This window comes from Prevotella sp. khp1, from assembly GCF_900102205.1.
Taxonomy (GTDB): Bacteria; Bacteroidota; Bacteroidia; order Bacteroidales; family Bacteroidaceae; genus Prevotella; species Prevotella ruminicola.
In genome coordinates this window covers 57,672-115,342 of sequence record NZ_FNJZ01000006.1, presented here as the reverse complement: position 1 = coordinate 115,342, position 57,671 = coordinate 57,672, and the positions used below count along the sequence as shown (strand labels likewise).

The window sequence follows — 57,671 nt, the reverse complement described above, 5'->3', positions numbered from 1 at the left end:
CTGGCCATCGCTGTGCCCGCCAATTTTATCATGGTTCGTTTTGTATTCAAGCACTTTAAAAAGCAATAGTATTATCATGAGTAACACGCCCCTTCATATCGGTTTCGATGCCAAGCGCATTGTTCGCAACGGCACAGGCCTTGGCGCCTATGGCCGCACGTTGGTCAACGATCTGGCCCAGTATCCCCTGCAGCTCAGCCTCTATGCCCCCAACAAGGGCCGCGACGACCTGCGCACACAGATTGTAGAGCGCGATAACGTAGCCTTTCACTATCCCCATACGCCCATCAGCCACCACCTGTCATCCCTGTTCGGTGCCTACTGGCGTACCAAGGGTATCGTAGCCGATCTTAAGCGCGATGGCATCCAGCTCTATCATGGCTTATCGGGCGAACTGCCCCTTGGCATCAGTCAAAGCGGCATCCCCAGCGTAGTTACCATCCACGATTTGATATTCCTGCGCCATCCCGAGTTTTACAATCCCATCGATGTCAAGCTCTACACCTGGAAGTTCCGTCGCACCCTGCGCGAGGCCACCCATATCATTGCCATCAGCGAGCGTACCAAGCACGATATCATCCAGTACGGTCAGGTACCCGACGAAAAAATCTCGCTCATCTACCAGAGTTGTGCCCAGCGTTTCGGTGCCGAGACCGATGCCGCCGTGCTGCAGCAGGTAGCCCAGCATTACCAGTTACCCCAACGTTACATCCTGAATGTGGGTTCTATCGAAACGCGCAAGAATGTGCTGCAGGCCGTTCAGGCGCTGCCCTATCTGCCCTCCGATGTGTCGCTGGTCATCATCGGCCGCCCCACCGATTACACCCATAAGGTGATGGCCTACGCACAGCGTCAGAACCTGCAGCAGCGTGTACGCATCCTGCATGGTGTACCCGACGAGCACCTGCCCGCCCTTTACGCTATGGCCGAAGTGTTTGTTTATCCCAGTGTTTACGAGGGTTTCGGCATACCCATCATCGAGGCCATCCGTTGCGGTTTGCCAGTAGTGGCTTGCAGCGGTTCCTGCCTCGAAGAGGCTGGCGGCCCCGACAACATCTATGTGGCGCCAGGCGATGTGTTAGGTATGGCCAATGCCATCCGCCGCTCGCTGATTGGTTCGGCCCATCGCGAAGCCCGCATCCAGCGCAGCCAGACCTATGTGCAGCGTTTCGCTGGCACCGATGTCGCCGGCCAGGTTTATCAGCTCTATCATCAGATCTTAAGCCGCAGCTGAAGCATCATATCCGTTTTCGATGCACGTTCAAAGTTGTTGTTTACGCCCATTTTGGCGGTCAGCAGCAAGTGTTTTCCTGCATTAGCGCGTAGCATCAGCCAATAACGTATGCCCTCGCCATACAGCTGCTGCATGGCATAGGTATATAGCGGTCCGTTCTCATACACATACAGTCGGCTATTATAACCATCCGTATGGTAATAGCCCGCTCCAGCGTTCAATCGCAACCACTTATAAGTGTAGGCCATGCTCTCGCTCAGCATAGCACCAGTCTCCGTTCCTCCATCCGCACCATAGTTGCCATCCAGCTGAGTGCGTATACCCAAGCCGCAGTCCCAGTTGTATTCAGCTGCCAGTCTGGTGCGGTGTTCCTGTTGCTTGGCTTTCAGTCGGTACCTGCCGCTCAGTTTCCAGCGGCTGCCGGTGTAGGTTGTCTGTAGCAGATAGTCCATTGTGTAAGTACCCGCCTGCTGTCGGTACCTTACCCACGGAAAGTAAGCCCAGTCGGCATAAGCCGCCACCTGCCATTTAGTGGATGGCTGCCAGGTAGCTCCCACATACACGCCGCTTTCGTTCTGCACGCTGCCCCCATCGCTATAGCTCTGTGCATCCAGCGAGGTATAACGGTACTGGTAATAGCGCTGCAGTGCCATCAGCGTCAGGTTACTACCCATCGCCACGCTCACACTGTTGATAGTGGCTATATGCCCGTTCCCATCCACAGCCGTTTCACCGTTCAACGACCATTTGCTATTTGCATAGCCGTAGTCCGTACTCATATTCACAAAACTGCTGCCCTGCGGTTTATACAGGTTGTATAGCTGTTTGGTGTTAGGTTGCAGCGGTCGGTCCAGATGCACGTAAAGCCCGTTCAGCCCTATGTGCAGTCCATGTCCCGTATAACGCACACTACCACCCGTTTTCAGGGCGTGCAAATTATGTTTCTTAGCTATTTCGGCTTCCGTACGGTGGTAGCCAGTGGTTAGTATCGTACGTGCACTACCGTCCTTGTTCAGCGTGGCATCCATCGGCACATACCCCACAAACGCAGTAGTCTGCCAACCGCGCCCTAACTTCAGGGTTATACCTGCACCTTGAAGTGCGTTCTCCGTTCTCGAGGCGTGTGCCCGCAAGGTGTTTGTGCTGCGCCCCAAGTTCTGTAGCATGGCTATCTTGCCTAAACTAAAGCTGTTGTTCATCACCAAGCCCATGCCCATGCTCACCCTGTAGCTACCCAGCACCAGTGTCTCTATACGTCCCCAGTGGTTCAGCTGCACATACGGTGCATAGTAGTCGTATCCCCATCGGTTGGGGCCCTTCATAAAGGGTTCGTCAGCATCCAAATCACCCACCAGCCCAGCCTTCAGCCGGTCGCCATATTGCAGCTGGTAGCGAAACCAGTGCCCATTGCTCAGTGGCAGCTTGGCGGTGGCCGTCAGTTCGTGGTGTAAGTAGCGTTTGGGTTTGCTATCACCTGTATAAACGCAGTAGCTCAGCAGTTCGCGCTGGGCAGGTGTCAACAGTGTCATCATACGCAGTTCGGCAGTCGATTGCATCGGTGCATAGCGGTACAGGTAAGCCATCAGCTCCTCTACCTGTTGTGCCGACAAAAAGGGGATGGCCTCCAGCTGTTCACGTGTGGCGGTATTAATGTTGATGGGGTGCTGCACCAGGTCGCTTAGCAGATCGTACGTCTGCTGCCACCCCTCCGATGCCGCATCCTCAGCCGTCATCACCTGATTCAAGTACGTCTCCCATCCATGCGATTCCTGCGCTTTTACGCCTAGGAATGGCAGTAAGAGTAGTAATGATAATCTTAGTTTCATTAATTTAGCTAATCTTTTGATGGTGCAAAGGTATAGAAAAAAATAGAAACAACAAAATAAACCCACTGAAAATCAAAAACAAATTCAGTGAAATTGAAGAACAAATTCAGTGAATTTGATGAACAAATACAGTGAATTTGATATTAAAGGAATTAGCGATTACTTTTAAACGAATTAAATGTATTTCACTAATTAATATGTTTTTTCGTGTTAAAACATACACTACGTGACGAAAAAAGTAGTACCTTTGCACCCGAAAATGAGAAAAGGGTTTATCATAGCATTGCTGTGTTGCGCTGCTTGCGCCCAGGCGCAGGAGGAACAACGGATAACCGCCGAGCAGGTGCTGGCGGAGATGGACTCGCCTACATTTGTACCAACCGTAAAGGTGGGAAAAGTGCTGCACGAGGGCGACAGCATACAATACATGGAGATGAACAATGTGTATGTGTACCCGCAACTGACATTTAAAAACAAAAAACAGGCCCAGCAGTACATGCGACTGGTGAACAACGTGAAGAAAGTGCTGCCTATAGCCAAAGAGGCACGCATGATGCTGATTGAAACCACCGAATATCTGGAAACACTGCAAACAGACCAGGAAAAGGCGGAACACATGAAGCGCGTAGAGGCCGACATATTTAAAACCTACAAACCCAAAATGAAAAAACTGACCTACAGCCAAGGTAAGCTGCTGATAAAACTGATTGACCGAGAATGCCACTCGAGCAGCTACGATATGATTAAAGCCTTTATGGGACCCCTGAGAGCGGGATTCTGGCAGGTGTTTGCCTGGGGCTTTGGTGCCAGCCTGAAAAAGGAGTACGACGCAAAGGGCGTGGACCGACTGACCGAACGCGTGGTGCTGATGGTGGAAAGTGGGCAGATTTAAACTAAGAAAATTGCTAATATATTTTGCAGTTTAATAATAAATGTATATCTTTGCACTCGAAATAAAAGAATTTTTGTGTGGAAAAAACTGAGTTTACTCTTTTAAATAAGATCCAGACACCTGATGATTTGAGAAAACTAAAGGTGGATGAATTGCCACAGGTTTGCGACGAACTGCGACGCGACATCATTGAAGAAGTGGCAGTGAACCCTGGACACTTAGCCTCGAGTTTGGGTGTGGCCGAAATTACGGTTGCACTACATTACGTATATAACACCCCCGAAGACAGAATAGTTTGGGACGTGGGACACCAGGCTTACGGACATAAGATTCTGACTGGCCGTAAAGACCGATTCTGCACCAACCGTAAGTTGGGCGGTATCAAGCCTTTCCCATCGCCCGAAGAGAGCGAGTACGATACCTTTGCCTGCGGACACGCCAGCAACTCGGTATCGGCAGCCTTGGGTATGGCCGTAGCAGCTGAACTGGAGGGCAAGCACGACCGCCATGTGGTGGCTGTGATTGGCGACGGTGCACTGAGCGGCGGACTGGCTTTTGAGGGACTGAACAACGTTTCGAGCAGCCCTAACAACCTGCTGATCATACTGAACGATAACAACATGAGTATCGACCGCAGTGTGGGCGGCATGAAGCAGTATCTGCTGAACCTGAGCACCAACGAGACGTATAACGCCATTAAGTTTAAGACGGCACGCTGGTTTAACCGTCACGGTATGCTGAACGACGACCGCAAGAAGGGCTTGATTCGACTGACAAACGCCATGAAGAGCGCCATCAGCCATCAGCAGAACATTTTTGACGGTATGAACATACAGTACTTCGGACCGTTTGACGGACACAACGTGAAGGAACTGGTGCGCATACTGAGTCAGCTGAAGAATATGACCGGACCCAAACTGCTGCACCTGCACACCAAGAAGGGACATGGCTATGCACCTGCCGAGAAGGATGTGACGGTATGGCACGCACCGGGCAAGTTTAACCCCGATACTGGTGAGCGCCTGGTGGACAACGACCCCACCAAGCCGCAGAAATACCAGGATGTATTCGGACACACACTGCTGGAACTGGCTAAGCAGAACCCCAAGATTGTAGGTGTGACTCCCGCGATGCCCAGCGGCTGCTCGATGAATATCATGATGAAAGAGATGCCCGAGCGCACGTTTGACGTGGGTATAGCCGAGGGACACGCCGTGACATTCAGCGGCGGTATGGCCAAAGACGGACTGCTGCCCTTCTGCAATATCTACAGTGCCTTTGCACAGCGTGCATTCGACAATATCATACACGACGTGGCTCTGCTGAACCTGAACGTGGTGTTCTGCTTTGACCGCTCGGGACTGGTGGGCGAGGATGGTGCCACACACCATGGTGCCTTTGACCTGGCTGCCCTGCGCCCCATACCAAACATGACCATCTGCTCGCCACTGGATGAGCACGAGCTGCGACGACTGATGTACACCGCCCAGCTGCCTAACAAGGGTCCGTTCGTAATCCGCTATCCACGTGGTGGCGGCGAGCTGCAGGACTGGCGATGCCCACTGGAGGAGATAAAGGTGGGTACCGGACGTAAACTGCACGACGGCGACGACATAGCTGTGCTGAGCATTGGCCCGATTGGTAATAACGTGACACGCGCCATTGAACAACTGTCAACTATCAATTGTCAATTATCAATTGCCCACTATGACATGCGATTCTTGAAGCCTATTGACGAGGATATTCTGGAAGAGGTAGGCAAGAAGTTTAAGAAGGTGATTACCGTTGAGAACGGTGTACGCCAAGGCGGACTAGGTAGCGCTGTGCTGGAGTGGATGAACGATCACGGTTACGCACCAAAGGTGACACGACTGGGACTGCCCGACAACTTTGTGGAGCACGGCACCGTAAAGGAACTGCAGCACATTGTGGGCATAGACGAAGAAGGCATTAAGAAAGCTATTTTGGAGGCATGAAAATTGTGATAGTAGGTGCAGGCGCCGTAGGTACTCACCTGTCGAAATTGCTGTCGAGAGAACATCAGGACTGTATTCTGATTGATGACGACGAGGAGCGACTGGCTAAAATGAGCGAGTACGACGTGATGACGTATTGCGCATCGCCAACCAGCATCAGAGCTCTGAAAGAGGCCGGTGTGCCTAATGCCGACCTGTTTGTGGGCGTAACTCCCGAAGAGAGCACAAACATTAACGCCTGCATACTGGCACACGCCTTGGGCGCCAAGAAAACCGTAGCTCGTATTGATAACTACGAGTACCTGGCACCCAGCTTACAACCCTTTTTTAAGAACTTAGGACTCGACTCGCTGATTTACCCCGAGGTACTGGCGGCCATTGATATCAACAACGGCTTAAAGCTATCGTGGGTGCGCCAGCGTTGGGATGTACACGACGGTGCACTGACCATGCTGGGCATCAAGCTGAGAGAGCAGGCCGAGATACTGAACCAGCCACTGAAGGACCTGTGCGGCCCCGACGACCCGTACCACATTGTGGCCATTAAGCGCGGAGGCGACACGATTATACCAAGCGGTATGGACGAACTGAGAGTGGGCGACCTGGCCTACTTTATGACTACCAAGGAGTATATACCTTACATACGTAAGATAGTAGGTAAGGAGCACTATACCGACGTGAAGAACGTGATTATGATGGGCGGCGGCAAAACCACCGTACGTGCGGCGCTGACCACACCCGACTACATGCACGTGAAGATTATTGAGAAGGATGCCAAGCGCTGCGAGAAGCTGAACGAGCTGCTGGAGAACCAAGACACGATGGTGATACACGGCGACGGACGCGACTTGGGACTGCTGGAAGAGGAGGGCATCAGAAATACACAGGCCTTTGTGGCGCTGACCGAGAATGCCGAGACCAACATTCTGGCTTGTTTGACTGCCAAGAAGATGGGCGTGCGCAAAACAATAGCGATGGTGGAGAATCTGGACTACGTGAGCATGGCCGAAAGTCTGGATATCGGTACGATTATCAATAAGAAGACCATCGCCGCCAGCCATATCTACCAGATGCTGCTGGATGCCGACGTGAACAACCTGAGATCGCTGATGATGGTGGATAGCGAAGTGGCTGAGTTTACGGCTGCCGAGGATTCGAAGGTGACCAAGAAACCGGTTAAGGACTTAGGACTGCCATTTGGTGTGACCATAGGCGGACTGGTACGCGACGGGCGCGGTATGCTGGTGAACGGTAACTCGCAGATTGAGGCGGGCGACTCGGTGATGGTGTTCTGTCATGAGCAGAAACTGAACAACATAGAAAAGTACTTCAAGAAGAATGCGATATGGTAAACTTCCGTATCATCAGTAAAATCATAGGCTCGCTGCTGCTGATAGAGGCATTGTTTATGTCGCTATGTGCACTGGTGGCTTTCTCGTATCACGAGGACGACCTGATGGCATTCCTGATATCGCTGCTGATAACCTTTGGCAGCGGTTTTACGTTTATGTATATGGGACGTAACGCAGACAACAGTCTGAGCCGTAGAGACGCCTACCTGCTGGTAACGGCCGCCTGGCTGGTGTTCTCGGTATTCGGCATGTTTCCGTTTCTGACCCACGGCTGTATTACCAACATTACCGACGCTTTTTTTGAATCAACATCGGGCTTTACCACTACGGGCGCCTCGATTATCGACGATGTGGAGATACTGCCACACGGCATATTATTCTGGCGATCACTCACCCAGTGGATTGGCGGATTGGGAATCGTATTCTTTACCATCGCCATCCTGCCATCGTTGGTGGGTGGTAGCGTAAAGGTGTTTGCCGCCGAGGCTACAGGCCCCATCAAGGCCAAGATGCACCCACGACTAACAACCACTGCCAAATGGATCTGGAGTATTTACCTAATACTAACGCTGGCCTGCGTATTATCGTACTGTGCTGCAGGCATGAACTGGTTTGAGGCACTGAACTACGCCATGACCACCACGGCTACAGGCGGCTTTGCGATACACAACGAGAGCACGGAGTACTTCCACTCGCCTACCATCGACTATATCTCGATTACATTCCAATTCCTGTCGGGCATCAACTTCACCTTATTATATTTAAGCATTGTAAAAATGCGACTGAAGGCGCTGCTGACCAACTCGGAATTCAAGCTGTACGTAAGCGTGGTGATAGGTGCAACACTGTGGATTATGTACCTGCTGCTGACACGTATGGGCTACGACTTAGAGCATGCCTTCCGTGCCGCATTGTTCCAGGTGGTATCGTTTATCACCACCACGGGTATGTTTAACGAGGATGCGGGTACCTGGCCACATATCACCTGGGTGATATTGGGTGTGGTAATGTACTTAGGTGCCTGTGCAGGTAGTACCAGCGGTGGCTTTAAGTGTATCAGAGGCGTGATGCTGCTAAAAGTGGTACGTAATAACTTCCGCCAGATACTGCACCCCAATGCTGTGCTGCCTGTAAAGATTAACGGCATGAGTATTCCACAATCAAAACTGGTGGCGCTGTTTGCCTTTTTCACGCTCACCATGCTGATGACATTAGTAACGGCCACCATTATGATTGTGGCTGGCATTGATAACACCAACGCCATTACCATAGCCCTGAGCTGTGTGAGCAACGTAGGCCCAACACTGGGCACGCAGATAGGACCGGTGATGTCGTGGTCGATACTGCCCGAATACATCAAGTGGATTCTGTGTCCGTTGATGCTGATGGGACGTCTGGAGATTATGACGGTGCTGGTACTGTTTACACGTACCTTTTGGAAGGAGAATTGAAAATTGAGAATTCTTGGCAGAGCCAAGCGTACTAAAGAAACGATTAGATAATTGACAACATAATATAACTAAGACAATGTACAAATTTGAACCGCTGCTGAAGCAGACACTGTGGGGAGGCGACAAGATTATCCCCTTTAAGCATTTAAACGAGACGCTCGAAAGCGTTGGCGAGAGCTGGGAGATTTCGGGTGTAAAGGACAACGAGACCATCGTAAGCGAGGGTGAGTACAAAGGCAAGAGCCTGAACCAACTGGTACGCGAGCTGAAAGGTAAGCTGGTGGGCCAGGAGAACTACGAGCGCTTTGGCGACGAGTTTCCCCTGCTGATTAAGTTTATCGATGCCCGTCAGGACCTGAGCATACAGGTACACCCTACCGATGAGATTGCCCACCGACAGGGTAAGACACGCGGCAAAACCGAGATGTGGTATGCCCTTGAGAGTGCCCCAGGTGCACAGCTGTACAACGGACTGAAACAGCAGATTACGCCTGAGCAGTACAAGCAGATGGTTGAGAACGATACGATTACGGATGCGCTGGCACGCTACGAGGTGAACGAGGGCGACGTATTCTTTATTCCAGCCGGCCGCATACACGCCATTGGTGCCGGTTGCTTTGTGGCTGAGATACAGCAGACAAGCGACGTAACCTACCGCATTTACGACTTTAAGCGTAAGGACAAGAACGGCAACTACCGCGAGCTGCACACCGAGCTGGCGGCCGAGAGCATCGACTACACCGTGCTGCCCAACTATCGTGCCGAGTACGAGCGCACCAAGAACGAGGGCGTACAGGTGGCTACATGCCCCTACTTTACCACAGCGGTTTACGACTTGACTGAGCCCATGACACTCGATTACACAGAGCTTGACTCGTTTGTAATCCTGATTGCCGTAAAGGGCGAGGGCACCATCAAAGCCAACGGCCAGGAGACAACCTTCCGCATGGGTGACACCATCCTGCTGCCCGCCACCACCGCCGAAGTAAAAATCGAAGGAACCGTCAAATTCCTCGAAACCTTCGTTTAATTATTTTTGGCACGGATTAACACGGCTCTCTTTTAGAGAGACGCTGCTTTTTCGTTAACAACAGCCGTGTCTTTATTTATAAAGCCGTGTTAATCCGTGCCTAAATAATTATGGATGTCGGACTGCAGGCGTTGGAATTGCTCGCAACTTATGTAGCCCGTGTTTTTCTTAAGCATCGTTTTAATGTCCTGCAGCGAGTTTTCGTAGCAGGACATTTCGTTTCGCTTCTGCGTACGATGGGCAGAGGCGTGATAGATTTCGTTCTGGCGCTCCTGGCGTAACAGATTGCACACCTTTGACAGGATGGGCGACACAACGGTGTCGAACAAATGATGACCCTGTATATAAAGATAGGTGGTTTGCGGCGTTACGCCTAAAGCACGGATATCGTCCTTGGTACGCAGATACTCATCTTTGGCATCGGGGAACTGGCGCTGCAGATCGTTGATCTTGGTGCGTACCTTACGCTTCACGTTGTTGATAGAGGCTGCGGGATTCTGCACACTGAAACCGCCCGGATCGGCAATACGACAGAAGTCGGTGATAGAGAACCGTGAGTAATTGCCATTGCGATACACCATAACACTCCACACAAAAAGTGGGAAGATGGCCTCGGAGAACTGCTGGAAGTAATCGCGGAAATCGAAGATGCGATGATCGTTGAGTGTTACCGACACGCATACATTATGCAGCGAAGGGGCGTAACACTGAAAATTCTCGATGGCATACACGTAGGTGTGGAACACGTACGGACTGTTCAGGATGCGCTGCGACTGATGGGTGCGCCCCTGCATCAGGTAGTCGTAATCGGCATCTACGCAGGCTATCATATCGCGTCCCAGAGGCTCGCCCTCGAGGAAGTTCATCAGTACGGATTTCTTGCCGCGTGTGAGATTGATTTTTGAGGGCAGCATCACCTCGAAGTAGCGCTTATCGTTCTCGAACTCGCTGAGAACGGTGCGCCAGAAGTAGATATCATCGTAGCTCTCGACATAGGCCACTATCCTACGTCGCGCCTTTTTAGAGGTGAGCGCATTGGCCGCCTCGAAATACTTGCTATTCAGATTATCTTTTAATCTACTTCCCATTCTTTATTATTTTGCAACGGACAACAGGACTTTACGATTTTCCTTATTCCTAAAGTCGTGTAGTCCGTTGCTAAATTATACCGTTATATCAGTTACCTCAGTGACACTATCAACCCAACCATTCATGACGATGGCGGGCGAATGGGTAGTAAGAATAATCTGTACGTTAGGGTTAAGTTCGACACAGAGATCGACCAGACGCTTCTGCCATTCGAGATGGAGCGACGCCTCGGGTTCGTCCATAAACAGCACGTAAGGCAGGTTGTCCTCGACCAGCACGGTGAGCAGGATAATCAGCATCTGCTTTTCGCCACTCGACAGCTGGTAGGGTAACAGCACCTCGCCTATCTGGGTGAAGCGCAGTTCGTTCTCGGTACGGATAATTTTCTTGCCCGTTTCGCGGAACAGCTCATCGACAATGTCCTGGAAACGTGACTTTTTTTGTGAAAGCTGCTGAGCGGCTTCGGTATCGCCACTCTGCAGTTTTTCGATAATGCGATTGCCTATGTTTACCTGATAATCAAGGTACTTGCGCTGCAGGTTGTAGAGCTGGATATCGAGCAGCGAACCGCCACCCACACCAGCCAATGCCGAAAAGGCCTGACGGAGGAATCCCTCGCCCTCGGCCAATGCCTGCTGCAGGTTGGTATCGAGCGAACGAATCATGTCGTAACGAATCCACTTGGCATCCTCGGGCACCACATCCAAGTGAACACCCTTGAGCATGTGCGAGGGGAACTCGCCACCTGCAATCAAACCCTTTACCACCTTGTTCAGGATGGTACTTTTGCCCTGACCGTTAGTACCACTGAGGATATTAACCTGACGGTTAAGCTCCCACACAATATGTTTCTTCCCGCTCCAAAGCGAGTCGATCTCGATGCGTTTAATGTAATCGGCGTATTTAGGCATAGGCAATGGATTTTATAAAAAGTTTTGTTATTCTTAGTGCTACTTACTTAAAAGCAGGGCGCGATTCGCCTGGGTGCCACACATCAGCAACAGCAATCTCGAACACCAGCGTGCTGTAGCCAGGAATGGACGATGAAGTAGTTTCGCCATAAGCAAGCTGATAGGGAATGTAAACCAGCCAACGAGAGCCTTTCTTCATGTGCTGCAGGGCTGTGCAGAAACCCTCGGTGAACAAACTTGTGGTTGTGCCCGATGTTGTGGTGACTTTATTCCAGCTTACGCATGCCTTGAGCATAGCTGACTTTGACCAATCGAAATCGCCCAAGAACGACTGATCGAACACATAACCTTTCTCATATGTCTTTGATGGAATCAATCTACCGCGATAGGTATAGAACACTGAGTCGGTGAAAAGTGCTGTTTCGGTGCCACTTCCCTCCTCCAGTACATCTACGTAGATGTAGTCGGCATCGGTAATACTGGGATTTGTGGTATCCTTTGTGTAGGTCAGGATTTTCTTGTAGTTTGGATTAGAAACTACCTGATTAAAGTAAGTCTCGTTCTTCTGTTTCCAGTTGTCGAACTCGCCCTCTTCGGTCTCATCTTCGGTGCACGATGATACCATTCCCACAAGTGGGAACAGTATCAAAGCGAGCCATATGTATTTTAAATTCTTCATTGTTTACTGAAGCTTCTTAAGCAGACTGGCGATGCTTACCTTATCCTCGATGATTGAGTTAAGATCGCTGATGTTTACACGCTCCTGCTCCATAGTGTCGCGGAAACGCAGAGTTACCTTACCATCGGTGAGGGTGTCGTGATCGACTGTTACGCAGTAAGGAGTACCAATGGCATCCTGACGGCGATAACGCTTACCGATAGAATCCTTCTCGTCGTACTGACAGTTGAAGTGGAACTTGAGCTGGTCGATAATCTCGCGTGCCTTCTCGGGCAGACCATCCTTCTTAACCAGAGGCATAACAGCGCACTTAACTGGTGCGAGGGCTGCGGGCAACTTGAGTACGGTACGAGTCTCGCCATTCTCGAGTTTCTCCTCCTCGAAAGCGTGGCACATGATGCTGAGGAACATACGATCGACACCGATAGAGGTCTCGATAACATACGGTGTATAGCTCTCGTTGGTCTGAGGATCGAAGTACTTGATGCTCTTACCAGAGAACTTCTCGTGCTGGCTCAGGTCGAAGTTGGTACGAGAGTGGATACCCTCAACCTCCTTGAAGCCGAATGGCATCTTGAACTCGATATCGGTAGCTGCATTAGCATAGTGAGCCAGCTTATCGTGGTCGTGGAAACGATAGTTCTCGGCACCGAAGCCCAGAGCCTGGTGCCACTTCATACGGGTTTCCTTCCACTTGGGGAACCACTCGAGCTCGGTACCAGGAGCTACAAAGAACTGCATCTCCATCTGCTCGAACTCACGCATACGGAAGATGAACTGACGGGCTACAATCTCGTTACGGAAAGCCTTACCAATCTGAGCGATACCGAAAGGAATCTTCATACGACCGGTCTTCTGCACGTTCAGGTAGTTTACAAAGATACCCTGAGCAGTCTCAGGACGCAGGTAAACCTTCATCGAAGCATCGGCGCTGGCACCCATCTCGGTAGCGAACATCAGGTTGAACTGACGAACGTCGGTCCAGTTCTTGGTACCGCTGATAGGATCAACAATCTCCTCGTCGAGGATAATCTGCTTCAGAGCCTCGAGGTCGGGACCCTGCATAGCCTCGGCATAACGGGCGTGCAGATTGTCGCGCTTCTCCTTAGTCTCCTTTACGCGCTCGCTGGTTTCCATATACTTTGCCTCGTCGAAGCTGTCGCCAAAACGCTTGCGGGCCTTCTCAACCTCCTTCTGGATCTTCTCGTCGTACTTGGCAATCTGATCCTCGATGAGTACATCGGCGCGGTAACGCTTCTTTGAGTCGCGGTTGTCAATCAAGGGATCGTTGAAAGCATCAACGTGACCTGATGCCTTCCAAATGGTGGGGTGCATAAAGATGGCACTATCGATACCAACGATGTTCTCGTGAAGCATCGTCATAGCCTTCCACCAATACTGCTTAATGTTATTCTTCAACTCTACACCGTTCTGACCGTAATCGTAAACGGCTCCTAAACCATCGTAAATCTCACTTGAGGGGAATACAAAGCCATACTCCTTACAGTGGCTCACGATCTTCTTAAATACATCTTCTTGTGCCATCTCTATTTACAATTTGACAATTTACTATTATATAATTTGGCTGCAAAGTTACACAAATAAATTGATAATTGAGAATTGAAAGTTGATAATTAACATAAAATCATAGAAAATCCTCGCCTTTTGGCGAGGATTAATCTCTATTAATTAAACAGATAACGAATAGTAAACATAATCTGATACGTTGACTGCAGACCGAGGAAATCGGAATAGGTGTGCAGGTGGCGCTCGCCATTAACGGTGTTATAGGTGTATTGACCCTTGCTATAAGAGAGCAGCGACGTTTCGGTAACCTGCTTGTAAAGTCCCCACTTCTTGTTAAGGAAATTGGGCAGGTTGAGGATATCGACACCTAACTGCAGGGTGTGCTTGGTTTTACCGCAGAGGAGACTCATATCATGCTCGAACTTAAAGTCGATCTGATGGTGCCAAGGCATCTTAGCGCCACCACGCTCGGCATACTTACCGGTGCGATGCTTCAGATAATCGTCCTGCTGGATATAAGCCCAGAAATCGTCGCGCTGCATCTGGGCGGTATATACCTGATGGTTAGCGCCGTAGGTACTCTCGGCAAAGTCCCAACTGTCGAGTTCCTGGCGCGAGGCGGGCACATAAATCAGGTTGGCAGGCGCCAAGGCGTCGCTGTTAACATTGGCCGAGAAGATATAGCTGTAACGACTGAAAGCATACTCGGTAAGGAAACCATACTGGTAGCCATCGTAAACCAACGAGAAGTGTGAGGTGTTGTTCTTTCCCTCGTTGAGTGTGTAGCTGGCCGAGAGCAGCAAGCGGTTAGGAGCCACGTAGGTGGCGTAACCCAGCTCGTTATCATTAACGGCATTAACCGAGTTGCGGTAGTTGTTATAGGCCGATGCCACCTGGTTGCCGATACCATCGGTATAGGTCTTGGCCCTTGAGATGGTGTAGCTGGCCGAGAGATCGAGACCAAAGTCGAACTTCTTACGCAACTGGGCGCTGAGCGACATGTAGTAGGCCTTATGACCTGCATTCTCTAGTACGTAAGCGGAAGAGTTGGCATCGTAATACGACATCTTATGGCGCACATCGCCGTGACCTAAGTCGATAGTAGAAGTGCCATCCCAGTAGATGTCGCGATTGGCCACTACTACGGGGTTGATATCGCGGTTATAGATACCCTCGATGGTAAAGTCGATATCGCCAGGCAGCTTGGCATCGAGTGCCAACGAGGTTTTCCACGTTTTGGGCATACGCAGGTTATCGCTCAGGATAGTGGCGCTGCTGGGCACCGAAATCTTGCTCTGAGCACCTATCTGCTGCAGCATATTCTGCTGACTGGTGGTAAAGGTAGGAATAATACCCTTGGTTTGCGAGGCAATATACGAGGTTTGTCCCATACCTGAGTTGCCTACAGCCGAGATGAGCCAAACAAACGGCAGGCGACCGATGAAGAGGCCCGAACCACCACGCAGTATCAGGTTACGATTGCCGGTAATATCCCAGTTGAAGCCCACACGCGGCGATACCGAGATGCTGGCTTTGGGCACGTTATCGGTGCGGAAATGCTCGCCACCAAAGCTAATCTTATAATACTCCTCGTTGAAATTATCCTTCAGACTGGGATAAGACGGCAGCTCGAAACGCAAACCAAGCGACATGCGGAAACGATCGGAGAGGCTCATGTTGTCCTGCAGATAGAGCGACCACTGGTTGGTGCTCATCTTAGCCACAAAATGATCGTGATTGTCGCCATTGCCATAGGTGATACCAAACAAGCGGGTGTGATCTACTGCGAAAATCGGCCCCCAGTCGTTGTTTACGATGGCCTTATCTATCTCGTCCTGACTGGCCTGGAAGGCATAATAGCCGGCACCAGCCTGAGCATAGCCGTTGGCAGCCCAGTTGTGCTCGTACTGCAAACCGCCAAACAGGTTGTGCTTACCCAACTGGATATTGATTTCGTCGGTAATCACGGTAGTCTTGGTCTTGGCCACATTGCCATAAGTAAACAAATCGCCGGTAAGCGCCCAGTAAGGATAATGGCCCTGACCATCGCTCATCACAATCTCAACCACAGGTACATCAACACCATACTCGTTGCTACGGGGCTGGTCCTGATACGAGTAGGTGCCACGCAGGGTGTTATGCAGCTTACCGAACTTGCTATTGAGCTCGGCTGCTACCGAAGTGAAGCGGAACTCGGTCATATAACGGCTTGAGAGCGACGACATACCATAATCGGTATTGCCGCCATACGAGTTCTGGTTGCCACCATAGATAATAGAGGTGCGATTGCTACCGATACTACGCGATGCCGAAGCGGGATTAGCCTCTTTACGGTTCGACTTGGTGAAGCGCACGTTAAACTTATGATCGTCGTTGATGTTCCAGTCGATACGGGCCAGAATACGGTAGGCGGGCGTTTTCAGGTTATAATTCTGCCAAGGACCTGTGGTAATACCATAAGCGTTCTGCATGTAGGTAGACAGACTCTCGAGCTCGGCCAACTTGGGGCGACGATTCGTGGCCGAATAGGGCTGGTCGCTGCGGTTATAAGCCATCACGGCAGGTCCTGCCGTCACATTATCCTCGTACTCGCCGTTAAGGAAGAAGAAGAGCTTATCCTGGATAATCGGCCCGCCAAAGCTCAAGCCAAAGGTGCTGTTATGCCCCTTGGATACGGGCAACCGGTCGTTACGAATCTTCTTACCCTTCAGGTCGGAACTGGTCAGGAAGGTATAGGCCATACCCTTAAAGGTGTTGGTACCACTCTTGGTAACCGCATTCACGCCACCGCCAGTAAAGCCACTCTGACGCACATCGTAAGGCGTAACCGAAACGGTCATCTGATCGAGTGCCTCGAGCGAGATGGGAGTGCCGCCACCAGGCAGCGGACTGGGTTCCATACCGAACGAATCGTTGAACGAGGCACCATCGATGGTGACATACGACTGGCGGTAGTTTCCACCACCAATAGCCATACCGCTGGCCGAGCTTGATTGTGGCGTCATCTTCATGATATCCAGCATAGAACGACCGATATTAGGCACAGCAGCCATCTGGTTAGCGTTCAGGCTGGTTACAGCGCCACTACGGTCGCTACGCATGGTATTGTTGGCCTTAGCTGTTACCACAATCTCCTGAATCATCTCTGAGCCCTCGCTCAGCGTGGCATCAACCACAGCATTCTGACCCAGTGCCAACTGGATATCGGTAAAACGCGATGTCTGGAAACCGATATACGATATCTCAACCTCGTAAGGTCCGCCCGCCCTCATGCCTGTAATCGTGTAGTGACCATCGATATTGGTAACACCACGATAGATAGAGCCCGAAGGCACATGCTTGGCCGTAACGGTAGCACCGATAGCCTCTTCGCCATCAGCCATCACCACACCTGTAATACCAGATGTAGTAACCTGAGCCATAACAGAAAACGATATTGTCAAAAGTACAAATAGTAATGTAGAAAGTCTTTTCATCATCCAACCAGTTAATTTTGTTTCACTTGCGGGGCAAAGATACAAAATAAAACAATAGGATGCAAGTTTTTTTGACATAAAAACCACAAAAAATAAAAAGTACCTAGAAAACATTTGCGTTCCAGGTACTTTTCAATTGAAATCTAAGTACTTTTCAAAAGCCTTTTATTTCACGATTATCTTCTTGTTCTTGCGGATGTAGATACCCTTCTTGAGGTTCTTACCATCTACGCGCTGACCACGGAGATTATAGATAGCGCCATCGTTCTCGATAAAGATACTCTTAGTAATCTCTTCGATACCAGAAGTTACAGGCACGTAATTGTTGTAGCTGAAAGCATCGTCCTTCTTACTACCCCAAATATACTGCTCCAAACCGGGATAATCAACAAACGGATTGCGATTGCCCTGAATGCCAAAAATGGCCTCATTGCGCTTGATTTCCTTCTCGCTTACGGGATCGTTAGCAGCCCAACGCAGCAGCATATTCAGCGCCCACTCCTTGAAGAACGGATAAACAGAACCATCAAGCATGGTATTATCGCTATTATCCCAGTCCTCAGGCGTACGGGTTACACCTTTCTCGTTTTTATACGACTCATAGCAAGTGGCCATATAGAAGTATACACGGGCCAAATCGCCTTTATACTCGTCGTTTGGTTCAAAAACACGACCATTCTGACCACTTACCTTGTAGCCAAGCTCGTCCTTACAACGACCGAACTTTGAGAAACCGCCCTCCGACTGCTTGGTAATATTCTCACCAACCTCGCCATAAGGATAGTTTGAACGGAAAGTGTTGATATAGGCATCGGTAGGAAACAGATGATGCAGGTCTGTGTACATGGGATATACAGCGGTAGTGTTGTACGGCTGGTTTTTGTCTTCCTTAAACCAGCTCTTGGGCATAGCGTGCTCACGATTATAACGCTGAGCCTCTACGTCCCAACCTTCGCCCTTATCACGATCGGTTTTAGGGGTGAAGTTTGAAATATTTGAGTAGATATCCCATATCTTGCCATCCTCACGAATATCGTAAGTTTCAATCGCATCCCATACGCCATAGGTGTACGTCTGGATGGTATGCGGACTGATGATGGCGAAAAGGGCTGATTTAAGCTCAGCAGCCTTCTTACCATCAGCATTCTGATAGTAGGTGCCTGTTTCGTAAGGTCCTTGCGCCCATACGGTAAGTGTTGAAAGAAGGAAAAGAAAAAGTAAAGATTTCTTCATAAGCATTTCTTTTTAGGGAAAAAACTCCCGATACCACTATTCGGGCATCGGGAGTAGTTATATATAAGTAATGTATTACTCAGCGTGCTTGAACGAGAAGTTAATACCACCACAGAGCTCAACGAGTCCGTTGTAAGTATCCTTATAACCAATCATAGTCAACTCGTCACCAACCTTAATGTTGTTGTCGGCAATGAAGAACTTGCGATCGTTACCAGTAGCACCCCAACCAGCGTAGCAACCGTAAACGTAGAGTTCGTTAGTGCCATCGGTGAGGTAGAGGTTACCGTAGTCGTTATCCTTACCATTGCTACCCTTCAGTGAGCTGATAGTACCCTTAACCATATAGTAAGTGTTCTTATCATCGGGCTTAGACAGGAACTCAGCGATGGTTACCTCTGTTACAGGAATCACCTTCTCGAGCTGTGCGCCAGTCATCTGGGCAGTACCCTTATACTCACCGCGCTTACCTACGAGTGTAACGATGTCGCCAACCTTCAGACCCTTAGCCTGGAAGTCGCCCTTAGCACCGATACCATATACATAAGCCTCGCCTGAGAAGTCCTTGATGTAAATATTACCATAAGATGCATTGGCTACGCTCTGGATTACACCAGTAACGCGATACTGTGAGTTGCTAACAGGAGCAGCAAGGAACTGAGCCACATTGCACTCAACGATAGCACCCTTCTGAGAGATAGTAGCCTGTGAGCTGTACTCCTTAGAACCATCGGTGGTCTTGAAGGTAACAGTTGTCTCACGGTCGCCACCCTCGTTAGCCTTAGCATAGAAGGTAACAGTTGGGTTAGTACCTACTGTTGAAGAGGTAACACCCAGCCAATCCTTAGCGTCGGCAGGAATCTCAACAGCTACGCCAGTACCCTTGCAGGTGAGGTGAGCAGTGATCTCGCCACCAGCTACAGGCAACTCAGTAGCCTTAACGCCACCAACTGTGAGAGAATCAACCTTGATGAGTGACTTAACAATCTTAACAACAGTTACGTCAACCAGCTCTACAGTACCATTATAAGTAGTCTTTGGACCCTGAACAGTAATCTGGTCGCCTACCTCGAGGCCCCAGCTGCTGAAGTTCTTGGTGCTACCCTTAGAGTCGAGTGTACCATAGATGTAAACCTCACCAGTACCATCGTTCAAGTACCAGTTACCATAAGTGGTATTTACAATGCTGGTAACAGTACCAGTTACCTGATAAGTCTTAGAGTCGGGACCAGCCAGAACCTCAGCACAAGTAGCAGGGCTGATAGTTACAACACCCTGAATGATGTTGATGATCTGAGTCTCGTCGCCACAGTTAAGCTTTACTGAACCGCTACGACCCTCGGCAGCGTCGGCCGAGAAAGTGATAGTACCGTTACCTGTACCAGAGGCAGGTGAAACGGTGAGCCAGGTGGGAACCTCAGTAACAGTCCAGCTACCATTGGTGGTTACATCGATAGAGGCAGAACCACCAGCAGTGTTCAGAGCTACATACGACTGAGAAACGCGAATTCCCTCAAGATAGGTAGCATCCTTACCGTCAGAACAGCTTGTGAATACAGCTGCTACAACTGCTACGAGAGACGGAATGAAATATTTTAGTTTCATATTAATCTTACCTTAATTAATTAGTTGAAATAATACTTGATACCTACAGAAGCGTACCAGCACTGACCGATAGCGTAGTTGGTAGTCCAAGTCTGAGTATTACCGCTGATAGAAGAAGGTGTAGAGAAGGTTGCATAACCCTGTGCATCAACGCCCTCGTACTTCAGGATCTTAGCCTCGCTACCAATCTCAGGATTCAGGTGCTTAGCAACACCCCAAGAAGAGTTGAAGAAGTTAAGAACGTTCTTCATATCGAAGGTGAGCTGCAGCATGTGCTTAGTCTGACCTACGTTGAACTTGAAGTCGTGCTTGTAACCGAAGTCGATGCGGTGTACCCATGGAGAGTAAACGCTGTAAGCCTCGGCGTAAGTACCCTGATGCTTGCTCAGGTAGCTATCCTTATGAACATAGTCCATGAAGCGAGTCAGGTCGTCCTGAGTCTTGAAGCGGAAGTCGCCTGTACCAACACCTACCTGATCATCTGTTGGGATATAGATAGCGTCGTAGTTGTAACCGTCGCCGTTCATATCGTTAACAGTTGTGTAAGAGTAGTTGTAGCCACCACGATATGCCTCGTAGATGAAGTTATAGTGGTTACCGCACTTATCGTGGATAGTAGCAGAAGCGATCAGACGATCAGGAGTTACATACTGAGAGTTGTGCAACTTGATGTTGTTTGGACCCTCGTAAGTAGGAACGTATGTGAAGGCAGACTCAGCAGCCGAACCAGGCATACCGGTAACCTCCTTAGATACAGTGTGAGTATAAGCAGCCATCAAGCTAATCCAATCAGCAGGCTGAGCGTTCAGAGTAACGTTAGCACTCCAACCGTAACCCTTGCTGGTGTTCTCGAGCACGAATGCCTTTGTACCGCTGCGGAAATCATCGGGGAAGATAGGACGGTTGTCGGCACCGTTGAAGCGAGCGAAACCACCTACGTTCTTAATGCTCCAGTCAGAGATTGACACAGCATTGATAGTCTTGTTGTAGATACCCTCAACAGAAACTGAGAATGGGAAGTCAACAGGCAGCTGATAGTCGATAGCAACAGAAGTCTTCCATACCTGAGGCATCTTGAACTTAGGATCTACACCGTTAACAGCTGAAGGAACAGTTCCGTCCTCAGGCTTAACAGTTGTAGGATAGCCCAGGCTCTGCAGCTTAGCAATCATATCGCTAACCTTGGTCATAGGACCACCAGCGAACTCGTCCATAGAGAAGCCCTTCTTGGCAGCGTTCTTCTCGTTGATCTGTGCCTGATACTGTACCAGACCACCGTTGGTTGGCATGTTGGTGAAGAATACCAGAGGCAGACGACCAGAGAAGAGACCAGTACCACCACGAACCTTCAGGCTCTTGTCACCGAATACATCGTAGGTGAAGCCGAGACGTGGAGAGAAGGTGATGCTGTTCTTAGGCCACTTACCGGTATCGATGTGACGACCGTTGTAGTCGAGGTTCAGAATAGCAGCGTTAGTCATCAGGTCGCTGTTGTTGAAGAACAGACCGTCAACACGCAGACCGTATGTGAGCTTCAGCTTATTGTTAACGTTCCACTCATCCTGAGCATAGATACCAGGACGGTTGAACTGTACGCGAGCTGCAGGAGCAGCCTCACCATCGTAACCGTAAGTCAAGCAGAATACCTCAGGTGTGCTGTTGAACAGCATATCTGGCTGCAGTACACCGCCTACATACATATCGTCGGTGATGTTGTAGCGATAGTAACCAGAACCATTACGCATGTACTGGTTGTCGGCCATCTGATGCTCGAAGGTAATACCAGCCATAATCTTGTGGTCGCCCAGATAATAGGTAACATCATCCTTGATGTTCCAGATAGTGTTATGAACGGCGTTGTTCCAAGTAAACAGCTCGTAACCGAGAGCCATATAGTTATCGCCATCGCGAGTGATATCGATGAATGGGAACTCAGCAGAGTTAGTGCCACGAACGTCGTCGAGCTTAGAGATAGTAGCCAGGAACTGGTTCGACAGGTTGTCGGTCAGACGGCTGTTCAAATCCAATGACCAAGAGTGAACGAGGTTCTCCATTGAGTACATTGAGTTAGCGAACGACATTGAAGTCTGTGACATACGGTAAGAAGCCATACGAGTACCACCGTCCATAGAAGTACCGTTAGGCGAGTTCCATACATTATTCTTTGTATAGTTATAGCGCAAAGCCAGGTGATGACGATCGGTGATGTTCCAGTCCAAACGAGCCATCAGCTTGTAGTTGCTCTCATCAGCAGGGAAGCTGGTCCATGAACCGGTATCATAACCATACTTGCTGGCCATGTACTTAGAAACAGCCTCAAGATCCTTGTTAGTAGTACGAGAGATGTAGTTGTCGGCATCAGCCTTACCATCATCTGAACCCTTCCAACGGTTAACGATTGAAGGAATCTTGATCATTTCACCGTTTACGAAGAAGAAGAGCTTGTTCTTAATGATTGGACCACCCAGTGTGAAACCGTAAGTAGTAGTCTGAGCCTTCTCACGAGCGCCCTGGATCTGCTGACGATTTACAGCGTCACCCTGCATGTTCTCGTTCTTGTGGTAAACATAAGCACTACCCTTGAAGGTGTTAGTACCCGACTTGGTAATAGCGTTTACACCACCACCGATGAAGTTGGTCTGACGAACATCGTATGGAGAGATAACAACCTGCAACTCCTCGATAGCATCGATAGAGATTGGGTTACCACCACCAGGCAACTTGTCAGAAAGACCGAAGTTGTTGTTGAAGTTAGCACCATCAACGGTGAAGTTAGCGTTACGACCATCGCTACCAGCGAAGCTCATGCCGTTACCTCCGTAAGGAGACAGACGTGTTACATCTGTAATAGAACGGCTAACGGTTGGCAGGTTTGTGATCTGCGTACTGTTAATGTTAGTAGCAGCACCCGTCTTCTCAGCAGCAAACTTTGAAGCCTTACCGCTTACAACAACCTCTGCAAGTTCGGTAGCATCCTCGGTGAGGAATACATTCAGATTGTAGGTTTCAGCCAGCTGGAGGGTAATACCCTTGACGGTTTTGGGCTGGAAACCAATGTAAGAGATGGTCACTGCGTAAGGACCACCAGTACGCATACCATTGATCGAGAAACGACCTGTGGTATTAGTTACTGCTGTGTAACGAGTACCAGAGGGCTCGTGTACAGCCACAACTGTAGCACCGATGACTTCCTCGCCATTTGCTGTGTCGAGGGTCACCTTTCCAGCCATACTTGAAGTTGTGATTTGTGCCATCAATGTTAACGAGAAAGTTAACATCAATGAAACCAGAAAGAGCAATCTTTTCTGCATAAACTAGAACTGTTTTAATTAATTAAATGAGCGGAAAAATTCCGGATTGTTTAAATTTCGGTGCAAAGGTATGAAAAATTTTCCGATTTAATGTTATAAATCGGCTACTTTTTTTAAAAATCGTGAAAATTGTTGCGTAACGTTAGGCCTCGTCCTCGAAGTCCTCGTACTCAAAGTCCTCGATATCTTCGATATCATCCTCGTCGATGTACTCGATATCCTCGTCCTCTCCCTCGTCAGCAAGCTCCTGAGCAAAACGGCTCATATCCTTGTCGCGATGTACCAGCGAATCCTCTGAGGTGATGACGTTAAGCTTGTTGCTTTCGGCATTCAACTCGTTCCAAAGCACATCCTTGAGTTCGTCGAGACCATAACCCGTTACGGCTGAAATGAATACCACAGGCAGATCCTGAGGCAGGGTTTCCTTCAGCATCTCAACCAACTCCTCATCAAGCAGGTCGCACTTGGTAACGGCCAGCACACGATGCTTGTCGAGCATTTCGGGATTGAACTGCTGAAGTTCGTTGAGCAGAATCTCATACTCACGCTTGATATCATCGGTATCACCTGGTACCATGAACAGCAGGAGCGAGTTGCGCTCAATATGTCGTAAGAATCTAAGTCCCAAGCCCTTACCTTCAGAGGCACCTTCGATAATACCAGGAATATCGGCCATCACAAACGACTTGTTGTCGCGATAACCTACAATACCCAGCGAAGGCTCCATCGTAGTAAATGGGTAATTGGCAATCTTGGGCTTAGCATTTGACAGCGATGAGACCAGGGTAGATTTTCCTGCATTAGGAAAACCTACCAAGCCCACATCAGCTAAAAGTTTCAATTCAAGAATAATGGTCATCTCCTGCATGGGCTCACCAGGCTGCGCATAACGGGGCGCCTGATTGGTGGCTGTGCGGAACTGGAAGTTACCCAATCCGCCACGACCGCCCTTAAGCAGCATGACTTCCTGACCATCGTATGTAACATCGCAGACATACTTACCGGTTTCGGCATTATACACCACGGTGCCACAAGGCACATCAATGTAAACATCCTTTCCGTCGGTACCATGACACTTATCGCGACCGCCATTTCCACCGTGCTCGGCAAAAATATGGCGCTCGTACTTTAAGTGGAGCAAAGTCCAGTAGTTATGGTTTCCACGCAGAATAATGCTTCCGCCTTTTCCACCATCACCACCATCAGGACCGCCATTGGGATTATACTTTACATGGCGCAAGTGCATACTGCCCTTACCACCCTTTCCAGAGCGGCAGTAAATCTTTACGTAGTCTACGAAATTACTCTCCATTTAGATATTGTCAATAACCTGGCAAATGTCTGCAAAAATGCGGTCGAGCTCACCCAGACCGTCGATGTGATAGTGAACACCCTCCTGCTTGTACCACTCGATAAGTGGCATTGTCTGAGAGTGGTAAACCACGAGACGCTTCTTGATGGTCTCCTCATTATCGTCGGCACGGCCGCTCTGCTGACCACGCAGAATGAGGCGCTTCATCAGCTCGTCCTCGGGAACATCGAGCTCGATCATAGCAGCAACCTTGTCGCCACGCTCGTCGAGCATCTTCTTCAGGGCCTCGGCCTGTGGGATGGTGCGGGGGAAACCGTCGAAGATAACACCCTTGCTATCACGTCCGAAGCTATCGTAAACCGAAGCGAGAATGCTTACCATCAGATCGTCGGGGATCAGCTGTCCCTTCTCGATATAGCTGACAGCAGTCTTACCCAGCTCGGTACCATTCTTAATTTCACCACGAAGTACATCACCAGTTGAAATGTGGTTCAAACCGTACTTCTCAATCATCTTATCACTCTGTGTTCCCTTACCTGAACCGGGAGCACCAAAAATAACGATATTCTTCATTATCCTGATATTTAGTTTAATTTAAGTTACTTACTCGATAATGGTGTACACATCTTTCAGTCCGCGACCCTGCTGATCGTAATCAAGTCCGTAACCCAGGATAAAGTCGTCAGGAATGCTGAAGGCAACATACTCGGGGTTAATCTTCTCCTTCAGCTTGCTGGGCTTGAAGAAAAGGGTGCAGATATGAATAGATGCGGGATTACGTGTGCCTAACGACTCAATCATCTGCTTCATGGTGAGTCCGCTCTCCACGATATCCTCTACAATAATCACCGTACGATTGGTCAAGTCTTCGTTGATACCGAACACCTCCTTGATTTTACCAGTAGAAGTGGTACCCTGATAAGAGGCCAGCTTAACAAACGAAATCTCGCAAGGAATAGTCATCTCGCGCATCAGATCGGCAGCAAACATAAAAGCGCCATTCAGCACACCTAACAACAGAGGATTCTTGCCCTCCATATCCTTACTAATCTGCTGTGCAACAGCCTTTACACGCTCCTTAATCTCAGCCTCCGTAATGGAGATCTTGAACGACTTGTCCTTTATCTTTACGATACTCATACGCTGAAAGAATTAAAAATTTGTGCAAAATTACAAAAAATCTGCCAAACTCTATCATTCATTAGCAATTTTTTCGTATTTTTGCACCATTATGAAGATATTTACGAGCGCACAAGTCCACGAATTGGACAAATACACCATAGAGAACGAGCCCATTAAGTCGGTCGACCTGATGGAGCGTGCCGCTAAAGCCCTGACCCAAGCTATCGCCGACAGCTGGGGTTATACCACGCCCGTCATCATATTCGCAGGTCCAGGCAATAATGGCGGCGACGCACTGGCCGTTGCCCGCATGCTGATTGACAAAAACTACGATGTAACAGCCTACCTTTTTAACATATCAGGTCATCTCTCGGAAGACTGCATGATAAACAAGAAGCGTTTGATTGAGAAACGCTCGAAAGCGCTGATTGAGGTAACCCAGGAGTTTGAGCCCCCACAGTTAGAGGAGGGCATGCTGGTGGTTGACGGACTGTTCGGATCGGGCATCAACAAGCCGTTGGCCGGTGGTTTCTCGTCGCTCGTGAAATACATCAACGCATCGCCCGCTCAGGTGGTAAGTATCGATGTGCCATCGGGACTGATGACCGAAGACAACACTTACAACGTAAGAGCCAACATTATCCGTGCCGATATGACGCTGACACTGCAGTTGCCAAAGCTGTCGTTCCTGTTCCCCGAAAACCAGATATTCATCGGCAAACTGAAGGTGCTGGATATCCGACTGAGCAAACAGGGCATGGAGAAGATTGATGCCAACTACACGCTGCTGGAGGAGAACGACGTGCGCCCACGCCTGCTGAAGCGCGACCCGTTTGCCCACAAAGGCAAGATGGGTAATGCCCTGATTATTGCCGGCAGCTACGGTATGGCAGGTGCTTCGGTGCTGGCCACCAAAGCATGTTTGCGCGTAGGTGTAGGAAAGGTCACTACCCACACACCCAAACGCAACTGCAACATTCTGCAGGTGAGCGTTCCCGAAGCCATCATACAGTTCGACAGAGAGGAAACCACTTTCTCGGAGGCGGTTGACACCGAAGACTTCAATGCGTTGGGCATTGGTCCTGGCTTGGGAACCAGCGAGCAAACGGCAATTGCCATCATTGCACAGCTGCGCCGCAGTCAGTGCCCCACAGTGGTAGATGCCGATGCCATTAATATTCTGGCCAGTCATCGCGCATGGCTGCAGCAACTGCCCAAGGGTATCATCATGACCCCCCACCCCAAGGAATTCGACCGTTTGGAAGGTCATTCGGGCGATAGCTTTGAGCGTCTGATGAAGGCGCGCGATCTGGCTGAGCGCCTGCAGGCCTACATCGTACTGAAAGGGCACCACACCTCGCTGTGCCTGCCCGACGGTCATATCATCTTTAACTCTACTGGTAATGCCGGTATGGCTACTGCCGGTAGCGGCGACGTGCTAACAGGTATCATCACAGGACTGCTGGCTCGTGGCTATAATCAAGAAAACGCATGTGTTGTAGGTATGTATCTGCACGGACTGGCTGGCGACATTGCCGCTCGCGAGCTGGGCGAGGAAAGCGTAATAGCCAGCGATTTGATTCAGAACTTGCCTTATGCATTTAAACGACTTAATGAATGAAATTATTTAGCACTTTATTGATAGCCTTTACATTAGGCACTGCCAGTTCGCTGGCACAAACCGTAATCAGTTCGTACAAACCTGGTGTTACCAGCGAGGGCGCCGTATATTATCTGCCCAAAACAGCCATCCGCGTTACCATGCAGGTGGAGAAGAGTACCTATACCCCAGGTGAATTCTGCAAGTACTCGGAGAAATTTCTACGTATGAAAGATGTGCCCGCCAGCGCATCTACCAAGTATCGCATCCTGTCGGTAAAGCAGGAGCCATTTGCTGTAGCCGACACATCGAAGTGTTACGCTGTGAAGTTTGATGCCAAGACATCGGCCTGCAACGTACGCCTGAGCGACAAGGGTATCCTGCTAGCCATCAACACCGATGCCAAGCAGCAGTCTAAGAGCAATTCTGCCACAGTGCAGCAGATCCGTCCTTTAAAGAAATCGCCCAAATCGTATCTGAACGAAGAGATTCTCTCGGCAGGCAGCACCGCCAAGATGGCCGAGCTTACTGCTCAGGAGATCTACGAGATACGTGAGAGCAAAAGCATGCTGGCCAAGGGCCAGGCCGACTTTATGCCTAAGGATGGCGAGCAACTGAAACTGATGCTGGAGGAACTGAACACACAGAACGAGGCGCTCACCAGCCTGTTTATCGGCACCACCGAGAACGATACCACCACACATACGTTTACCTACGTGGTTGACAAGCCAACGAAACGCGATGTACTGTTCCGTTTCTCGCCTGATTACGGAGTGGTTGACAGCGATGATTTGTCGGGTACACCTTATTATATTAATATAGAGGACCTGAAAACGGTTGACGAACCTGCGCCCGTAGATCCCAAGAAAGCTGCCAAGCCGCAGCAGTCGGGCATCTATGTAAACATCCCTGGTAAATTGCGCTCAACCATCTTCGATGCTAAGAATCAGATTGTCAGCAGCGAGTTTCCTGCAGCACAGTTTGGCAATGTAGAGCTGCTGAGTGGTGCTTTGTTCAACAAGAAATACACCACACGCCTACTTCTCAACACCTTGACAGGCGCCGTAGAGAAGTTGGAAGCCGAGCAACCTAAGAAATAAGAATTACAAGAATAAAAAAATTCAGGTACTACTTCTCGGAGAAGAGTACCTGAATTAATGTCTGCCCTACTGCCTGTAGGGTATTTTTGTCGATATGTTCCATATCATCGTTAACGGTATGCCAAGTAGGTCCGAACGAACTCTGCTCGCAGTTAGGATAATAAGGGATGATATCGATAGTTGGAATCTTAGCCTTGGTGTTCACCGAGATATGATCGTCGGTAACGCCAGTACCCTGCTGCGAGGGGAACAAGCTACCGTAACCTACTACCTGAGCAGCGCGCCATACTTTCTCTACGATATGATTGGCATACTGAACAGACATGGCCTCTTTATAGAACTGCGCACCCTGACCGCCTACCATATCAAGCAGGATACCAAAGCGGGCACGATAGCCTTTCTTATGCAGATTAGTCGACCAATACTGAGCACCAAGCGCCCACGAGTCACTATCGAAATTATCCTCGTTCCACTGTGGTACGCCCCAGTCTTCGGCATCAAAGCAGATAAAATCAACACCAAGCTGCAAGGTATCCTTAGAGAGCAAACGGGCAATCTCCAACATCACAGCCACGCCCGATGCACCATCGTTAGCAGCCATCACAGGTGTTTTCCAGTTAGCCTCGTCGGGATCGTTATCAGCCCAAGGACGACTGTCCCAGTGGGCACACAGCAATACGCGGTCGGTCAGATCAGGACGATAGCTGGCAATGATGTTGGTGCTGTTGAGCGATGTACCATCGTAGCCCTTCAACACAGCTTTCTGTGGGGTTACCTGCATGCCGAAACTCTCGAACTTTGAGATAATCCACTTTTCGCAATCGTCATGCGCCTTGCTGTTCATGGTTCGTGGACCGAAATCGCACTGAGCCTGACAGTACAGATAAGCACTATCGGCACAGAACACAGGACCAACAGGCTGCAAAGAAGCCGACTCATCGGTAGTCTGCTTCTTTAAATTACCACAACTGGCCACCAAAAGCACCAGCGATATAACCGCAAAAATATTCTTATTCATGTTTAATATCTAACTTTTTGAACTTCCTCCATCACACGCAGGAAGTTACCACCCCAGATTTTCTGGATGTCGTGCTCACTGAAGCGACGGGCCAGCAATCTACGGGTAAAATTAATCAGTTCCGACGAATCGGCCAAGCCACGAACACCACCGTCGCCATCAAAGTCGGTACCAAGACCCACATGGTCGATACCCATCACATCAATGGCATGCTCTAAGTGAGCAATCACATCGTTGATGGTAGCCTCGCCATCCTTCTTCAGGAATCCGTGATAGATGGTAGTCTGTGCGACGCCACCTTTCTGTGCAAGGGCACGCATCTGGTCGTCGGTAAGGTTACGAGGATGATCGCAAAGCGCACGTGCCGACGAGTGACTGCAAACAATAGGTTTGCTGCTGATTTCGAGCGCCTGATAGAAGCTCTCCTCGCCAGCATGGCTCATATCAACAAGCACGCCCAAACGGTTCATCTCCTTGATAACCTGCTCGCCGAAAGCACTCACACCATGATGCGTGTGCTGTGTTTTCGAAGCCGAATCGCAAATATCGTTATCACCATTATGACAGAGAGTCATATATACGATACCGCGATCCACAAAATGCTGCAGATTCTCCAGCTTACCGTCGATAGCGATACCGTTCTCGATACCAAGCATAATGCTCTTCAAGCCCTGATGCTTGTTCATCCAGAGGTCGCGAGGCGTGTTAGCGATACGTACATAATCGCTGTTCTGACCCACAATCACCTCAATCTGGTCGAAAATGCTATCAGCAAAGGCCGTAGGATTCTCGGTTGGCTGGGGCAGATAAGCTACCATGATGGTAGCATCCTGACGACCTTCGGTCATCTTGTGCAAATCTACAAGAATCTTGGGGTCGCGCTGCTCAAAGTGTATGCCCTGAGGAAAGAACATAGGTGTATCGCAATGGGTATCGAGTGTAAGCACACGATCGTGAGTGGTATGAGCTTCACGAAAACTCTTGGCCTCGTTAACCAACCACTGGAACAAGGGCAGGCCTTCTTCCAAACACTCGGGATGCCACTGAACACCCAATATCGATTTAAACTCGCTACTCTCCATCGCTTCGATGATACCATCGGGCGACTTGGCTATTACTCTGAACTTATCGCCAGCTTCGGCCACAGCCTGATGATGGAACGAGTTAACCATCACCTTGGTAGATTTATAAATATCGAACAAACTTGAATCTTCGTCGATAATCACGCTATGTGTAGGTTCCGAACGGTCGGCATCCTGCGAATGCTTGATGGTTGCCACATCGCTGATGTCCTGTGCCACCTTGCCGCCAAACGCTGTAGCCAGCGTCTGGATACCACGACAGATACCCAGCATAGGAATCTGACGGTTGTAGGCCAAACGGGCAATCAACAATTCGGGCAGGTCGCGTTCCTGATTGATACCATGCAGCTTGGGCGAAGGCTCCTCGCCTGCCCAAAGGGGATTGATATCACCTCCACCACTCAGTATAAGGGCGTCGATATGCTCTAAGGTATTTACAATTACATGCTTATCGGCCACAGGCGGAATAACAACGGGCACACCACCTGCTGCTACTACCGACTGATAATAGCCTCGACCCAACTTACATGTCAGGTCTTCGTAATTGCCAGTAATACCAATCACAGGACGCTTCTCAGCTTCTGGGAAGTGGGCATACACATCATTCAGATGCGACTGGAGTTCAAATCTGCTCATAGCTTTTTGTCTTCATCGTCGAGCACGATGGGAATCTCACGTTTCAAACTCTGTTCCAACGAGATCAATGTTTCGGTAGCAACTACGCCAGGAATACCCTGCAGCTTGCCATTCAGCAATTCCATCAGCTGCTCGTTATCCTTAGCATAGAGCTTAACCATCATCGTATAAGGACCAGTAGTGAAGTGACATTCTACTATCTCGGGGATATGCTGCAAACGCTCTACCACCTCTTTATACATCGATCCCTTTTCAAGGGTGATACCCACGTAGGTACAAGTAGAATAACCTAAACTCTTAGGATTAACATCGAAACCACTACCTGTAATCACTTCGGCATCAATCAGGTGCTGAACACGCTGGTGGATAGCAGCTCGCGATACATTACATTCTGCAGCAACATCCTTGAAAGGAATACGTGCATTCTTGGAAAGGATACTCAGAATCTTTTTGTCCAAAAAATCAATTTTTTCCATTTTTTCTCCCTTTAGTTACATTTTGTCAGCAAAATTACGTAAATTAATTGAACAATGCAACTTTTTTGAAGAAAAAATTAAAAAAGTGTGCCACTTTTGTGACACACTTGCTTATTTCTTAGCTTTTTTCGACGATTTTGCGGCCTTTGCTGGTGCAGGTTTGTCACCTACGATTCCAACAAGCTCAATATCGAAAATCAACGCGCTGTAAGGTTTTATTTGTCCGGCATCGCGACTACCGTAAGCCAGTTCAAAGGGGATATAAACCTGCCACTTTGAACCTACAGGCATCATGGTAAGTGCCTCGGTCCAGCCCTTGATCACATCAGTTGGACGGAACTCAGCAGGCTCGTCGCCATGATTTCTTGAGGCATCGAATACGGTGCCGTCGATCAGACGACCCTCGTAATGTACCTGTACCTTATCGCTGGTGGTAGGCACAGCACCTGTTCCCTGGGTAAGCACCTTGTACTGGAGTCCGCTGGGCAGTGTAATCACACCATCCTTCTTAGCATTCTCGGCCAGGAACTGACGGCCAGCCTCGCGGTTTGCGCCATAGAGTCGCTCTTCCTTCTCAGCCTTGTTGGCCTCCATCTTGGTTCTGAAGATGTTCTCGGCAGCATCTACCTTAAAGAAAGTAGTATCCTGCAGCAGGGCATCGGTAAAACCTTTGAAGAAAGCACCCGAAACCAACGAGTCGGGAGTTCCCTCAAGTTCTTTAGCCACACCAGGCATCATGCGGTCAACCAGCTGCTGAGCGATGGTGATACCCATCATATAAGCCTTCTCCTGGGGATTGTCGAGATTTCTTGAAACAGTCTCGTTAAATCCACGTACAAAATCTGCCATGTAAGCGGTATCCACCTTCTGCTGAAGCAGAAAGTTAACCAAACCCATTGTGCTACTCATACCTGCAGTATAGCTGATAGAATCAGAACTGGTAGCGAGTTTGAAAGCCTCAACAACAGGAGCCTCCTCCTTTACTACCACCTTCTTTTTCTTGGCAGCATCTACTGTAGATAAAGAAGCACCCGCCACGAGGGCGAGTGCAAATATCAATGACTTCTTCATTGTTACTTCTTAGGATTTACCTCGAGCAACTCGATCTTGAAGATCAGTGCTGAGAAAGGATCGATGTTACGCTGAGCACGCTCGCCGTAAGCCAGCTCCTGAGGAATGTAAACCTCCCAAACTGAACCAGCAGGCATGTGAGTGAGAGCCTCTGTCCAACCCTTGATAACCTGGTTGGCACGGAATGTTGTGGGCTCGCCACGCTTATATGAGCTATCGAAGATAGTATCGTTAATCAAACGACCCTCGTAGTGTACCTTAACGAGTGAAGTATCAGCGGGGATAGCACCTGTACCCTCCTTGATAACCTTGTACTGAACACCGCTAGGCAGAGTTTTTACACCAGCCTTCTTAGCGTTGGCAGCGAGGAACTTCTCACCAGCCTCCTTGTTAGGACCATAGGTCTTTGACATCTCCTTAGCCTTGATTTCCTGAATCATGCGCTGAGCAACCATCTGAGCTGAATCAACAGTCATCAGACCCTTCTTGCCTGTAGTACCGCTGATGAAACCAGCCATGAAGTTCTTCAGAGAGATAGTCTTTGTAGAGTCATCACCGAATACCTCGTGGTTGATACCCTTGATCATACGGTTAGCAATCTGCTGACCAATCTGGATACCAGCATAGTAAGCGGCCTTCTTCTTGTTGTCGCCAGCGTTAGCACCCTCCTGCAGACCCTTGATGAACTCGGCCATGTAAGCGGTGTCAACATCCAGACTTCCTACGAGATACTCCTTCAAACCCTGAGTCTGAGCCATACCAATGGCGTAGCTCATAGTGTCTACGTCTGTCTTCAGACTTGCTTTAGGGGTAGAGTTGCCACATGCGGTGAAACCGGCAGCAGCAATAGCCATAACGGCTACGATTGATAATTTTTTCATTGCTTTCTGTTATTATTTTAAACTACTTGTATTAACTCAACATCGAAAATGAGTGCTGCGAATGGAGGAATAGAAGCACCTGCACCACCCTCGCCATAAGCCAGACGGTAAGGGATGAAGAAACGATACTTGGCACCCTCCTGCATGAGCTGCAGACCCTCGGTCCAACCAGCGATAACCTGCTGGAGTGGGAATGTAGCGGGCTCGCCACGCTGGTATGAGCTATCGAATACAGTACCGTCGATGAGTGTACCCTCATAGTGGCACATAACGGTATCCTTAGCCGATGGCTTCTTACCGTTACCCTCTTTCAGTACCTGATACTGCAGTCCGCTGGGAAGTGTTACCACCTCAGCCTTCTTACCATTCTCGGCGAGGAACTTCTCGCCAGCCTCCTTATGTGCCTTTCCCTTCTCGGCACGCTCAGCCTGGAGCTTCTGCTCCTGCTTCTGAAAATAGTCCTGTACGATTGTCTGAGCCTCACGGTGTGAAACCTTCAGCTCGTTGCCCTTCAACACGTCGTTGATAGCCTGTGCAAAGTCCTCGGCACTGATGTTGTCAGCACCCATCTGAGCCAACTGCTGACCGATGCCCAGACCTAAAGCATAACTTAATTTATCCATTCTCTATTTATTAATAATGTGTAACGTCTAAAAAACGGCTGCAAAGTTACACTTTTTTTCTTATTCCGATGCATTATAATTGCTAAAATTTCTTTTTTATATCAGAAAAGTTGTATTTTTGCAACATCAAACTTAAAAATCATTCTTATGAAAAAGATTGTTGTCTTAACTGGTGCAGGTATGTCGGTAGAAAGCGGACTGAAGACTTTCCGCGATGCCGATGGTTTGTGGGAGAATTATCCCGTACAGAAGGTAGCCACCCACGAGGGTTGGCTGGCCGATCCTACGCTCGTAACAAACTTCTACAATATGCTGCGTAAGAAGTGTTGGAACGTGCAGCCAAACGAGGGACATAAGTTGGTGGCCGAACTTGAGAAAAACTATGACGTAACGGTTGTAACGCAGAATGTTGACAACCTGCACGAGATGGCAGGCTCAAGTAAGGTGATTCACCTGCATGGCGAACTGATGAAGGTTTGTTCGAGTCGCGATGTGGACGACCCACGCTACCAGATTCAGCTTACACCCGACAACTGCGAGATAGAACCAGGTACCAAGGCTGGCGACGGCTCGTTACTGCGTCCGTTTATCGTATTCTTTGGCGAAGCGGTGCCTAACATCACGATAGCAGCCGAAGAGGTACAAGAGGCCGACATTCTGATTATCATCGGCACCTCGCTGGTGGTTTATCCTGCCGCAGGTTTGCTGCACTATGCCCGTCCCGATGTGCCCGTTTACCTTATCGACCCCAATCCCATCAACGCCGGTGGTCGCGTAACACAGATACAGAAAGGCGCCAGCGAAGGAATGAAAGAACTCGTAAAGATTCTTAGCGAATAAGGTTTTGGCACGGATTACACGGCCTTAATAAATTAAAAACACGGCTTTGGTATTGCAACTAAAGCCGTGTTTCTTTATAAAAAAGAGCCGTGTTAATCCGTGCCTATAAAATCGTGTCTTTATTTCTGGCCGCGGTCTTTGCGGATGAATTCGATAAGACGTTCTACAGCCTCTTCTTCGGGAATATTCTTCTCGATACACTCCTTGGCCTTGTAGAGCGAGATTTTACCACGTCCGGCACCTACGTAACCGTAGTCGGCATCGGCCATCTCACCAGGACCGTTTACGATACAGCCCATGATACCAATCTTCAAGCCTACCATGTCCTTGGTGGCAGCTTTAATCTTGGCGATGGTCTCCTGCAGATTGTAGAGCGTACGACCGCAACCTGGGCACGAGATATACTCGGTCTTGGTAAACTTGATACGGGCAGCCTGCAGAATGGCGTCAGAAAGCTCTACCAACTTTGAACTTTGATCTTTGAACGTTGAACTGTTGATTACCAGGTTGTGGGCCTTCTTATCAATCAGCAGGGCTCCAACAGCCATAGCGGCCTTGAGCTGCAGGGTTTCCCAATCGGGGGCATCCACATCCAGCGTGATGGTATCGTCCTTGATGCTTGCCTCAGCTTTTTCACGCAGGGCGGTACACTCAGGAATCATATCTACCAGCTTGCGAGCCACGGGGATTTCGCACTCAGGCTCCTCGCTCAATGATACACGGATGGTATCACCGATACCCTCAGTAAGCAGGGCACCAATACCAACGGCACTCTTGATACGACCGTCTTCGCCCTCACCAGCCTCGGTAACACCTAGGTGCAGGGGGTAGTGCATATCTTCCTTATCCATGGTTTTAACCAGCAGGCGCATAGTGGTTACCATCACTACGGTGTTAGAGGCCTTGATACTGATAACTACATCGTTAAAGTTCTCACGCTTGAAGATACGCAGGAACTCCATGCAACTCTCAACGATACCCTCGGGAGTGTCGCCGTAACGACTCATGATACGATCCGACAGTGAACCGTGGTTCACGCCGATACGTACTGCCGTGTGATGCTCCTTACAGATATTCAGGAAAGGCACCAGCTGCTTCTCGATCTTCTGCAACTCGGCAGCATACTCCTCATCGGTATATTCCAGATGCTTGAACGTACGACCAGGATCAACGTAGTTGCCTGGATTGATACGCACCTTCTCACAGTACTGGGCAGCCACATCGGCGGTATGAGCAGTAAAGTGCACATCGGCCACCAGTGGTGTATTGTAGCCATCGGCATTAAGCTGGGCCGAAATGTTCTTCATGTTCTCTGCCTCGCGGGTACCCTGGGTGGTAAAGCGAACCAGCTCGCCACCAGCGTCGATAATACGCTTGGCCTGGGCCACACAGCCCTCGGTATTATTGGTATCTACCGTTCCCATCGACTGAATGCGGATGGGGTTCTGACCGCCAATGCCGATACCGCCGACACGGGCTTCGGAAGATTGTCTCCTGCTATACATTAAAGATTAGACATTAAAAATTAAACATTAATTGGTTTTGAACTGGTATTTAATCGCGGCCAGCTCCTCGTTGGCTTTCTCGATCTTGATACGCAGATTACCTTTATAAACAGCCAGGCGCTGTGCCAACTCCTGATCGGCCAAGGCCATCATCTCGCAAGCCAGGATAGCTGCGTTCTGAGCACCGTTTACACCTACTGTAGCAACAGGGATGCCTGGGGGCATCTGGATGATAGAAAGCATGGCATCCAAGCCGTCGAGCATACCCTTGATGGGCACACCGATAACGGGCAGAGTGGTTGATGCAGCAATCACACCAGGCAGGGCAGCAGCCATACCGGCACCAGCAATAATCACCTTAATGCCACGATCCTTAGCGGTACGTGCAAACTCCTCGACGGCATCGGGAGTGCGGTGAGCCGACAGGGCATTAACCTCGAAAGGTACCTGCATCTCGTCGAGCAACTTAAACGCTTTTTCCATAACGGGCAGATCGCTTGTACTGCCCATGATAATACTTACTAATGGCTTCATAATATATTAAACATTAAATTTCAAAAAACATTATAAATACAGCAGACCGAGTACGGAGCACACAAGGCCTACCAGGAACCCGGCTACCACCTGCGCAAGCGAGTGCTGGCGCAATATCATTCGACTGGTGCCTAACATGCCTGCCAGGATGAACACCAGACAGAGCCACCAGATGGGATTAAAGGCAAACAGCTCGCCAAACACAAACAGCGCGCCTGCCACACCACCGATTGCCGAAGTATGGGTTGAAATCTTCCACCACACGTTTACCAAGGCGCACACTATCTGGATGGCCAATGCAGCCGATACGATGGTGCCCATAAAGTGCGGTATGTGCAGCATGTCCATGATGTACACGCAGAAGAAGTAGCAGAGAATAGAGATAACGTAAGGCACCATACGACGCTCCTTATGTCCAAGCTCAATCAGGTTCCAGCCGTTGTACTTACGATACAGATGAATAAGCACCGTAGGCAACAGGATGGTGAAGAAATACACCAGCGTTAACACCTGGAGCTTGTAGCCCAAGGGCATTAAGCTGAGGTAGCTCAGAAAGAAGAGCGACAGCAACCCCACAATAGGCAGGTAGAACGGTGTAAACACCATACTCATCACCCTTGCCGTTAATATGATATTCTTTTCCCTACTCATTTTCTTAATCTTGCTATAGGAATACCCAACTGTTCGCGATACTTGGCCACGGTGCGGCGGGCGATAGGAAAGCCTTTGGCAGCAAGCTGATCTTTCAGCTGGTCGTCGCTCAGCGGCTTACGTTTGTCTTCGGCATCCACCAGGTCGCGCAGGGCAGCTTTAATCTGTCGGGTGCTCAGCTCCTCGCCACTCTCGGTAACGTAGCCGTCGCTAAAGAAATGGCGCAAGGGGAAGGTGCCCCAACGCGTTTGGGCGTATTTCGAATTGCTTACACGCGAGATGGTAGATATATCAAGTCCGGCCTTTTCGGCCACATCTTTCAGAATCATAGGTCGCAGCGAGGCCTCGTCGCCATCCAGGAAGAACTGACGCTGCAACTGGATGATGGCCCGCATGGTAACCGTGAGTGTGTGGCGGCGCACTTTGATGGCCTCGATAAAGCCCTGTGCGGCATCCACCTTTTTCTTGATATACAGCAGCGCCTCCTTGGTCTGGCGACTCAGGTGGTCCTTGTTCTGCTGATACTCCTGCATCGAATCAACAAACGATTGCGACACCTTGAGTTCGGGCACCTCGCCGTTGTTCAGCGTAAAGGTGATGGTGCCATCATCCTGGGTATCCACAATAAAGTCGGGGGTTATCTGCTGCATGCTGCGACCCACGGTTTCGCCAAGCGATGCACCTGGACGTGGATTCAGCTTGCGCAGTTCGCGGAACAGGGCCTCGGCCTGCACGTCGTTCAACTGCAAGTCGGCCTGTATCTTGTCCCAATGTTTGCGGGTAAATGCCTCAAAGTAATGGTTGATAACACGCTCCATCAGATCGCGCAACCGTGATGGGTCGCGACGTTCAATCTGCAGCAGCAGGCACTCCTGCAGCGAGCGGGCACCGATACCGGCGGGATCGAAAGCCTGCAGCATCAGCAGCACGTGCTCAATCTCCTTATCGGTGGCATCGATGTTATGATAGATGGCCAGTTCGTCGCTAACGATCGAGAGGTCTTTTCTCAGCAATCCGTCGTCGTCGAGCGAGCCAATCAGATATTCCAGAATATCACGTTCCTTATCAGTCAGGTCGAGTTCGCCCACCTGCTCTTTCAGCTGGTCGTAGAACGATTCGGTTTCGCCGTACACAATCTCCTCGCGTTCCTCGGCATACGAGCTGCCACTCTGATATACAGGCAGGTCTTCATCGTCGCGACCGATACCACTCAGAGCCTCGTCGAGTGCACTCTGACGTTCTTCGCGCTCGCTGGCAGCCTCAAAATCCTCGGCGCCATCGGTATCGCTGCCACCGCCAAAGTCGGTCTCTTCGGTGGCCATCGCATCATCGTCGTAGGGCTGTTCGCTTTCCAGAGCGGGGTTATCGTTCATTTCGGTGTTGATACGGTCAATCAGCTGCGTCACTGGCAATTCTATCAGCGACGATTGTAACAACTGCTGTTGAGAGAATGTCTGTCCCAGTTTCTGCAGTTGCTGCTGTTCCTGTATCTGTGTATTCTTAATGCTCAATTTTCAATATTCAATGTTCAAAATAGTCCTTCAACTGTTCGGCATACGAAGCCAACTCCTGCGGTTCGCTGTTGCCAAAGCGGCGCCACACCTGCTGACAGGCCAATACCAAGTTTCCCTTCATCTCGTCCTTGCGATTCAGATATGGGTCGCAGTGCTGGAAAGCCTCCATCACATCTACCACCTCCTGGGGCTTCAGCCTCATCATCTTGGCCAATGCCTGCACCTCGGGGGTCTCGGGCACCATCGTGATAGGTGTTAAGCGGAAGTACTCATCCAGTATCAGCACCAGCATCATTGGTGTTAGCGTGGTATCATCAGCTATAGGCTTAAACTCCTTCTCGAAACTCTCAATCGTCTCCACCCCTTCGTAAAACTCCAGGGCGTTGTTGAATCCCCACATTTCGCGCAAAAGGTTTACGGCCCGCTTCAGCTTACGCGGGTTCTGTCCGTACACCTCCCAGATGTGTTCGATGCGCGGTGTTTCGAGGTTGGCTATCTGGCACATTTTATTGAAGAGCTGCTGGGGTGCGATATGCAGCTCCAGGCTCAAATCAACCATTGCCTTGCTGTACATGGGTTTTATGCCAGTGGGTTTTTGTAAGTACAACTGCATGAGCAGTAGCCAGTATTCATCCTGCCATTTTGAGTTTTTTGCCATATTATGCGCTATTTTTTTGCAAAAATAGTGATTTTTTTGTATATTTGCACCGAAAAGGAGAAAAAACTATGAGAAAAGTGGTATTATTTGCCCTCTGGGCACTGTCGGTAGCCTCGGTGTGCGGTCAAAACGTTCGCGAAACGTTGAAACGCGATTTTCTGAAGGCTGGCAGTAACTACTATGCTTACCAGGGGCCAACACGCGAACTAACACCTCCGCCATCGGGCGAGAAGCCGTTTTACATCAGTAGCTATTCGCGCCACGGGTCGCGTTACCTCATCAAGGCCGAAGAGTACGACTACCCATATCTGGTACTGCTTAAAGCCGACAGTCTGGGCAAGCTTACCGAGTTGGGACAGAAGGCTCTGCGACTGCTTGGCTACCTGCGCGACGATGCGAGTGGCCGATATGGTGATCTGACCCCCCTGGGTGCCGTACAGCATCAGCAGATTGCCCAGCGCATGTACGACCGCTTTCCTGAGGTATTCGAGGGGCGCTCGGTTATCGAGGCCAAGAGTACGGTGGTTATCCGTTGCATCCTGTCGATGCAGCACGAGCTGTTGCAGCTGGCCAAGAACAATCCCAAGCTGATATTCAATACCGATGCCTCGCAGCACGATATGTACTACATGAACATGCAGGATTCGGTGCTGTACAAGCAGCGTTACTCAAAGAAAACCCAGCAGGCCTACAGGGATTTCTGCGCCAAGTACGCAATCCACAAGCCAGCCATGGGCAAGATGTTTAACGATTCGGTTTACTTTAACAGCGAGGTGGATGCCTACGAGCTTAACAAGGCCATTTTCAAGATTGCCTCGAGCGTTCAGGGCACCGAGATGCGCGAGCTGTTCAGTCTGTTCGACATCTACACCCCCGACGAGCTGTATAACAACTGGTTGCAGGCCAACGCTTTCTGGTACCTCAGCTTTGGCAGCAATCCCTACAATGGCGGCAAACAGCCGTTTACCCAGCGCCGCTTGCTGCAACGTATCATCGAGGATGCCGACAGCTGTATTATCCGCCCTCACCCGGGTGCCACGCTGCGTTTCGGACACGAGACGATTATCTTGCCGCTAACATGTCTGCTGGATCTTAACGGCTACGGCCGCACGATTCGCGATCTGGACCGTTTGGATATCGACGGCTGGATTAACTTCGAGGTGTTCCCCATGGCAGCCAACATCCAGTTTGTGTTCTACCGTAAGGACGAGAACGATCTTGACATTATCTTCAAGGTGCTACTTAACGAGAACGAGGCTACACTACCCATACCAACTGATATAGCACCCTACTATCACTATCGCGATTTCCGCGAACACTACATGAAGAAAATAAACGATTACGAACTGAAGTTAGCCAAGTCTAAACGCTAACATCAGGCTTCCACAATACTACGTGCCCCTCGTAAAGCGATGCGGGCACGTTTATTATGCGTTGGTTTGATGAGCCGCGGAACAGCAGGTCGGGATCTTTCAGTCGCTCGATAAAAGGTCCGTCAACCAGCACGTCGATATTCTCGAGCAGTTCGCGCTGATCTTCCTGTATCAGGCTCTCGAACGTAAAGCCTGTAAAGCACCAGATATCCTTATTGGTTTGCTGGTGTATGGCGCGTGCCAATTCGGCAAAGCCAGCAGCCTGATACATCGGGTCGCCACCCGAGAAGGTTACGTTGGCAAAGGGGTCGGCCACGATAATCTTCATCAGCTGCTGTGTGGTCATCTCGCGGCCACCATCAAATGCCCACGACTGCGGATTATGACAGCCTGGGCACTGATGATTGCATCCAGCACAATAGATGGACGTCCTGAACCCAGGTCCGTCCACCATTGTATCTTCTATGATATCTAATACTCTTATCATTTAAACAAGTCCTGATCCTGTGCGCTGTGATCGATGTGGGTTACACGATCGTTCAGCTCGGCCAGCTTGCCGCTGTTCCAGCGATCGGTAGTACCTACCAGATAGCCGGTAATACGCTGCAACTTATCAATGTTGTTACTACCGCACTTAGGACACTTCTCCAGCTTGTCGTCGGCATTCTCGTAGCCGCAGTCCATGCAGCGGTTGCGGTTGTGGTTTACACTGCCGTAACCCATATCCAGCTGGTCCATCATGTCAACCACGCTCATAATTACCTGTGGGTTGTGGGTAGCGTCGCCGTCAATCTCTACGTAGAAGATGTGTCCACCACGAGTCAGGTTGTGGTAAGGAGCCTCAACCTCGGCCTTGTGGCGTGCGCTACATTTATAATATACGGGCACGTGGTTAGAATTGGTATAGTAATCGCGATCGGTTACGCCGGGCACGATACCAAACTCCTTACGGTCCTTCTTGGTAAACTTTCCGCTCAAGCCTTCGGCTGGTGTGGCCAGTACCGAGTAGTTGTGGTGGTAGCGCTCGCAGAACTCGTTAGCACGGTCGCGCATGTAAGTAACAATCTTCACACCCAGCGCCTGTGCTTCTTCGCTCTCGCCGTGATGCTTGCCAATCAGGGCTACCAAGCACTCAGCCAGTCCGATAAAGCCGATACCCAGTGTACCCTGGTTAATCACGCTCTCAATGCTGTCCATAGGCTTCAGCTTGTCGGCACCAATCCACAGGCACTGCATCAGCAGGGGGAACTGCTTGGCAAAGGCTGTCTTCTGGAACTGGAAGCGGTCGTCCAACTGCTTGGCAGTAATCTCCAGCATCTGATCCAGCTTGGCAAAGAACATGTCGATACGCTTCTGCTCGTCCTGCTCCTCGCGGCACTCCAGGGCCAGCTTTACGATGTTGATGGTCGAGAAGCTCAGGTTACCACGACCGATACTGGTCTTAGGTCCGAATCGGTTCTCGAACACACGTGTGCGGCATCCCATCGTAGCCACCTCGTGCACAAAGCGCTTAGGATCGTCGGCACGCCACTCGCTGTCCTGGTTAAAGCTGGCATCCAGATTCAGGAAGTTAGGGAAGAATCGGCGGGCTGTAACCTTACATGCCAACTGATACAGATCGAAGTTACGATCCTCGGGCAGGTAGTTCACACCGCGCTTCTTTTTCCAGATCTGAATGGGGAAGATGGCTGTTTCGCCGTTACCCACACCCTCGTAGGTGCTCAGCAGTATCTCGCGCATCACGCAACGGCCCTCGGCACTGGTGTCGGTACCGTAGTTGATACTCGAGAACACCACCTGGTTACCACCACGCGAGTGGATTGTGTTCATATTGTGGATAAATGCCTCCATGGCCTGATGTACACGGGCCACCGTTTTGTTGATGGCATGCTGACGGGCACGATCTCTACCCTCCAGGCCATCCAGAGGGGCCTTGAGATAGTCCATCAAAGGCTCGTCGTACAAGTCCTGCAAGCTCTCGCCATACAGGTCTTCGAGTGCTTTCAGCTCCTCGATATAGCTCAGGCGCACGAATGGTGCCAGATAAAAGTCGAAGGCAGGAATAGCCTGTCCGCCGTGCATCTCGTTCTGAGCGCACTCCAACGAGATACAAGCCAGTACGCTGGCCGTCTCGATACGCTTGGCAGCACGCGAGGCACCATGTCCGGCAGTAAAACCGTTCTGCAGGATGTTGTCCAATGGGTGCTGCACGCAAGTAAGACTTTTGGTAGGATAGTAATCCTTATCGTGAATGTGCAGATAGTTATGCTCAACGGCGTTGCGACTCTCCTCGCTCAGCAGATAGTCGTCTACGAATGGCTTGGTAGTCTCGCTGGCAAACTTCATCATCATGCCCGCAGGTGTATCGGCGTTCATGTTGGCGTTTTCGCGCGTCACATCGTTATTCTTAATGTTCACGATATCCAGGAACACCTCGCGTGTCTTGGCCTTACGGGCAATCGAGCGCTGGTTGCGGTAGGCAATGTACTTCTGAGCCACGTCCTTACGACTCGACTTCATCAGCTCCATCTCCACCAAGTCCTGAATCTCCTCTACCGTCATCTGACTCTCGCCACGCTGGGCAATACGGTCGGTAATCTGGTACAGCAGTCGCTCGTCCTCGCCTTTGTCAGTATGTAACATGGCCTTACGTATGGCGGCCATCACTTTCTGTTCGTTAAATCCCACTATGCGCCCATCGCGCTTCTTTACAGTTTGTATCATGAGGTTTCTAATTATTTATGATTAATTCTTCAATGTCTCGTTAAACGCCAGTGCGTACATCTTTATCTGCTTAACCATAGCCAGCAGTCCGTTGCTGCGGGTAGGCGACAGATGCTCTTTCAGTCCTATCTGCTCAATAAAATACAGGTCGGCATCCAGAATCTCCTGTGGCGTGTGGTCGCTCAGCACGCGTATCAACAGGGCCACGATACCCTTTACAATCAAGGCATCGCTCTCAGCGCTGAAGTGAATGTTACCATCCACCAAGTCGGCCTGCAACCATACACGACTCTGACAGCCGTCAATCAGGTTCTGTTCTGTTTTATACTTATCGTCCAGCGGCTCCTGCTCATTACCTAAGTCGATGAGTAGCTGATACTTATCCATCCAGTCGTCGAAACCACTGAACTCGTCGATAATCTCGTCTTGTATTTCGTTTATTGTCATAGCTTATATAATTTGCCTGCAAAGTTACTAAATTTCCCCTATCCCACCAAACATCTCCCGTATTAAATATGGTTAATATTTTGCCCCCATTTTTGTTATGTATTGATAAACAGAATCTTGCCCCGATTCCCTTTAGGCTTCACTGCAAAGAGAGGCCAAACGGTAGGGATTGCTACACGCTACAGTGCTACAGTTAGAAATCAAGTCGGCACCAAACCCAAACCAAATACCTATATTTATATAATATATATTATATATAATATAGACGTTAGTTGTAGGTGTGCAATGGCTCGAAAACTAACTGTAGCACTGTAGCGCGTAGCAGGCTGAAAATTTGCGAGTATTAATAGTAGCAATTGCTACCATTAATAGTAACAACCGCAACTATTAATAGGATACTGTTGTTTACTTCAGTATATTATACAGCAGCGTGGTGAGGGAGATGGCAATGCCGGTGGCGCTGAACCAGAGGGTGGTCATGGTACCGACACCTCGGGATTGGTGGTGTTAACGGTGATGGTGAGCTGGTCCTTGGGCATGATACGGGCATCGTAAAGGCGCTGCGAGCTACTCAGATCTACCTGCTCGCTGTTTTGCAGATAGGCCACATCGCGACTGCTACCACACGAGGTGAACAGCATACTCATAATAAACAGCACCAGCACCAAACCTCCACCTACCGACCAGCGGCAGCGACGACTGCAGTGGCTTTGCGACTGGAGCACGGCGGGACGATGGGCTATCATCTGGTAGATGGTGCCCCAATCGGGCAGTGGGCACAGACCGCTATCGTCGATAAACACATCTACATTCAGCTTGCGTGAGTAGGCGGGATTGCCGGCGGGCGTTTCCTCGGGGTAGTTACTGTTAACAGCATAGAACTCTAAACCGCGCTGGCGACACCACTCTACGGCCTCCTGGAGCAAACGGCCCTCGCGACAGGTCCATAGTATTAACTGATGGTGGTCGCGGGCAAGCAACTTAAGGGTCTCGATGGCAAAGGGTTTCTCGTTGCCAATGTAAGGGTAACGGTTCTCAACGATGGTACCGTCGAAATCAACTGCAATAATCATCTCTTTATACTTTTATCGTTATTATTTCCGTAGTGCGAGTAGGCATAACGCCCGTAGCGACCATAAAAGCCGTAGCCATAATAATAGCCGTGCTTGCGCATCGACATGTCGATACTGGAGGCGGCATCATCGTCATCATCGTAGAGCAAGCGTTCTTCAAGATCGGCTACACTCAGCTTCTTGTCATCTGTCATAAAAAAATCTTCAGTACTTAGTAAGTTCAGGGCATTGTTCTGTGTTGTTATCCTATCATGTCCAGCCCGTTTAATTTTTCCTTTTGGGCTGCAAAGGTACTGAAAATCAGGGAGAAATAGACAAGAAAAAAAGGAGAAATCGACGATTAGTATAATTTAACACTCAACCTCGTCGATTTCTCATATCAATCAAAATTCACTTAAACTTTACTGCATGCGCAGGCACATCATGGTAAGATCGTCGTTCGGATCGGCGCCGTCGCGGTGGCGCTGAACCTCGTTATAAAGGGTTTCAACTACCTGCTGGGCGCTCTCGAAATGGGTGTTGCGCAGGATAGATAGCAGCTGGTCGTCGCCAAACTGCTCGTGCTCGCGGTTCTCGGCCTCGTTCAGTCCGTCGGTATAAAGGAACAGCGCACGTCCCTTAATGGTATCAATCTCCTCGCCCTGGAACTCCAAACCCGGCAGCACACCGATAGGGAAGTTAGGCAGCATCTGCAGGAACTCACCATGGTGCTCGCCACCACCTATCACAGGTGGATTATGACCGGCATTACAGAACTTGAGGTGACCCGACTGCAGATTAACCATGCCCACAAACATGGTTACAAACATGTTGGTGGGGTTCTCGTCGCCCGACAGGGCCTCGTTCATGTGGGTACAGATATCGGCAGGTGCCATCTGCTGGTTGGCCAGCGTACGGAACAGGCGGGTTACCTGCGCCATAAACAGCGAGGCTGGCACACCCTTACCACTCACATCGCCCACGCAGAAGTACAGGTTATCGCCCTTGAGCAGATAGCCGTAAAGGTCGCCACCGACCTCCTTAGCGGGTGTCATTGAGGCATGCATATCCAGTCCCTCGCGGTTGGGGAACACACTGGGCAGCATGCTCATCTGTATGTTGCTGGCCACGTTAAGCTCACTCTCGATAGACGCTTTCTGGGCGGTGGTAAGCTTCAGCTCGTCGATATACCTTACCAGTGATTGCTGCATGTAACCGAACGAGTGACTGAGCTGACCAATCTCGTCGGTACGTTCAAAGTCGGGCAGTTCGGCATCAAAATTACCCGAGGCGATGGTCTCGGCCTCGCGTGCCAGGCGGTGCAAAGGCTTGAGCTCGCGCGTAATTACATTAATAAATACGCACAACATAACCAACAAGCCAACAAACACAATACCCATCACGGTGTGGCGCAGGCGGTTAAAGCCGCCAAAAATGTCGCTCTCGGGGCACACAATGGCCATAGAGCAGCCCGTTTTGCCCAGCGGCTTGTAGAACACGTAGCTATCCTTGCCATCTATCACCATGCGGCGCATACCCTCTTCGCCACGCTGCATGGCATGGCCCAGGGCTGTCAGAGCCGTGTCGGGCTCCAGCATGGTCTGCGTAAAAATAGTCTGTCGGGTAATCTTGGTACTGTCGGGATGCACAAAGTACGTACCGCCACGACCTATCATAATACTGTAAGAGTTAGGATAGGGTTTTACTGCCGAGATGGTTTGCGACAACCAGTTGATAGACAAACTGGTGTTGATAACGCCAATTACCGCGCCCTGCTTGTTTTTGATGGCCTGACAGTAGGTGGTAACCATCTCGTAAGTATTGGTGGGCGCATCAAGATCCATGTAAGGATCGGTCCAGCAGGGGTGCCCCAGCAACGTGGGCATCAGGTACCAGTCCATAAAAAAGTACTGGTAGTTATCGCTACCGCCCTGCAGGGTACGAATACTGTCGCCCTCGTATTTTGAGTAGGCCGAGAAATAACGGCCATACTCCTTGAAATAGTAAGGCTCGAAGGCGATTGAGCACGAGTAGAAATCGGGATTATTACGCAGCGTACCCTCGCTATACACAAACATCGAGTCGGCCACGTTAGGATGGCGCTGCACCAGCCACACGGTCATGTTAGTGGCCACCTCAACACGGTTCAGGATACCCTCTACCTGCAGCGATGTACGATCAAGAATGGTGGTGGCACGATGGATGGCCTCCTGGCGCACTGCCTCGCGCGACTGATAGAACAGGAACCCGAGGGCAGCCACAAAGATAACGGCGGCAAACATTACCACCCACAAACTAACCCTGATGGATAGCTTACGACGTATATATGCAATTACTTCATTCATAACGGTCAACTATCATTTTGCTATTAACTCCTGGTATGTTACCTCGCGATCAAGCATGCGGTTCTGTACCATCAGGTGGCTGGCGCGTTTTACCATATCGGGGCGCAAACGGAACTCGCGCTTCTTCGACTCGCGATCCACCTGCAGTCGCAACACCTCCTTCAGCATCAGCTGCTGCATCACACGGTTGGTACCAATCTTCTCCCTGTCCACATACTTCATCACGATATCAAGCGCTTCGTCTGGGTGCTTAACCGCATACTCCCACCCTTTCTTGCTGGCCTGGGCAAAGCGCATGGCCTTGTCGCGGTGCTTCTCGTAGTAGCTGCGCGCCATGTACACACCATCCTCCTGCACGTTGTAGCCGTGGTCGCAAAATCGGTACACGTTCTTATCGGTTACGGTAATACCTGCTTGCACCAGCTGGTAGTACTCGTTGTAGCTCATTGCCAGCGTAGCATCCAGAGCCCCCGCCACAAACAGATTCACGTTCTGGGCAAAACGCACAAACTCGTAGTTCAGGTGATCCATGATACTCATGCAGATGGCCAGCTGACCGAAGCCCACACTCCAGATACCCACGCGGGCGCCCTTTTGCTTGAGCGGGTCCTCGTTACGGGCCGATACAATCACCATGGCGTTGTTCATGGATGTTTGCAGAATGTTTACCAGTGGTACGCCGCCATCCACTATCTCCAAGGCCTGGCACAATTGCAACGTGGTGGCCTGGCACCGGTTCTGCTGCAATCGGGCCATGGCGGGCTGCGTGGGCGTGGGGTGCTCAATACGCACCTTTACACCGGCCTCGCGGTAAAAGCCCTTGGCCTCGGCCACATAATAGCCGGCAAACTGCGCCTGCGCCGTCCACTGGGGGGTAAACACAATGGTTTCGTCCTGTGCCGCCATTTTAAACGGTACCATACTAAAGCATAGGGTTAGGATGACCGTAAGCATCCGACGTTTCGTATCCATGACAGTATCAACAATATAGTTTTAAGAGGTTTCTGCGGTGGCAAAGATAGTGTTTTTTCCGTAAACATCCAAACGTTTCTGTAAACTTTTTGGTTTTCGGGCTTCTTAAGAAAATATAAATCGGGCGATTGGCTGAAAAATAAGCCCATTTGGTTGAAGAGATTTGTATAGTTCAACCTTTCGGCATACCTTTGCACCAGAAAAAGTGATCAATAGTACATATAATTAATGGTAATGAGTTAGTTTTTTCATACATTTATAGTTTTTGTTAGTATAATGATTAGTAATTGGTTAGTAAGTTAGACAAATTAGGGGCGCAGTGATGCGCCCCTAATTTATTGTTATTCAGCAGGTTCAACCTGTTCGAGTTTAAACAGCTTATCGCTCTGACGTACCTTGCCTGTTACGGCTATCGATACGCGGGTGCCCTTCTCGGCAACCTCAACCGGACCGTTATCGCCATGAATCTCTTCGGCCGTTACATACATCACACCGGTGGTAGGACCGGTAATCAGCATCTTGTCGCCTACCTTAAAGGTGTTTGCCTCAACCGTAAACTCAGCCACACCCAGGTTCGAGAAATATTTCACGCCCTTACCAATGTAAACCTTGCGCTCGGTGGCGTTGCTGCCATAGTGTTTATTCCACTCGCCCATGGTCTGACCCTGATAGTAGCCATCCCAGAAACCGCGGTTAAACACAGTAGCCAGACGGGCATCCCACTCGTCCTTCTTCTCCTCGGTAAACGTACCATCCAGCACAGCCTTAATGGCCTCCTTGTAGGCAGTAACCACGGTGTAAACATATTCGGGACCACGGGCACGACCCTCGATCTTAAATACACGCACGCCGCTCTTCATCATACGGTCGATAAAGCGTACGGTCTTCAGATCCTTCGGACTCATAATATATTTATTGTCGATATCCAGCTGGTAGCCAGTCTCGTTGTCGGTAGCGGTGTACGAGCGGCGACAAATCTGAATGCACTCGCCGCGGTTGGCACTGCGGTTAGCAGCATGCAAACTCATGTAGCACTTACCGCTGATGGCCATGCACAGGGCACCATGACAGAACATCTCGATACGTATCTGCTTGCCACTGGGACCGCAGATGTGCTCCTCCTCAACCTGACGGAAAATCTCGGCCACCTGGTCCATGTTCAGCTCGCGGGCCAGCACTACCACGTCGGCAAACTGGGCGTAGAACTTCAGGGCCTCGATATTAGAGATGTTAAGTTGGGTTGAGAGGTGAACCTCCTGACCCACCTTGCTGCAGTAGGTCATTACAGCCACATCGCTGGCAATTACAGCCGAAATGCCAGCCTGCTTGGCGGCATCGATAATCTCGTGCATCAAGGGGATATCCTCGCCATAGATGATGGTATTGACTGTAAGGTAGCTCTTAATGCCATGTTCATCGCAGGTCTGGGCAATCTCGCGCAGATCGTCGATGGTAAAAGTAGTTGCCGAATGGGCACGCATGTTCAACTTCTCGATGCCGAAGTAAATACTGTCGGCACCAGCCTGTATTGCAGCTGCAAGGCTCTCGCGCGAGCCCACAGGTGCCATTATTTCGTAATCTTGTATCATATCCTTAATTTTTTACTCCATGGGGAAGAGACCGTACAGCTTCTGATCGATAAGTTCGCAAACCTTCTGGAAATCCTCTGGGCGGTCGCCAAACTTACAGGTATCGCCATTCACAATAATCAGCGGACCTTTGTAGGTAGCAATCCAGTCCTCGTAACGTTTCTCCAATCCCTGCAGGTAATCCAGGCGCATGGTCTGCTCGTACTCACGTCCGCGCTTGGCAATCTGCTCAACCAGTGTAGGTATGCTCGAACGGATATAAATCATCAGGTCGGGCAGTTTCACGAGCGACATCATCAGGTCGAACAGGTCGGTATAGTTAGCGAAGTCGCGATCGCTCATCATTCCCTGATCGTGCAGGTTGGGCGCAAAAATGCGTGCATCCTCGAAAATGGTACGATCCTGAATCAGAGTATCCTTGCTCTGCGAAATCTCAACCACCTCCTTGAAACGTTTGTTCAGGAAATAGATCTGAAGATTAAACGACCAACGAGGCATATCGGCATAGAAATCAGCCAGATACGGGTTATTATCAACTGGTTCGAAACGGGGAATCCAGTTGTAACGATGTGCCAACAACTTAGTAAGCGTGGTCTTGCCACTACCAATGTTTCCTGCTACTGCAATATGCATACTATCTTTACGTTAAAGATTAAATATTAAACATTAAAACAGCCCAAAGAGAGTTGCATCGATTTTGTCGATGATGCCAGAGAGGTCCTTAGGAATGTTAAGGAAGTCGAGATTGTCTTTCTCGATAGTAATCACACGGCCGGGGTATTTGTTCTTAATGAAATCGTCGTAACGACGGTTCAGGTTCTGCAGATACTCCAGCTGTATGCTCTGTTCGTAGTCGCGGCCACGCTTCTGGATATTGCTAACCAGATGAGGCACCGAAGCACGCAGATAAATCATCAGGTCGGGTACTTTCACCACCGTCATCATCTGCTCAAACAGTTCCATGTAAGTCTCGTAGTCGCGCTCGCTCAGGTTACCCATATCGCGGTTATTCTCCATAAACACATACACACCCTCGTAGATGGTACGGTCCTGAATAATAGTGTGATCAGCCTGAGCAATCGTAATCAGATCGCGGAAGCGTTCCTTCAGGAAAAACACCTCCATATTAAACGACCAACGGTGAATATCACGGTAGTAATCCTCGAGATACGGGTTATGCTCTACGGCCTCGAACCTCGGTTCCCAGCCATAGTGTTTGGCCAGGAGCTTGGTGAGCGTAGACTTGCCACTACCTATATTTCCTGCTACTGCGATATGCATACTTAATTGAATTGGGCTGCAAAGATACTACTTTTTCGGCACGTATTATGGATTTTATCGATTTTTTTTCGTTCGGCCATATATTTTTCATGTTAATTCGCAGAATTCGCTCCAAAATATATTATCTTTGCAGCATGAAACTTAAAACCGTGATGGCATGTGCAGTTGCTTTGGTGATGCTGATGGGAAGTTGTGCCCACCAGCCAAGTGTCTATACCCCAGGGGGCAAGCACTTTACCAACGAAGTACTGAACCGCATGACCCCCATTAAGGACCAGGGCGAAAGCCAGACTTGCTGGATTTACGCCATGCTGGCCGCCATTGAGACCGAGCACCTGAGCTGGGGCGACTCGGTAAACCTGTCACCCTACTATATCGAGAAGATGATTGAGCAGGAGAAGGCCTGCCCCGCCACCAAGCGCGGCGAGCCCACCACCCTTATCAGCATGATTGAGAAATACGGCATATGCGGCTACGACGCCATGCGCAAGATTACAACGCCCGCCCCCCAGTGGGTGTTTATGCTGGGCGCACAGTACACCCCGCAGGAGTTTGCCCGCAGCGTGTGCAAACCTGGCGAGTACATTGCCCTGACCAGCAACAGCCACCAGCCCTATAACGAGGAGGCCGAGCTGGAGGTGCCCGACAACTGGACCCACGAGCGCTATCTGAACATACCGATGGACTCGCTGCTGGCTAAGACCGAGCGTGCCGTGCGTAACCACCACGGAGTGTGCTGGGAAGACGAGAACCACGCCATGGCCATCGTAGGACTGGCCCGCGACGAGGATGGCGAGCGCTACTTTATCATGAAGAACTCGTGGGGCGACCAGGGTCCGTACAACGGACTGGAATACTATCCCATGGCACGTTTCTGCCAGGAAACCGTAGCCGTAGAGATGACTAACCAAGCATATCAGAACTAACTTATATCAATAAATATGATTTACAACGAAATCGGAAAAACAGGCATGAAGGTATCGAACTTAGGTTTTGGTGCCTCATCGCTGGGCGGCGTGTTCCATAGCATCCGCGAAGAAGAGGGAATAGAGGCTGTACACACAGCCGTTGACAATGGTATCAACTTTATCGACGTGTCGCCCTACTATGGTCACCTGAAGGCCGAAACCGTACTGGGCAAGGCGCTGAAGGAAATTCCACACAGTAAGTATTTCATATCTACCAAAGTGGGCCGCTACGGACATAACGGCGTGAACACCTGGGACTACAGCGCCAAGCGCGCTCAGGAGAGCGTTTACGAGAGCATGGAGCGCCTGAACGTGGATTACATCGACTTGATTAATGTACACGACATTGAGTTCCAGGGCGACATGGAAGGCGGCCTGCAACTGATTGTTGACGAAACCCTGCCTGCACTGGTAGAACTTCGCGAAAAAGGTATTGTAAAGCACGTGGGTATTACCGACCTGCAGCCCGAGAACCTGAAGTGGGTGGTAGAGCATGCCCCCGAGGGTACGGTAGAAAGCATCCTGAACTTCTGCCACTACTCGCTGAACGACACACTGCTGGCCGATTACCTGGGATTTTTTGAGCAGCACAACGCAGGTGTTATCAACGCCTCGCCATTCTCAATGGGCCTGCTGTCGCAACGTGGCGCCCCCGCATGGCACCCAGCTGGAAAGGATTTGCAGGAGGCTTGTGCCAAGGCTGCCAAGTACTGCGAGGAGCAGGGCTATCCTATCGACAAGCTGGCCATCCAGTTCTCAACCAGTCTGAATCCACGCATCGCTACTACCCTGTTCAGCAGCGCCAATCCCAAGAATGTACTCAAGAACATACAGTACGTTAACGAACCTATGGATGAGCAGTTGGTAAAGAAGGTACAGGAGATTATCGGCGACCAAATGTTTGTAAGATGGAAAAACTCATAATTGATGCCCACAGTCATCTGTGGCTGAATCAGGACACGGTGGTTAACAACCAGCGTATCTGCCAGTTAGAGCCCAACCGCAGTCGCTCGCTGTTTTTCGGCGAGGAGCGACAGATGCTGCCGCCATTTATGACCGACGGACAGAATACGGCCGAGCGCTTTCTGAGTAACATGGACTACGCCCAGGTGGCAGCCGCCGTGGTTACGCAGGAGTTTATCGACGGCATACAAAACAGCTACCTGCTACAGGTAGAGAGCCGCTACCCCAACCGTTTTTTCACCTTCGGTATGCTGGATTACCGCAATCCCGACTTTATGCAGAACGCTCCAGGCGTGGTAGAGGCCTTTAAAGGCATCAAGATACCCGCTGCCCGATTACCCCAGCAGTTCCTAACCGATGCAATTTTGCATTTGTTGCAGTTGATGGAGAAGCAGGGTAAGATATTAGGCATTGAGCTACAGGACGGCGACGCACAGGTAGGACAGATGGAAGAGCTGATACAGGAGTGCCCCAACCTGAAAATAGCCATCGGCCATTTCGGCATGGTAACACGCGAGGGTTGGATGAGTCAGATTCGCCTGGCACGCCACAAGAACGTATACGTGGAGAGCGGCGGTATTACCTGGCTGTTTAACGACGAGTTCTACCCCTTCCCATCGGCCATCCGCGCCATTAAGCAGGCTGCCGACGAGGTGGGCATGGACAAGTTGATGTGGGGTAGCGATTATCCCCGCACCATCACCGCCATCACCTACAAGATGAGTTACGACTTTGTAGAAAAATCGGCCGACCTAACCGCCGATGAGAAGCGTATGTTCCTAGGCCAGAACGCCAAGCAGTTCTTCGGCTTCGGCGAGCTGCCCGAGCTCCCTTACATCAAAAACATGAGCGAATAGTATAATAGTAAATAGTGAAATAGTCAAATAATCCAATGAAAGCAATACAGATTCCTGGCGAGCGCCAGATGGAAATAGTAAACATTCCTGAGCAGGAAATGAAGCCCAACGAGGTGCTGCTGCGCCTCAAGTATGTAGGTTTTTGTGGTTCCGACCTGAGCACATGGCTGGGTAAGAACCCCATGGTAAAAATGCCCGTTATACCTGGCCACGAGGTGGGTGCCGTGATTGAAAAGGTGGGTGCCGACGTGCCCGAACACCTGAAGCCCGGCATGGTGGTAACCTGCAATCCTTACACTAACTGCGGCAAGTGCGCCTCGTGCCGTAACCAGCGCGTAAACGCCTGTCAGCATAACGAAACACTAGGCGTACAGCGCAACGGTGCCATGCGCGAGTTCATCGCTTTGCCTTGGGAGAAGGTGATTCCCGCTGGTAATCTCGATCCCCGCACCTGCGCCCTCATCGAGCCTATGAGTGTTGGTTTCCACGCCGTGAATCGTGCCCAAGTAACCGATATCGACACCGTAGTGGTGATTGGTTGCGGTATGGTTGGCATGGGAGCTATCGTACGTTCGGCCCTGCGCGGTGCTACCGTGATTGCTGCCGATATCGACGACGAGAAGCTGGCACTGGCCAAGGAGATGGGCGCCACTTACGCCATCAACACCAAGACCGAGGATGTACATGCCCGATTGCTGGAGCTGACCGAGGGTTTCGGTCCCGATGTAATTATCGAGGCTGTGGGTAGCGCACCTACCTACCAGATGGCTGTAAACGAAGTAGCTTTCACCGGTCGCGTGGTTTGCATCGGCTATGCCAAGACCGACGTATCGTTCCAAACCAAGTTCTTTGTACAGAAGGAGCTCGACATTCGTGGTTCGCGTAATGCCCAGCCACAGGATTTCCGTGCTGTGATCCACTACCTGGAGCGTGGCACATGTCCGGTTGACCGCCTGATTAGTGCCGACGTAGCACCCGAGCAGGCCCCCGAGGCCATGCTGCAGTGGAGCGAGGCACCTGGCAAGGTATTCCGTATCTTAGTTCACTTCTAAAAACCTACTAAAGAAAATGGAAAAGCAACAACAATCTCTGATAGTCAAGGATGGGGTTAACTACCTCATCCCCTTTATACTCGTAACATTCTGCTTTGCACTCTGGGGCTTTGCCAACGATATCACCAACCCCATGGTGAAAGCATTCTCTAAAATCTTCCGCATGAGCGTAACCGATGGTACACTGGTGCAGGTAGCGTTCTATGGCGGTTACTTCTGCATGGCGTTTCCTGCAGCCATCTTTATCCGTAAGTTCTCGTACAAGGCGGGCGTATTGATGGGACTCGGACTCTATGCTGCCGGTGCCCTGCTGTTCTTCCCTGCCAAGGCCATCGGCATCTACGGCTGTTTCCTCATCGCCTACTTTATCATGACGTGCGGACTCTCGTTCCTCGAAACTTCGTGCAACCCTTACATTCTGACCATGGGCCCAGCCGAAACAGCTACGCGCCGCCTGAATATGGCACAGTGCTTTAACCCCTGCGGCTCTATCATCGGTATGTTTGTGGCCATGAACTTTATTCAGGCCAAGCTCAACCCCATGAGCAGCGACGAGCGTGCCCTGCTGAGCGACACAGAGTTCGAGGCACTGAAGGATGCCGACCTGAGCATACTGATTTCGCCTTACCTGATTATCGGACTGGTGATTGTGGGCATGCTACTACTGATGCGCTTTACCAAGATGCCCAAAATCGGCGATGCCAACCACGACATCCACTTCCTGGTAACCATCAAGCGAATCTTTGCACTCAAATACTACCGCGAGGGTGTGATTGCCCAGTTCTTCTATGTAGGTGCGCAGATTATGTGCTGGACCTTTATTATACAATATGGTACGCGCGTATTTATGGCCGAGGGTATGGACGAACAGGCTGCCGAAGTACTGTCGCAGCGATTCAACATCTTTGCCATGCTGTTCTTCATCTGTTCGCGTTTCATCGCCACCTTCTTGATGAAATACGTAAAGCCCGCCATGCTGCTGGCCATCTTTGGTGTACTGGCCATGGTATTTACACTGGGTGTTATCGGTTTCCAGGATCGTTTGGGCATGTACTGTCTGGTATACGTTAGCGGTTGCATGTCGCTCATGTTCCCCACCATCTATGGTATTGCACTCGACGGACTGGGCGACGATGCCAAGTTTGGTGCAGCAGGTCTTATCATGGCCATCTTAGGCGGTTCGGTACTGCCCCCGCTGCAGGCTATGATTATCGACGAGGGCACGTTGATGGGTATGCCAGCCACCAACATCTCGTTCGTACTGCCACTCATCTGTTTCCTCGTGGTAACAGCCTACGGTTATCGAATTCATATCAAGAAACATTTATAAACCCCATGAAGAAAAAGTTTTTAATTTTTCTAACTACATGTTTCGGAGCGCTCAGCCTGTCGGCTCAGCAGCCCGTATCGCCCAATGGCAAGCTTACTGTATCCAACAGCGGCCAGGGCATCAGTGTTAACTATCAGAAACAAGAGGTGCTCAACATACCCGTGCTGGGCTACGAGGGCATCAAAAGCAATCGGCTGAAATTTAAGCCCATTGGCAAGGTAACAGCCAACTATCAAATGCTGGCTGGTAAGAAATCCACCTGCACCAACGAGGCCAACGAGTATGTAGCCAAGTTGAGCGGCAACCTGCAGCTGGTACTGCGCCTGTATAACGACGGTGCAGCCTTCCGCTATGAACTGAGCGGACTGAAAGGCAAGCTGCCCAAGGAGAAGACAGCCTACATGATACCCGAAGGCACCAAGCGCTGGATGCTGCAGTGGACCGACAGCTACGAGGGATTCTACCCCATGAGCACCACAGGCAAAATAAAACCTATCGGTAGA

The 57,671-nt window shown here is 50.1% G+C and carries 49 protein-coding genes and 1 pseudogene (2 of these 50 cut by a window edge); 17 read left to right on the top strand and 33 right to left on the bottom strand.

Annotated elements, in window-relative coordinates; translation table 11 throughout:
- A protein-coding gene (locus BLR73_RS13980) for a GtrA family protein (protein ID WP_091863083.1) crosses the window boundary here: on the top strand, positions 1–69 show its end. 315 nt of this gene lie to the left of the window's left edge; the window shows 69 of its 384 coding nt (coding positions 316–384); its start codon lies beyond the left edge, outside the window; its stop codon occupies positions 67–69.
- A 7-nt stretch (positions 70–76) separates the two neighbouring features.
- Positions 77–1,234, top strand: coding sequence for a glycosyltransferase family 4 protein (locus tag BLR73_RS13975; protein ID WP_091863025.1), 1,158 nt, complete (start codon positions 77–79; stop codon positions 1,232–1,234).
- Here the strand turns inward: BLR73_RS13975 and BLR73_RS13970 are convergent.
- Positions 1,213–3,060 (bottom strand): ComEA family DNA-binding protein, encoded by a 1,848-nt coding sequence (locus tag BLR73_RS13970; RefSeq protein WP_091863022.1) that lies wholly within the window; start codon positions 3,058–3,060, stop codon positions 1,213–1,215. The genes BLR73_RS13975 and BLR73_RS13970 overlap by 22 nt on opposite strands.
- A 355-nt stretch (positions 3,061–3,415) precedes the next feature.
- Here BLR73_RS13970 and BLR73_RS13965 point away from each other — a divergent pair, with 355 nt between their 5' ends.
- From BLR73_RS13965 to BLR73_RS13945, 5 genes are all read left to right on the top strand, one after another.
- Positions 3,416–3,952: a DUF4294 domain-containing protein gene (locus BLR73_RS13965; protein ID WP_013064610.1), complete on the top strand. Its 537-nt coding sequence runs from the start codon at positions 3,416–3,418 to the stop codon at positions 3,950–3,952.
- Between the two features lie 77 nt (positions 3,953–4,029).
- Positions 4,030–5,928: a 1-deoxy-D-xylulose-5-phosphate synthase gene (dxs, locus tag BLR73_RS13960; RefSeq protein WP_091863020.1), complete on the top strand. Its 1,899-nt coding sequence runs from the start codon at positions 4,030–4,032 to the stop codon at positions 5,926–5,928.
- Positions 5,925–7,280 (top strand): Trk system potassium transporter TrkA, encoded by a 1,356-nt coding sequence (trkA, locus tag BLR73_RS13955; protein ID WP_091863017.1) that lies wholly within the window; start codon positions 5,925–5,927, stop codon positions 7,278–7,280. The genes dxs and trkA overlap by 4 nt, the downstream gene beginning before the upstream one ends.
- A complete protein-coding gene (locus BLR73_RS13950; protein ID WP_013063436.1) occupies positions 7,274–8,731 on the top strand; it encodes a TrkH family potassium uptake protein in 1,458 nt (485 codons plus the stop codon). Before trkA ends, BLR73_RS13950 begins: the two co-directional genes overlap by 7 nt.
- A gap of 76 nt (positions 8,732–8,807) precedes the next feature.
- A complete protein-coding gene (locus BLR73_RS13945) occupies positions 8,808–9,761 on the top strand; it encodes a type I phosphomannose isomerase catalytic subunit (RefSeq protein ID WP_091863014.1) in 954 nt (317 codons plus the stop codon).
- 89 nt (positions 9,762–9,850) lie between these two features.
- On the opposite strand, the gene BLR73_RS13940 is transcribed toward BLR73_RS13945, so the two are convergent.
- The 11 genes from BLR73_RS13940 to hpt form a co-directional block, all read right to left on the bottom strand.
- Positions 9,851–10,849, bottom strand: coding sequence for a DUF4435 domain-containing protein (locus BLR73_RS13940; protein WP_091863011.1), 999 nt, complete (start codon positions 10,847–10,849; stop codon positions 9,851–9,853).
- 75 nt (positions 10,850–10,924) lie between these two features.
- The gene (locus tag BLR73_RS13935) at positions 10,925–11,761 is read right to left on the bottom strand and encodes an AAA family ATPase (RefSeq protein ID WP_091863008.1); all 837 of its coding nucleotides are present in this window, start codon (positions 11,759–11,761) and stop codon (positions 10,925–10,927) included.
- A gap of 43 nt (positions 11,762–11,804) precedes the next feature.
- Positions 11,805–12,440, bottom strand: coding sequence for an FKBP-type peptidyl-prolyl cis-trans isomerase (locus BLR73_RS13930; protein ID WP_091863006.1), 636 nt, complete (start codon positions 12,438–12,440; stop codon positions 11,805–11,807).
- A 3-nt stretch (positions 12,441–12,443) separates the two neighbouring features.
- Positions 12,444–13,985: a glycine--tRNA ligase gene (locus BLR73_RS13925; protein WP_028907840.1), complete on the bottom strand. Its 1,542-nt coding sequence runs from the start codon at positions 13,983–13,985 to the stop codon at positions 12,444–12,446.
- A 140-nt stretch (positions 13,986–14,125) separates the two neighbouring features.
- Positions 14,126–17,446 carry a TonB-dependent receptor gene (locus BLR73_RS13920; RefSeq protein WP_091863003.1) on the bottom strand — a complete coding sequence of 1,107 codons (3,321 nt, stop codon included), beginning with the start codon at positions 17,444–17,446 and terminating at the stop codon, positions 14,126–14,128.
- 162 nt (positions 17,447–17,608) lie between these two features.
- Positions 17,609–18,676: an endonuclease gene (locus BLR73_RS13915; protein ID WP_176763706.1), complete on the bottom strand. Its 1,068-nt coding sequence runs from the start codon at positions 18,674–18,676 to the stop codon at positions 17,609–17,611.
- A 75-nt stretch (positions 18,677–18,751) separates the two neighbouring features.
- Complete coding sequence (locus BLR73_RS13910; RefSeq protein WP_091862998.1) at positions 18,752–20,281, bottom strand: BACON domain-containing protein; 1,530 nt, start codon at positions 20,279–20,281, stop codon at positions 18,752–18,754.
- A 20-nt stretch (positions 20,282–20,301) separates the two neighbouring features.
- Entirely contained in the window at positions 20,302–23,592 is a 3,291-nt protein-coding gene (locus BLR73_RS13905; protein ID WP_091862995.1) for a TonB-dependent receptor, read from the bottom strand.
- A gap of 142 nt (positions 23,593–23,734) precedes the next feature.
- A complete protein-coding gene (obgE, locus tag BLR73_RS13900) occupies positions 23,735–24,904 on the bottom strand; it encodes a GTPase ObgE (RefSeq protein WP_073047626.1) in 1,170 nt (389 codons plus the stop codon).
- Positions 24,905–25,477, bottom strand: coding sequence for an adenylate kinase (locus BLR73_RS13895; RefSeq protein WP_091862992.1), 573 nt, complete (start codon positions 25,475–25,477; stop codon positions 24,905–24,907).
- Positions 25,478–25,507: 30 nt separating this feature from the next.
- Positions 25,508–26,044 carry a hypoxanthine phosphoribosyltransferase gene (gene hpt, locus BLR73_RS13890; RefSeq protein ID WP_013062998.1) on the bottom strand — a complete coding sequence of 179 codons (537 nt, stop codon included), beginning with the start codon at positions 26,042–26,044 and terminating at the stop codon, positions 25,508–25,510.
- A gap of 91 nt (positions 26,045–26,135) precedes the next feature.
- Here hpt and BLR73_RS13885 point away from each other — a divergent pair, with 91 nt between their 5' ends.
- Entirely contained in the window at positions 26,136–27,647 is a 1,512-nt protein-coding gene (locus BLR73_RS13885) for an NAD(P)H-hydrate dehydratase (RefSeq protein ID WP_013065352.1), read from the top strand.
- A complete protein-coding gene (locus BLR73_RS13880) occupies positions 27,644–28,726 on the top strand; it encodes a DUF4831 family protein (RefSeq protein ID WP_091862989.1) in 1,083 nt (360 codons plus the stop codon). Before BLR73_RS13885 ends, BLR73_RS13880 begins: the two co-directional genes overlap by 4 nt.
- Before the next feature lie 28 nt (positions 28,727–28,754).
- Here BLR73_RS13880 and BLR73_RS13875 read toward each other — a convergent pair whose 3' ends face one another.
- The 6 genes from BLR73_RS13875 to BLR73_RS13850 form a co-directional block, all read right to left on the bottom strand.
- The gene (locus BLR73_RS13875) at positions 28,755–29,744 is read right to left on the bottom strand and encodes a M28 family peptidase (RefSeq protein ID WP_091862986.1); all 990 of its coding nucleotides are present in this window, start codon (positions 29,742–29,744) and stop codon (positions 28,755–28,757) included.
- Between the two features lie 2 nt (positions 29,745–29,746).
- The gene (locus BLR73_RS13870) at positions 29,747–31,462 is read right to left on the bottom strand and encodes a fused gamma-glutamyl-gamma-aminobutyrate hydrolase/peptidase (protein WP_013064111.1); all 1,716 of its coding nucleotides are present in this window, start codon (positions 31,460–31,462) and stop codon (positions 29,747–29,749) included.
- Positions 31,459–31,938 carry an Lrp/AsnC family transcriptional regulator gene (locus tag BLR73_RS13865; protein ID WP_013064402.1) on the bottom strand — a complete coding sequence of 160 codons (480 nt, stop codon included), beginning with the start codon at positions 31,936–31,938 and terminating at the stop codon, positions 31,459–31,461. The genes BLR73_RS13870 and BLR73_RS13865 overlap by 4 nt, the downstream gene beginning before the upstream one ends.
- Positions 31,939–32,049: 111 nt before the next feature.
- Entirely contained in the window at positions 32,050–33,009 is a 960-nt protein-coding gene (locus tag BLR73_RS13860; RefSeq protein WP_033150475.1) for an FKBP-type peptidyl-prolyl cis-trans isomerase, read from the bottom strand.
- Positions 33,010–33,011: 2 nt separating this feature from the next.
- A complete protein-coding gene (locus BLR73_RS13855) occupies positions 33,012–33,890 on the bottom strand; it encodes an FKBP-type peptidyl-prolyl cis-trans isomerase (protein ID WP_013065343.1) in 879 nt (292 codons plus the stop codon).
- Positions 33,891–33,907: 17 nt separating this feature from the next.
- Complete coding sequence (locus BLR73_RS13850) at positions 33,908–34,513, bottom strand: FKBP-type peptidyl-prolyl cis-trans isomerase (protein WP_013063037.1); 606 nt, start codon at positions 34,511–34,513, stop codon at positions 33,908–33,910.
- 147 nt (positions 34,514–34,660) lie between these two features.
- Here BLR73_RS13850 and BLR73_RS13845 point away from each other — a divergent pair, with 147 nt between their 5' ends.
- Positions 34,661–35,353 carry an SIR2 family NAD-dependent protein deacylase gene (locus tag BLR73_RS13845; RefSeq protein ID WP_013064206.1) on the top strand — a complete coding sequence of 231 codons (693 nt, stop codon included), beginning with the start codon at positions 34,661–34,663 and terminating at the stop codon, positions 35,351–35,353.
- Positions 35,354–35,472: 119 nt separating this feature from the next.
- On the opposite strand, the gene ispG is transcribed toward BLR73_RS13845, so the two are convergent.
- Genes ispG through BLR73_RS13820 form a run of 5 tightly spaced genes read right to left on the bottom strand, consistent with a single transcriptional unit; the run spans position 35,473 to position 40,215 of the window.
- Complete coding sequence (ispG, locus tag BLR73_RS13840) at positions 35,473–36,858, bottom strand: (E)-4-hydroxy-3-methylbut-2-enyl-diphosphate synthase (RefSeq protein ID WP_091862983.1); 1,386 nt, start codon at positions 36,856–36,858, stop codon at positions 35,473–35,475.
- A 27-nt stretch (positions 36,859–36,885) separates the two neighbouring features.
- Positions 36,886–37,392 (bottom strand): 5-(carboxyamino)imidazole ribonucleotide mutase, encoded by a 507-nt coding sequence (gene purE, locus BLR73_RS13835; protein ID WP_013065668.1) that lies wholly within the window; start codon positions 37,390–37,392, stop codon positions 36,886–36,888.
- A 30-nt stretch (positions 37,393–37,422) separates the two neighbouring features.
- Positions 37,423–38,043 carry a phosphatase PAP2 family protein gene (locus BLR73_RS13830; RefSeq protein ID WP_033150472.1) on the bottom strand — a complete coding sequence of 207 codons (621 nt, stop codon included), beginning with the start codon at positions 38,041–38,043 and terminating at the stop codon, positions 37,423–37,425.
- Positions 38,040–39,548, bottom strand: a complete 1,509-nt coding sequence (gene rpoN / locus BLR73_RS13825; protein WP_091863081.1) for an RNA polymerase factor sigma-54 — start codon at positions 39,546–39,548, stop codon at positions 38,040–38,042. The genes BLR73_RS13830 and rpoN overlap by 4 nt, the downstream gene beginning before the upstream one ends.
- 16 nt (positions 39,549–39,564) lie before the next feature.
- The gene (locus BLR73_RS13820) at positions 39,565–40,215 is read right to left on the bottom strand and encodes a hypothetical protein (RefSeq protein WP_033150470.1); all 651 of its coding nucleotides are present in this window, start codon (positions 40,213–40,215) and stop codon (positions 39,565–39,567) included.
- A 68-nt stretch (positions 40,216–40,283) separates the two neighbouring features.
- Here BLR73_RS13820 and BLR73_RS13815 point away from each other — a divergent pair, with 68 nt between their 5' ends.
- Complete coding sequence (locus tag BLR73_RS13815) at positions 40,284–41,588, top strand: histidine-type phosphatase (protein ID WP_033150469.1); 1,305 nt, start codon at positions 40,284–40,286, stop codon at positions 41,586–41,588.
- On the opposite strand, the gene nrdG is transcribed toward BLR73_RS13815, so the two are convergent.
- The 10 genes and pseudogenes from nrdG to BLR73_RS13765 form a co-directional block, all read right to left on the bottom strand.
- Entirely contained in the window at positions 41,578–42,075 is a 498-nt protein-coding gene (gene nrdG / locus BLR73_RS13810; protein WP_013063954.1) for an anaerobic ribonucleoside-triphosphate reductase activating protein, read from the bottom strand. The two genes, BLR73_RS13815 and nrdG, sit on opposite strands and share 11 nt — an antisense overlap.
- The gene (locus tag BLR73_RS13805) at positions 42,072–44,312 is read right to left on the bottom strand and encodes an anaerobic ribonucleoside triphosphate reductase (RefSeq protein ID WP_091862980.1); all 2,241 of its coding nucleotides are present in this window, start codon (positions 44,310–44,312) and stop codon (positions 42,072–42,074) included. Before BLR73_RS13805 ends, nrdG begins: the two co-directional genes overlap by 4 nt.
- Before the next feature lie 21 nt (positions 44,313–44,333).
- On the bottom strand, positions 44,334–44,759 hold the full coding sequence (locus BLR73_RS13800) for a SufE family protein (RefSeq protein WP_033150467.1): 426 nt from the start codon (positions 44,757–44,759) through the stop codon (positions 44,334–44,336).
- Positions 44,760–45,499: 740 nt separating this feature from the next.
- Positions 45,500–45,832: pseudogene (locus BLR73_RS14655) on the bottom strand (BT0820 family HAD-type phosphatase); the annotation flags it as partial.
- The gene (locus BLR73_RS13790; RefSeq protein WP_041386406.1) at positions 45,829–46,026 is read right to left on the bottom strand and encodes a hypothetical protein; all 198 of its coding nucleotides are present in this window, start codon (positions 46,024–46,026) and stop codon (positions 45,829–45,831) included. The pseudogene BLR73_RS14655 and the gene BLR73_RS13790, both read right to left, overlap by 4 nt.
- 207 nt (positions 46,027–46,233) lie before the next feature.
- Positions 46,234–48,156 (bottom strand): SpoIIE family protein phosphatase, encoded by a 1,923-nt coding sequence (locus BLR73_RS13785; protein WP_013063482.1) that lies wholly within the window; start codon positions 48,154–48,156, stop codon positions 46,234–46,236.
- Positions 48,157–48,168: 12 nt separating this feature from the next.
- Positions 48,169–49,077, bottom strand: coding sequence for an ABC transporter substrate-binding protein (locus tag BLR73_RS13780; protein ID WP_233456473.1), 909 nt, complete (start codon positions 49,075–49,077; stop codon positions 48,169–48,171).
- Positions 49,078–49,469: 392 nt separating this feature from the next.
- A complete protein-coding gene (locus BLR73_RS13775; RefSeq protein WP_369821154.1) occupies positions 49,470–50,717 on the bottom strand; it encodes a peptidase U32 family protein in 1,248 nt (415 codons plus the stop codon).
- Positions 50,718–50,729: 12 nt separating this feature from the next.
- A complete protein-coding gene (locus BLR73_RS13770) occupies positions 50,730–51,350 on the bottom strand; it encodes a deoxynucleoside kinase (protein ID WP_013064125.1) in 621 nt (206 codons plus the stop codon).
- Between the two features lie 33 nt (positions 51,351–51,383).
- The gene (locus BLR73_RS13765) at positions 51,384–51,998 is read right to left on the bottom strand and encodes a deoxynucleoside kinase (protein ID WP_091862972.1); all 615 of its coding nucleotides are present in this window, start codon (positions 51,996–51,998) and stop codon (positions 51,384–51,386) included.
- Between the two features lie 134 nt (positions 51,999–52,132).
- Between BLR73_RS13765 and BLR73_RS13760 the strand changes: the two genes are divergently transcribed.
- The 6 genes in view from BLR73_RS13760 to BLR73_RS13735 are tightly spaced (at most 35 nt apart) and all read left to right on the top strand, a layout consistent with a single transcriptional unit that may run on beyond the window.
- Complete coding sequence (locus BLR73_RS13760; protein ID WP_176763704.1) at positions 52,133–52,924, top strand: C1 family peptidase; 792 nt, start codon at positions 52,133–52,135, stop codon at positions 52,922–52,924.
- Between the two features lie 15 nt (positions 52,925–52,939).
- Positions 52,940–53,890 carry an aldo/keto reductase gene (locus tag BLR73_RS13755; RefSeq protein ID WP_091862966.1) on the top strand — a complete coding sequence of 317 codons (951 nt, stop codon included), beginning with the start codon at positions 52,940–52,942 and terminating at the stop codon, positions 53,888–53,890.
- Positions 53,875–54,786 carry an amidohydrolase family protein gene (locus BLR73_RS13750; RefSeq protein ID WP_091862963.1) on the top strand — a complete coding sequence of 304 codons (912 nt, stop codon included), beginning with the start codon at positions 53,875–53,877 and terminating at the stop codon, positions 54,784–54,786. The genes BLR73_RS13755 and BLR73_RS13750 overlap by 16 nt, the downstream gene beginning before the upstream one ends.
- Before the next feature lie 35 nt (positions 54,787–54,821).
- Positions 54,822–55,838, top strand: coding sequence for a zinc-binding alcohol dehydrogenase family protein (locus BLR73_RS13745; protein WP_091862961.1), 1,017 nt, complete (start codon positions 54,822–54,824; stop codon positions 55,836–55,838).
- Between the two features lie 16 nt (positions 55,839–55,854).
- On the top strand, positions 55,855–57,168 hold the full coding sequence (gene fucP, locus BLR73_RS13740; protein WP_091862958.1) for an L-fucose:H+ symporter permease: 1,314 nt from the start codon (positions 55,855–55,857) through the stop codon (positions 57,166–57,168).
- Positions 57,169–57,173: 5 nt separating this feature from the next.
- A protein-coding gene (locus BLR73_RS13735; protein WP_091862955.1) for a glycoside hydrolase family 97 protein crosses the window boundary here: on the top strand, positions 57,174–57,671 show its start. It continues 1,362 nt past the right edge of the window; only the first 498 of its 1,860 coding nucleotides appear in the window; it begins with the start codon at positions 57,174–57,176; its stop codon lies off the right edge, out of view.

Excerpts from the sequence above, each read along its gene's own strand:
- BLR73_RS13975 (WP_091863025.1), top strand. The coding sequence starts at position 77 with ATGAGTAACACGCCCCTTCATATCGGTTTCGATGCCAAGCGCATTGTT.
- BLR73_RS13970 (WP_091863022.1), bottom strand. The coding sequence starts at position 3,060 with ATGAAACTAAGATTATCATTACTACTCTTACTGCCATTCCTAGGCGTA.
- BLR73_RS13965 (WP_013064610.1), top strand. The coding sequence starts at position 3,416 with ATGGACTCGCCTACATTTGTACCAACCGTAAAGGTGGGAAAAGTGCTG.
- trkA (WP_091863017.1), top strand. The coding sequence starts at position 5,925 with ATGAAAATTGTGATAGTAGGTGCAGGCGCCGTAGGTACTCACCTGTCG.
- BLR73_RS13950 (WP_013063436.1), top strand. The coding sequence starts at position 7,274 with ATGGTAAACTTCCGTATCATCAGTAAAATCATAGGCTCGCTGCTGCTG.
- BLR73_RS13945 (WP_091863014.1), top strand. The coding sequence starts at position 8,808 with ATGTACAAATTTGAACCGCTGCTGAAGCAGACACTGTGGGGAGGCGAC.
- BLR73_RS13940 (WP_091863011.1), bottom strand. The coding sequence starts at position 10,849 with ATGGGAAGTAGATTAAAAGATAATCTGAATAGCAAGTATTTCGAGGCG.
- BLR73_RS13935 (WP_091863008.1), bottom strand. The coding sequence starts at position 11,761 with ATGCCTAAATACGCCGATTACATTAAACGCATCGAGATCGACTCGCTT.
- BLR73_RS13930 (WP_091863006.1), bottom strand. The coding sequence starts at position 12,440 with ATGAAGAATTTAAAATACATATGGCTCGCTTTGATACTGTTCCCACTT.
- BLR73_RS13925 (WP_028907840.1), bottom strand. The coding sequence starts at position 13,985 with ATGGCACAAGAAGATGTATTTAAGAAGATCGTGAGCCACTGTAAGGAG.
- BLR73_RS13920 (WP_091863003.1), bottom strand. The coding sequence starts at position 17,446 with ATGATGAAAAGACTTTCTACATTACTATTTGTACTTTTGACAATATCG.
- BLR73_RS13915 (WP_176763706.1), bottom strand. The coding sequence starts at position 18,676 with ATGAAGAAATCTTTACTTTTTCTTTTCCTTCTTTCAACACTTACCGTA.
- BLR73_RS13910 (WP_091862998.1), bottom strand. The coding sequence starts at position 20,281 with ATGAAACTAAAATATTTCATTCCGTCTCTCGTAGCAGTTGTAGCAGCT.
- BLR73_RS13905 (WP_091862995.1), bottom strand. The coding sequence starts at position 23,592 with ATGCAGAAAAGATTGCTCTTTCTGGTTTCATTGATGTTAACTTTCTCG.
- obgE (WP_073047626.1), bottom strand. The coding sequence starts at position 24,904 with ATGGAGAGTAATTTCGTAGACTACGTAAAGATTTACTGCCGCTCTGGA.
- BLR73_RS13895 (WP_091862992.1), bottom strand. The coding sequence starts at position 25,477 with ATGAAGAATATCGTTATTTTTGGTGCTCCCGGTTCAGGTAAGGGAACA.
- hpt (WP_013062998.1), bottom strand. The coding sequence starts at position 26,044 with ATGAGTATCGTAAAGATAAAGGACAAGTCGTTCAAGATCTCCATTACG.
- BLR73_RS13885 (WP_013065352.1), top strand. The coding sequence starts at position 26,136 with ATGAAGATATTTACGAGCGCACAAGTCCACGAATTGGACAAATACACC.
- BLR73_RS13880 (WP_091862989.1), top strand. The coding sequence starts at position 27,644 with ATGAAATTATTTAGCACTTTATTGATAGCCTTTACATTAGGCACTGCC.
- BLR73_RS13875 (WP_091862986.1), bottom strand. The coding sequence starts at position 29,744 with ATGAATAAGAATATTTTTGCGGTTATATCGCTGGTGCTTTTGGTGGCC.
- BLR73_RS13870 (WP_013064111.1), bottom strand. The coding sequence starts at position 31,462 with ATGAGCAGATTTGAACTCCAGTCGCATCTGAATGATGTGTATGCCCAC.
- BLR73_RS13865 (WP_013064402.1), bottom strand. The coding sequence starts at position 31,938 with ATGGAAAAAATTGATTTTTTGGACAAAAAGATTCTGAGTATCCTTTCC.
- BLR73_RS13860 (WP_033150475.1), bottom strand. The coding sequence starts at position 33,009 with ATGAAGAAGTCATTGATATTTGCACTCGCCCTCGTGGCGGGTGCTTCT.
- BLR73_RS13855 (WP_013065343.1), bottom strand. The coding sequence starts at position 33,890 with ATGAAAAAATTATCAATCGTAGCCGTTATGGCTATTGCTGCTGCCGGT.
- BLR73_RS13850 (WP_013063037.1), bottom strand. The coding sequence starts at position 34,513 with ATGGATAAATTAAGTTATGCTTTAGGTCTGGGCATCGGTCAGCAGTTG.
- BLR73_RS13845 (WP_013064206.1), top strand. The coding sequence starts at position 34,661 with ATGAAAAAGATTGTTGTCTTAACTGGTGCAGGTATGTCGGTAGAAAGC.
- ispG (WP_091862983.1), bottom strand. The coding sequence starts at position 36,858 with ATGTATAGCAGGAGACAATCTTCCGAAGCCCGTGTCGGCGGTATCGGC.
- purE (WP_013065668.1), bottom strand. The coding sequence starts at position 37,392 with ATGAAGCCATTAGTAAGTATTATCATGGGCAGTACAAGCGATCTGCCC.
- BLR73_RS13830 (WP_033150472.1), bottom strand. The coding sequence starts at position 38,043 with ATGAGTAGGGAAAAGAATATCATATTAACGGCAAGGGTGATGAGTATG.
- BLR73_RS13820 (WP_033150470.1), bottom strand. The coding sequence starts at position 40,215 with ATGGCAAAAAACTCAAAATGGCAGGATGAATACTGGCTACTGCTCATG.
- BLR73_RS13815 (WP_033150469.1), top strand. The coding sequence starts at position 40,284 with ATGAGAAAAGTGGTATTATTTGCCCTCTGGGCACTGTCGGTAGCCTCG.
- nrdG (WP_013063954.1), bottom strand. The coding sequence starts at position 42,075 with ATGATAAGAGTATTAGATATCATAGAAGATACAATGGTGGACGGACCT.
- BLR73_RS13805 (WP_091862980.1), bottom strand. The coding sequence starts at position 44,312 with ATGATACAAACTGTAAAGAAGCGCGATGGGCGCATAGTGGGATTTAAC.
- BLR73_RS13800 (WP_033150467.1), bottom strand. The coding sequence starts at position 44,759 with ATGACAATAAACGAAATACAAGACGAGATTATCGACGAGTTCAGTGGT.
- BLR73_RS13790 (WP_041386406.1), bottom strand. The coding sequence starts at position 46,026 with ATGACAGATGACAAGAAGCTGAGTGTAGCCGATCTTGAAGAACGCTTG.
- BLR73_RS13785 (WP_013063482.1), bottom strand. The coding sequence starts at position 48,156 with ATGAATGAAGTAATTGCATATATACGTCGTAAGCTATCCATCAGGGTT.
- BLR73_RS13780 (WP_233456473.1), bottom strand. The coding sequence starts at position 49,077 with ATGGTACCGTTTAAAATGGCGGCACAGGACGAAACCATTGTGTTTACC.
- BLR73_RS13775 (WP_369821154.1), bottom strand. The coding sequence starts at position 50,717 with ATGATACAAGATTACGAAATAATGGCACCTGTGGGCTCGCGCGAGAGC.
- BLR73_RS13770 (WP_013064125.1), bottom strand. The coding sequence starts at position 51,350 with ATGCATATTGCAGTAGCAGGAAACATTGGTAGTGGCAAGACCACGCTT.
- BLR73_RS13765 (WP_091862972.1), bottom strand. The coding sequence starts at position 51,998 with ATGCATATCGCAGTAGCAGGAAATATAGGTAGTGGCAAGTCTACGCTC.
- BLR73_RS13760 (WP_176763704.1), top strand. The coding sequence starts at position 52,133 with ATGAAACTTAAAACCGTGATGGCATGTGCAGTTGCTTTGGTGATGCTG.
- BLR73_RS13755 (WP_091862966.1), top strand. The coding sequence starts at position 52,940 with ATGATTTACAACGAAATCGGAAAAACAGGCATGAAGGTATCGAACTTA.
- BLR73_RS13750 (WP_091862963.1), top strand. The coding sequence starts at position 53,875 with ATGGAAAAACTCATAATTGATGCCCACAGTCATCTGTGGCTGAATCAG.
- BLR73_RS13745 (WP_091862961.1), top strand. The coding sequence starts at position 54,822 with ATGAAAGCAATACAGATTCCTGGCGAGCGCCAGATGGAAATAGTAAAC.
- fucP (WP_091862958.1), top strand. The coding sequence starts at position 55,855 with ATGGAAAAGCAACAACAATCTCTGATAGTCAAGGATGGGGTTAACTAC.